Here is a 43584-nt window from a genome sequence, read left to right as displayed (position 1 = left end):
CCCGATCGGCGGCCCCTCGGGGCTTGCCCGTATCGTAGGCAATGCGCCGAATGCTCGCCATCGAAATTTATCGGTGGCCCACTTCAGACTGTAATGGGGAGCTCCCCGTTTTGGTGCGCTAGGCAGCCCGATACACCAACCCATACTGCCCGCCTTTTCGGTTTGCATAATTCCCGGTACAGATTGCATATATTTACTGGATACCGCCGCGTTCTCCTGAGGTACCCCATCCTGGCCCGTGCAAAAAACGGAGTATTCTGCAACGTGACCGCGCCAGCACCGCCGCGGGTGGGCAAAACTGTAGGGCGCCGTATCATTCTAAGTCCCGACATGGCGAGAATGACGCGCCCCTGCTCCGGAAAACGGCGAAATCTGACTCGGAACGCTCGCTAGGGATATCCGAAGGCCACCGTTGGCGACGTCGAATCATATGCAGACAACTCGAACTGCAGAATACTCCAAAAAATGCACGGCGCACCCCATAGGACCCATTGCTGCATGGCGGAAAATAGGTCCTCAGCATCCCCCAGATGCATTCCCGAGAACATCACGTTTGAATTAGCGATGGACACGGCAAACAAAAGGGCCCGAGCGTTATTTGCTCGGGCCCTTAGCTTGTCTCACGCTAGCGCGCGATGCGCATCTTACTTGCGCTTGCCGCCGCCGTCGCCGGGGCGACGGGAGCTGCCACCGCGCTTGCCGCCACGGCTGTTGCCGTAGCTGCCACGGTTATCGCGACCGCCGGCACGGCCGCCACGGGAGCCGGCCTGGTTGCCGCCACGACCACCACGATAGCCGCCGCGACGCTCTTCGCGGGTATCGTCGTAGTTGCGCCAGTCATCGCGACGATCACGGCTGGCACGCGGGTCACGACGATCGCGCGACTCGTTAGAACGACCAGCGCCGCCGCGGCCGCCATTGCCGCGAGCACCCTCGCGACGCTCGCCGCCGCGGCTACCGCGCTCTTCAAAGCGCTTGCCGCCACGGGACTCACCGCCACGGGCACCTCGCTCACCGCGACCCTCGCCGCCGCGACGCTCATCACGGCCACCGCGCTCGTCATCACGACCGGAACGACGGCGGTCGCCCGCACCGCGCTTGCCACCGCGCGAACCGCGGCCCTCGTCCTCGCGCTCGACACGACGACGGCCGCCACGGTCCTCGTCCTCACGACGACGGCGGTGTGCCTCGCCCTGGAACTGCTTGGCACGACGCTCGGCACGGTTGCCGCGCGCAGGCTGCTCAGCGGCACCAGCACCGCCGCGCTCCTCGGCAGCTACCTCGCGAGCCACGCTCTCAACAGCCTCGTCCACGCGAGCCTGAACGCCCTCGCGCACGCGGGTCTTGCCGCCGCGCTTGGGACGGCTCGGACGCTCGCCGTCGCCGCGGCGCTCGTCGCGACCGCGGTTGGAACGACCGGCAACATCGCCGTAATCGTCGCCGTTGCGCTTGCCGTCGCGACGCGCCTGCTCAAGCTTCTTCTTGCTCTTGGACTTGCCGCGCTTGGTCTTCTTCTTCACCTTAAAGGCCGCAGGGTCGCGCTCGGGATCAACCGCGGGCGGGTTGGGACCCACGTGCAGGTCGCCGGCCTCGTAGATGTCGGCGGTCTTGTCCATGAGCTTCTCGATCTCGTAGAACTCGTCGACGTCCTGCTCGGTCACAAACGTAATGGCCCAGCCCAGCTCGCCGGCACGGCCCGTACGGCCAATACGGTGGATGTAGTCGGTCGGCTCGGCCGGCACGTCAAAGTTCACGACGTAGCGCACGTCGCTAATGTCGATGCCGCGGGCGAGAACATCGGTTGCCACCAGCACGTCGACGGTGCCGTCGCGGAAGGCAGAAAGCGCGCGCTCGCGCTGGGCCTGGCTGCGGTTGCCGTGAATCGCGGCGGCCTTGATGCCCTTACGCTCCAGACGACGGCAGCAGCTGTCGGCGCGATGCTTGGTGCGCATAAAGACAATGGTGCGCTCCGGGCCCTCCTTCTTGAGAAACTCGGGCAACAGGTTATTCTTGGCCTCGATGGACACCGGGAACACAAACTGGTCGACGGTGTCGGCGGTCGACGTGGCGGGTGCGATCTCCACGCGGGCCGGGTCGCTCACAAGGTCGGTGATCTCGCCCACGGCCTCCTCGTCGAGCGTCGCCGAGAACAGCAGCGTCTGGCGCTCGGCCGGCGTCTCGCGCACAATACGGCGGACGGCGGGCAAAAAGCCCATGTCGAGCATGCGATCGGCCTCGTCGAGCACCAGCACCTTGACCTCGTTCAGGTGGCAGGCGCCCTGCTCGATCAGGTCGACCAGACGGCCCGGCGTGGCGACCAGGATATCGCAGCCGTACTTGAGTGCCGCGGTCTGCGGCTTGTAGCTCACGCCACCCACGACGGTCACGGCGACATGGCCGGTGACGTCGGCGATCTTGCTCGCGACCTCGTCGATCTGCTGGGCGAGCTCGCGCGTGGGGGTGATGACGAGCATCACGGGGCCACGGCCGTTGCCCTCGGGCTTCTTGGCGCCGCGACGACGGTTGCGGCCGCCGCGCTCACGCACGGGCTTGGGCGGAGCGATGTGCTCCAGATTGTTCATGGTCGGCAGCAAAAAGGCGGCCGTCTTGCCGGTGCCGGTCTGGGCGGCGGCAAGCAGGTCGCGGCCCTCGAGCACCACGGGGATCGAGCCGGCCTGCACGGGCGTCGGCGCCGTGTAGCCCAGGCTCTCGATAGCACGAAGCATCTCGTCGGAAAGCCCCAGCTCGTCAAAGGCGGGCAGGCTCTCGGTAGCGGACTCGACGGCCTGGGCAGCATTTGCCTCGTCGGCGGCATCGAAGGCAGCCTGGGTCATGGCCTCGCGGGTCTCGTCCAGAATCTCGGCGTCGGTGACGTCGGATACAGAATTACGCATATGTTGTTGTTCCTTATCTGCACGCGCTATGGGCACGGCATGCGGCCGCGCTGGCGTGCTTGGTAGTGCGCTAATACATACAAAAACGGGTGCGCACAGAGAGGACGTTGCTCAGCACGCTGGCGATCGCTTTGGCAGCCCTATCACGCGCCGTCCAGACGCAGCAGCTCTAAGCGATGGAGCAGATTCGCCGCCGGTTAGTATACCCGCACTCCGTATGCCCCCACGTAAACCACAGATGACGAGGCGGACGAGGTGGGCCCGGCCGATTATCTCAATCTGTAACAGATGCAGGGCAAAATCGGGTCCAAATGTTACAGATCAAGACAGAGGGGGATTTCCGTCCAGTCCAAACCAAATCCCTCAGTCTTCCTGCAATTTCGAACATGTGGCCTATAATGTTGCTTTGGTTACGCTATATATTGCGCAGCCATTTAATACGTCGCCCACCGGGGCCATTAATTCCTATCGCCATATTGGCTAGGAAGCAATCAAAGGAGGTATCCGTGGCAGCAGAGACGCCTTGCTCGGTCCTCTATAACGATATTCGCTCGTTCGGCGGTCTTAAACATCTCGAGATCGCCCGAATGCTCATCAATGGAAACTCTTATCTCGGCAGCACCCTGCTCGAGAAATGCTCTTCCAACCGCTCGTATCTCACCCGTTACATCGTCCATCGCAAGCCTGACCAGTGCGCGCCCGCCATCTACAGCGACTTTACCGTCACCACGCTCAACCTTTCCGCGGCAATCTGCAGCAAGCTCGGCGGCGGCGAGTCCGCCTATCGGGCAATCGCCGAGCACTATCGCGGTCCGGCCGCCGACGAAATGATGTCGGCTCTCGCCAGCTACAAGCTGGACAGCCGCCTATATGCAAATGCCCTCAATCGCATCGACAACTTTGACGGCAATGCCGTGCGCGAAAAAAGCACGCTCTTCTTGATGCTCTTTGTGGCAACGGGGGCGCTCGCCGATCCCGTTCAGGGCGTGGCCACCGTCGAGCGCTTTTGCGACAGCAAGACGGGCGGGCACTTTGGCACCACCGAAACTACCGTCGGACGTGGCTTTATGAGCAGCCTGGAGCAGCCGCACGCCGTCGCTCCCAACCTCGGTCTGCTCAGAACCCATGCCGATAACTGCGCCGACATGCAAATCCATCCCCTCACACGCGATCCGCGCGGCACCGTGATTGGTTCTTTGCCCAAAACCTCGCCCAGCATCACCGATGTAGGCGCCGACGCCTCGCGCGAGCATCTTCGCATTTGGCTCGAGGGTGAGCACTGGTACGCCCAGGGCCTTGGATCGACCAACGGCACAGTGCTCGAATCGGGCGCGGGCGACGGCGATATTGTGATTGAGCCGCCGCGCGACCAACGCGAGCCCGGCAAAGTCTATCCCCCCGTGGAAATCGCCAACAGCGACAGGCTCCATCTGGGTCTCTACACGACATTCCTTGTCATTGTGGACTAGCACGGACAGCGATCGGAAGACGGTCGCCGTCCGTCTTGCGTCTTCTGCCTTCTGCGTCGTAAACGACAATGCTCAGCGGTATACGTGGGCAGTGCGACTATCATGGTACTTTACCGATATCCGCACTGCTCGCGTATACGTGCGGCAACCCATGCCAGACAAAGGAACGCCATGGATACTACCGATAGCGCCTATGGCGACAAACTCGTCCGTCTCGATACGTTCGATACCGCCGTGGCGGTCGACCCCAGCGCCGAGGACGACGTCAAACGCCGGTTTATGACACTTATTCTCCAGACGGCCCACCGCAACAACGGCAACATCGGGCACGTGCTGCGCGCGACCAACACGAGCGGCGAGGTCTTTGCCGTCAAGCTGCTCAAGGACAACGTCATTCTCTCTGGCCAAGCCCCCGACCGCTCCGCCGAGCAATCGGCCGCGCACCTGGCCAACACCGCTGCGCTGTTTGAGGAGTACCGTCATCTGTGTACCGTCTCGCACCTGCGCGGATTTCCGCGCGTCTATGGCTACGGATCGTGCGAGGATGACCCGCTCATCCTCATGGAGTGGGTCGAGGGCACCTCACTCAAGCAGGCGCTGCCCCTGCTTCCGCACGACGCCTCGGGCGGGCTGACCACCCAGATGGTCGCCGCCGTCGGAAACGCCGTGCTTCGTGCGCTCTTGATGACCCAAGGCCTCGTGAATCCGGTCGTCCATCGCGACCTTTCGCCTGCCAATATCATGTTCCGCACCACCAGCCGAACGCTCGAGCAGCAGATTGCCGATTGCTCCTTTGACCCCTGCCTCATCGACATGGGCTCCGCGACCATGGCTCTCGGCGACGACACGATCACCCGGCGCGCCGACATCTGGCGCTTTGCCACGCCCGCATACGCCGCGCCCGAGATGCTCACGCAGGATATCGAAGGCATCGCGGCCCTTCGCCGTTCGCCGGCAATCGACGTCTATGCGCTTTCGAGCATTCTGTACCAGCTCTACAGCGGTCGCAAACCGTTTGACTTTGAGTCGACGGACGCCGCTGCAACCGGCTCGTTCTATCTCGTAAAGACCAAGACCAAGCCGGCACCGCTCGAGCCGCGCTGCGAGGGCGATGAAGCGCTCGTCCAAATCATCATGAAGGGTCTCTCAGTCGAGCAGTGCGATCGTCCCACCGAGCAGCAGATGCTCGAGGTGCTCTCGGCATACCTCACCGATGCCGAATCCGAGGGCCGCGAAGGCACAGGAGACGAGGCCGCGATTGATATCGATTCTGGCACGCACCTTAAGGTCGACGTCGCCGGCGAGCGCGCACGAGAGATCCTGAATCAGGCCCGTCACGATGCCATGACCCGCCGCCGCTTTATTATCGGCGGCGCTATCGCAGCCGTTGCGGGGCTCAGCGTTATCGGGGCGGCAACCCATGGCTTTGGCATCCCCGACTACCTTGACGGCATCCGCGGTTCACTTGACGACTACACCTGGGATCAGCTGCAGGAGATTTCGCTCAAGATTAAGGCCGCCGAGGCCCGTAGCGAGGCACGCGAGATTGCCAAGCGCTATCATCTGCTCGATGCCGATGGGCATATCCCCTATCCGTGTACCAAGCGTGTCACGCTCACCAACGGGCTGCAGGTTGGCGCGCAGCTTGTGGGCATCCGCCACGATGAGCTTCTGGACGGGACGGGCAAGGCCGGACTAACGTTTATGTTCGATGCGGGTATTGCCGAGCGCAACGCTGCGGCTGAACCGCCGAGCGCCGGCTGGGCAGATTGCGAGCTGCGGGAATGGCTCAACGGCGACGGCCTTAAGCTGCTGCCCAACGAGTTGCGCGCACTCATTAAAGGGGTCAAGAAGGTCTCGAACAATGTGGGCACCGCCAACAGCGCATCGTGCCTGAGCGAGTTGCCCGCAACCCTTTGGCTGCCCGCCATGGTCGAGCTGTGCGGTACGCAACCGCCCGATTCGTTTACCGAGGACTATCACTACCTGGCAGACATCTACAACGGCGAGGGCAAGGAGTATCAGCTCTTCCGCGAGCTCAAGGTAAGCCCGTATTCCACGAACGAGACGATGGTCCGCCAGTGGAAGGGCAAGGACACCTGTTGGTGGGAGCGCACGGTAAGCCCCGACACATCGGAGAGCGAAGGCACGCTCTATATGAACCGCGTGGGGCACGACGGCGACGTCTTTACGTACGCAACGCCTGCGGACAGCCCCAAGAAGCGGACTTGCGTGATCCCCGGATTCTGCATCTAGGGAGCGGGCGTCTTGCCGTGACGGGACCCCTCCCCGGCAATTGTCTCGATCTGTAACAGTTAGAGGTCATTTTCCCTGCTAGATGTTACAGATTGAGATGATTGGTTGGGACGGTCCATCGGCCAACCAATCATCTCAATCTGTAACGAAATCTCATATATTATTTCTGTACTGGACACCCCCAGGGGGTATGGGTGTATAGTATCGGATGGTTAACATTTCCGACACTACGTCACAGAAAGGAGAAGCCATGGCTCAAGATAAGTTCGACGTGGGTGGCATGACGTGCGCCGCCTGCCAGGCGCACGTGGACCGCGCCGTGAGCAAGCTCGACGGCGTCCAAAGCGTCGCGGTCAATCTGCTCGCCGGCTCTATGCTGGTGGACTACGACCCCGCGCAGGTCTCCCCCGACGATATCTGCACCGCCGTCGACCGCGCGGGCTACTCGGCCTCGCCCGTCGATGTAGGCACCGGCGCCGCTGGCTCAAACGGCGGCGCGCAAGCCAGGTCTGGCGCCGCCCATATGGAGTCGCCCACCAAAAAGTTGGAGGCCGCCGCCTCTGCTATGCGCACCCGCCTCATCGTCTCGATCGTATTCCTCATCCCACTGTTCTACATAGGCATGGGGCACATGCTCGGTTGGCCGCTACCCGGCGTCTTCACCGACCACGCCCACAGCATGACGCTCGCGCTCACCGAGCTCGTCCTGCTCATCCCCATCGTCTACGTCAACGACGCATACTTTATCAACGGGTTTAAATCGCTCGCGCACGGCGCGCCCACCATGGACGCCCTTATTGCCGTGGGCGCCACCACTTCCGTCGCCTGGTCGCTCTACGCCATGTTTATCATGGCCGACCAGCTGGCCGCCGGGCAAATCCACGAGGCCATGATGACGGGCATGGACAACCTGTATTTTGAGAGTGCGGGCACGATCCTGTCGCTCGTCACCGTGGGCAAATACCTCGAGACGCGCAGCAAGTCCAAAACCGGCGGCGCTATCGAGGCGCTCATCGACTTGGCACCCAAGACTGCGACCGTCGTTGCCGACGACGGCACCGAAACCACCGTCGACGTCGACAGTATCCTTCCCGGCCAGGTCCTGCGCGTACGCCCCGGAGAGTCCATCCCCGTCGATGGCGTGGTGCTCGAAGGCAGCTCGGCCGTGGACGAAAGTGCGCTGACCGGCGAGTCCATCCCCGTGGAGAAGACCGTCGACGACACTGTAAACGCGGCCACGGTCAACCGCACGGGCTCGTTTACCTTCCGCGCCACGCGTGTGGGCGCCGACACGTCGCTCGCCAAGATTATCCAGCTCGTCGAGGACGCCAACGCCACCAAGGCGCCCATCGCCCGCATGGCCGACAAGGTCGCCGGCGTGTTCGTGCCCGTGGTGTTTGCAATCTCTGCCGTAACTTTTGTGGCGTGGATGGTACTGACCGGAAGCATCAACGAAGCGCTTACCTCCGCCGTCGCCGTGCTGGTGATCAGCTGCCCGTGCGCGCTGGGCCTGGCCACACCCGTCGCCATTATGGTCGGCACCGGCAAGGGCGCCGAGATGGGCATTCTGTTCAAGAGCGCCGAGGCGCTGGAGACTCTGCGCAACGTGGGCACCGTGGTGCTCGATAAGACGGGCACGGTCACCCGCGGCAAGCCTGCCGTGACCGATATCGTGGTAGCCACGCGCGCTGACGGCTCGCCCGCCATGAGCGAAAAGGCGCTGCTCAAGCTGGCCGCCGCGCTGGAGCGCTCGAGCGAGCACCCGCTGGCCGAGGCGATTATGGCCGAGTGCGAAGCGCGCGGAATTGTCGCGCGCATGGTCGAGGACTTTGCCGCCGTGCCCGGACGAGGCGTTACGGCACGCGAGGGGCAGAATGTCATCGCAGCCGGCAACGTGCGCCTGATGGACGAGTTGGGCGTTACCGTGCCCGCGGGTCTTGCCGAGCAATATGCCGCCGAAGGCAAGACGCCGCTGTTCTTTGCCAAGAACGGCGAGCTTGTCGGCACCATCGCCGTGGCTGACGAGGTCAAAGAAACGAGTGCCGAGGCCATCGCCGCGCTCCGCAAGCTCGGCGTCGACGTGCGCATGCTCACCGGCGACAACCGCGTGACGGCCGAGGCCATCGCCCGCCGCGTGGGGCTGAGCAGCGAACAGGTCATCGCCGACGTCCTCCCCGCCGACAAGGAGCGCCACGTGCGCGAACTGCAGGATGCGGGCAGCAAGGTCGCCATGGTGGGCGACGGCATCAACGACTCCCCCGCCCTGGCGCGCGCCGACGTGGGCCTTGCTATCGGCACCGGCGCCGACATCGCCAAGGAGGGCGCCGACGTGGTACTCATGCGCAGCGATCTCATGGACATCGCCCGTGCCATCGAGCTGTCACGTGCCACAATCCGCAACATCAAGCAGGACCTGTTCTGGGCGCTGTTCTACAACGGCATCGGCATTCCGCTGGCGGCGGGCGTGTTCTTCCCCCTCACCGGTTGGCAGCTCTCGCCGATGTTCGGCGCCGCGGCCATGAGCCTGTCGAGCGTGTGCGTCGTAAGCAATGCGCTGCGCCTGCGAACTTTTAGATCCAAAGTGGCAAAATAGGCTCACCATTAAGTCCATTTAGAACGGGTTTTCCAGGTGCCCGAGATTGACCTGAAAGAGGAGCGACGCGTACTTTGGTACGCGAGCGACGGTTTGAAGGTCAAGGTCGGGTGCCTGGGAAAGCCGACACAACAGAGAGGAATATCCATGCGTTTCACAATTAAGACTTCCGGCCTTATGTGCGGCCACTGCGACGCCACTGTCGAGACGGCGTTGCTCAACGTGGCCGGCGTGACCGACGCCGACGCCGATCACGAGACCCAGACCGTCCAGGTGGAGTGCGCCGACACCGTGACCGCTGAGCAGCTCGCTGCCGCCGTCGAGGGCGCCGGCGAGAAGTTCCACGCCCTGTCCGTGACCGCCGCGTAGCAGCTACCAGAAGCATTCGACCCCATCGACCAGAAACGAGGACCCGCCATGATGGCAGACCACAAATCGGTGACCCGCATGCTCAAGACGGCACGCGGCCAGATCGACGGCATCTTGCGGATGGTCGATGAGGACCGCTATTGCGTCGATATTTCCACACAGCTCATGGCTACACAGGCGCTCCTCGCGCGCATTAACGCCGACGTGCTCAAGGCGCATATCGAGGGCTGCGTGACTTCGGCAATCGAATCGGGCGACGAAGACCTCAAAGCCGCCAAGCTCGCCGAGATCGAACGCGTCGTCGACAAGCTCTCCAAGTAATTGGGGCATTGGGGACAGGTACGTTTGCACCACATTGGTGCAGATTAACCTGTCCCCTTGCTCTAAATCGGGTATAAAGGCGTGCGGCATATCGAATGAAAGGCAATTTGCATGAATGACTTTATGAAGGGCCGCAATGGCGCTGACGAACTCACCATCGTGATGGGCTTCGCAGGCATTATCATCGCCATGATCGGTTCGATGGCTCGTATCCAGTGGCTCAGCTGGATCGCCATCGCCGTAATCGTGATTGGCGTGCTGCGCGGCCTGTCCAAAAATATCGATGCACGTCGCAAGGAGAATGAGGCCTTTGTCGCCACGACCGCCAATGTTCCCGGCTTGGGCAAGTTCGTCGCCAGCTTGGGCGGCGGCGCTGCAGCGGCTAGCACCTCACGCGCAGCCGGCACCAGTAAGGAAGACTTTGAGCGTGCCAAGCGCACGGCCAAGAAGATGTGGAAGGGTCGCAAGACTACGGCATACCTCAAGTGCCCCAACTGCGGCCAGATGCTCTCCGTCCCCAAGGGCAAGGGCAAGATCCGCGTCACCTGCACCAAGTGCCACGCCAAGATGGAGACGCGCTCCTAGCGCCCGCACGCGGGACAAATTAATCAGGTTTGTTTGTCCCAAATCTTAAATATTTGTTCGATAAAAAAGCCGAGGCCTCGTGTTGAGACCTCGGCTTTTTGTATGCGGCAACGGAGCTGTCCCTTTGTCTCATCTACGCCACACCGTCGCGGGCCAGCTCCTCGACAAGCGCTTCGGCTGGCATGGCCATAATCGCGTCGAGCTCGGCATCCACCTCGAGGATGCGCTTCACCTTGAGCTTGCGCACCAGATCGCCGCGACACATCACGTGCGTCGGCTCACGCAGTGCGCACAGGTCATCGAGCGGGTTCTTGCGCGTCACCAGGATATCGGCGGCTTTGCCGCACTCGATTGTGCCGGTCTCGCCGCCCAGCCCCAACAGCTCGGCGTTGACTTGCGTAGCCGTATGCAGCGCGAAGGCGTTGCTCACGCCGACATACTTGGCAAAATAGGCCACCTCACGCCACATGTCGTACTGCGTCACGAACGGGCAGCTCGAGTCCGTGCCAAGGCCCACCTTAACGCCAGCTTCCAGTGCGGCACGGGCGCTCTCGATGATGCCCGAGCACACGATGTCGCCGTTCTTCTTTTGCGTATCGGTCGAATGGGTCTTTTCCGGGTCGAGCAATACAAACGGCAGCGCCGGGCTGATAGTGCAGGTCACACTCGGCGCACGCCCCTCGAGCTGTGTGCCCGCGGCGCCGCGGTACAGTTCCAGGATCTCGGGCGTCAGCGGAGCGCCGTGCTCGATCGTATCGACGCCGGCCTCAAGAGCGGCCTTTACGCCCTCGGTGCTCTCGACATGGGCCATAACCGGCAGCCCCGTGTCGTGGGCAGCCTTGCACGCCGCCGCGGCAACCTCGACTGGCATGCGCAGCACGCCCGGCTCGCCCACCTCGGTCGCATCGAACACGCCGCCCGTCACGAACAGCTTGATGACGTCGGCACCGCGCGCATACAGGTCGCACACCTGCTCGGCTGCCTCGACGGGGCTGTTTGCCACCTGGGCGAACAATCCCGCGCCATGGCCGCCCGGCACCGTGACGCCCGTTCCCGGCGCTACCAGGCGCGGCCCCTGATACTTGCCGGCGTCGATAGCGTCGCGCACGGCAATGTCGGCAAACAACGGGTCACCCGCGCCGCGCACCGTGGTCACGCCGCTTGCCAGCTGCTGCTGGGCACTGCCCTTGAGGATGCGGCGGACGATGGCGCGCCCCACGGGATTATCGAGCTTCTTCATCAGCGCGCCCGCATCGCCCGCCGAAACCGGCTTGCCCGAACCGCACAGATGCACATGCATATTGATGAGACCGGGCATGAGATACGCACCACCCAGGTCGATAACCTTGGCACCCGCGGGCGCCTGCGCCACAGCACTCGGCCCCATCCAGGTGATGACGCCGCGCTCAACAGTCACGGCCATGTCGGGCTGCGGCTCCATATGTTCCGAACCATCCAAGACGGTCGCATTGATAAACAACGTGGGACGATCGGCAGACGCCATATCGAGCTCCTCCCTCACGATTAACATGAACATTTGTCCATTATCACCTAGTCCCGCTGGATTACTGCAGACGCATCGGTTAACGGAGGGAAGAGGAGATGTGGGGGACGGAATACGTTGAGCCCCACCCCGGCAACATCAGGGAAATGTCTCGATCTGTAACAGTTACGGGCCCAAACAGCCGCCAAACGTTACAGATTGAGACAAAGTCAGGGCAGTAAGGCGACACCAGTCACACCCCCTACTCCCACTCCTGCTCGTAGATATTGAGCGACTTTACGTACCGCCCCTGGGCGCCCATGATGTCGCGGACCAGGCGCAAAAAGAAGCTGATGCACGAGGTGCCGAAGCCGTTCTGCAGATCCTCGGGATGCACCGCGCCCAGTCCATCGACCGCCGTGTCACTCAGGCGCGCGATGTCATACAGATAGAGCTGTCCCGCCGCCAGCCAGACATCGTCGACGCAGGCGAGGCGCACCGCAATCGCGCCGTCGCTCCAATGCTCCTTTTGCACGATATGCGGGTCGTAGACATCAAAGCGACGGTCGGTGCGCGTATCCTTCAGCGCAACCATGCCGTTCGCAGGATCCTTGTCCAAAATGCCAAAGCGCGAGAAATACTGCGTGTCGCGTACCTGCTCGAGCCGCTTGAGCGAGGCAGGCGAAAGCGATGCCGGCGGCTCGTCAACATACAGCTCGAGCAGCGTCTTGCCATGGCGATAGGGGCGCTCGAAGAGCAGCCAATCGGTAAATGCCATGTTGTAGGCCATGATTTCGTTTTGCGAAGGCTCGGTGCAATAGCTGAGCCACGGGTCAACAATGATCTCGAACTGTTCGCGCGCCGGCTCCAAAAACTGAAACTTCCGCAGCATCCAAAAATGGGCCATGTCGGCAATATCGTTGCCGACGGCTTCAGCCAGCTCTGCTCGGTCAAAAGCGTGGTCAATCATGGCATCCTCCTCAAACTGATGGACCTCAATTTGAGCTTACGAGGAGGATGGGCAGCCACGACCAGCACGGGCAAAATAGGCCTCCGGCTGCAAACAAGATGCTGACCAAACACTTGACGAAAAGCTTGACCGAAAATGCGCACCGCAACAAAATCGCAGGTAGACATAGACAGCCAACCAACCCTTTTGAGCCAGATGCCCGCAACCACCACAGAAACAACAGGTGACCACAGCCCAAGAAATCGACAAATGAACATCCGTACGTCGACAAACGAGCAAACTGCTCGCAAATCCGCAAGGAGTGTCCCCGAATGCCGACAGAAAAGGAACGTCCCTAACTGCCGGCACTTGGGGACGTTCCTTTTGTGCCGGCAGTTAGGGACAGCCCTTGCCGATTCGATTGTTGAATAACTCCGTGATTACCTTACAGCGCCAACGCGTCGGCGACTTCGGCAGCGCAGGCCAGGGCATCGGCCATGGCGCTCACCACGAGCGAGCTGCCGTTGCGGGCATCACCCGCCACATACACCGGCGCGGCATCCGCGGCGACACCCTCCGTGCGAGCCGCGAGATGCGAGCCCTCAGCAGCCATCACCGGCAGCGGACGACCAGCGGTGGCAACAGGCACGCTCACCGCATCGAACACGCCGTGCTCCGGACCCGTAAAGCCGCAGGCGATGAGCACCAGCTGCGCCGGCACCTCGTGCTCGGAGCCCGCGATGCGCTCGGGCTTTCCCGCCGACCAGTCCAGATCGACCACGCGCAGGCCCGCGGCCGCGCCCTTCTTGTCCAGCAGCACCTCGAGTGTATCCACGGCCCAGGCACGCATCTCGCCGCCCATCGCAGCGATAGCCTCCTGCTGGCCGTAATCGGTCTTCTTAACGTTGGGCCACTGCGGCCAGGGGTTGCCTGCCGCGCGCTTATCGGGCGCAGCCGGCAAGAACTCAAACTGGCGCACGCTGCGCGCGCCCTGACGCACCGCGGTACCCACGCAGTCGTTGCCGGTATCGCCACCGCCAATGACCACGACGTCCAGGCCGCGTGCGTCGATGGCGGGCTCGCCGCTATCGAGCACCGAGACGGTCGAAGCCGTCAGATAGTCCACGGCATACACCACGCCCGGGGCATCAATGTTCGCAGCCGAAAGCCCACGCGGAGCACGGGCGCCGGCAGCCACCACGACGGCGTCAAAGTCGTCGAGCCTGGCGGTAACCTTGGGATCGCTCACGTCGGCGCCCAGCTCGAACACAATACCCAGCTCGCGCATGAGCGCCACGCGACGCTCGACCACAGACTTCTCGAGCTTCATGTTGGGAATGCCGTACATGAGCAGACCGCCCGGGCGGTCGTCGCGCTCAAACACCGTCACGCGGGCGCCGCGACGCGCAAGCTCCCATGCAGCCACCAGACCAGCGGGACCGGAGCCCACCACGGCAACCGTGGGTGCACCCTCCCCTACCGGCTCAAAGCGGTGCGGACCGCCGTTGGCCCACTCATGGTCGCTAATCGCGCGCTCGTTGTCATGGATCGTCGTGGGCTGGCCATCGACCGAGCCCAGGTTGCACGCGGCCTCGCACAGCGCCGGGCACACGCGACTCGTGAACTCGGGCATGGGCGAGGTGAGCGACAGACGCTCGGCAGCCTCGTCCCAACGGCCGCGGTACACCAGCTCGTTCCACTCGGGAATCAGGTTGTGCAGCGGACAGCCGCTCGGACGTGCCTTGCCAAAGCTCGCGCCCATCTGGCAAAACGCCACACCGCACATCATGCAGCGGCTCGCCTGGGCACGGCGCGCGTCGTCGTCGAGCTCCACGTACAGCGGATCGAAATCGCGGCTGCGCTCCTCCACGGGGCGCAGCTCATGGGTCACGCGATCGATATCAAGAAAAGCACCGGGCTTACCCATGGCACTTACGCCTCCTTCTTGGTCGAAGCAACAGAGCTGGAGGCGGTGGGCGCAGCACCCGCAGCACCACCCGCCACATCGAAGCGAGCGACATCCGCGGCACTCGCACGACCGGTCACAATGTCAAACGCCAGCTCCTCTGCCTGCGCATGTGTCTTGCCCACGGCCTCGGCCCCAGCGACAATCGCCAGCACGCGCTCGTACTCGGTCGGAATGACCTTCACAAAGTGCTTGCTCATCGTCTCAAAGCTGTAGAGCAGCTTGATGCCGCGTGGGCTCTGCGTTGCGTCCACGTGCTCCTGGATGAGCGCGCGAATCTGTGCCAGCTCGTCGGCCGTCGGGGCCTTGAGCTCAACGCTCTCGCGGTTCACGCGGGCATCGAGCGTGCCGTACTGGTCATAAACATAGGCCACGCCGCCCGTCATGCCGGCGGCGAAGTTCTGACCGACTTCGCCCAAGATAAGCGCCAGGCCACCCGTCATGTACTCGCAGCCGTGGTTGCCGCAGCCCTCGACCACCACGGTGGCGCCGGAGTTGCGCACGCCAAAGCGCTGACCAGCCAGGCCGTTAATGAAGCCGCGGCCGCTCGTGGCGCCAAAGAACGCAACGTTGCCCACGATGATGTTCTCGTCGAACTTGTAGGTTGCACGCGGGTTGGGGCGCACGGAGACCTCGCCGCCCGAAAGGCCCTTACCAAAGTAGTCGTTGGCGTCGCCGCACACGTTGAGCGTCACGCCGCGCGGCAGGAAGGCGCCAAAGCTCTGACCGGCCGAGCCATCGCAATCGATGGTGATGGAGCCGGCGGGCAGGCCCTCGGGATGTGCCTTGGTCACCGCATTGCCCAAGATGGTGCCAACGCAACGGTTGACGTTGGCGATGTCGGCATGGAAACGAATCGGACGCAGGTGCGCACGGGCATCGGCCGTATAGGGGACAAACAGCGTAGAGTCGAGCGTCTTGCCGAGCTCGCTGTCCGCAGCCATCTGGGGCAGGAAGTGACGGCCGTCGGCACCCGGGATGTGGGCACCAAACTCACAGGTCGCGCTCGCCAGCACGGGCGACAGATCGAGCAGGTTGGCCTTGCGGTTGCCCGGCACCTCAATCTGGCGCAGGCACTCGGGATGGCCGACCATCTCGTCGATGGTGCGGAAGCCCAGGCGTGCCATGACCTCGCGCAGCTGCTCGGCAACAAAGAGCATAAAGTGCTCGACATGCTCGGGCTTGCCGCGGAAGCCGCGACGCAGGCGACAGTTTTGCGTCGCGATGCCGGCGGGGCAGGTATCCTGCTGGCAGTCGCGCTGCATAAGGCAGCCCATCGAGATGAGCGGCATGGTCGCAAAGCCAAACTCCTCGGCGCCCAGCAAGCAGGCGACGGCAACGTCGGTGCCGTCCATGAGCTTGCCGTCGGCCTCGAGCACCACGCGCGAGCGCAGGCCGTTTTGCAGCAGCGTCTGCTGGGCCTCGGCAAGGCCAAGCTCCAGCGGCAGACCCGCATGCCAGATAGAGTCGCGCGCAGCGGCACCCGAGCCGCCATTGTGACCGCTGATCAAGATCTTGTCGGCAGCACCCTTGGCCACACCGGTGGCGATGGTGCCGACGCCCGCCTCACTGACCAGCTTGACCGACACGCGCGCGCCGGGGTTGGCGTTCTTAAGGTCAAAGATCAGCTCTGCCAGGTCCTCGATGGAGTAGATGTCGTGGTGCGGCGGAGGCGAGATCAGGCCGATGCCGGGAGTGGACTGACGGACCTCGGCAATCCAAGGGTAGACCTTCTTGCCGGGCAGGTGGCCGCCCTCGCCGGGCTTGGCGCCCTGGGCCATCTTAATCTGAATCTCAAAGGCGCTGCACAGATAGCGGCTCGTCACGCCAAAGCGCGCACTTGCCACCTGCTTGATCGCGGAGTTCTTGGAGTCGCCGTTGGCCAGCGGGGTCTCGCGACGCGGGTCCTCGCCGCCCTCGCCTGAGTTGGAACGGCCATGCAGACGGTTCATAGCGATAGCCATGCACTCGTGCGCCTCTTTGCTGATGGAGCCGTACGACATGGCGCCGGTGTTAAAGCGGCGGACGATGTTGAGCGCGGGCTCGACCTCGTCGAGTGCCACCGGGGTGCGGCCGCTGGCATCAAAGTCGAGCAAGTCGCGCAGGCGCACGGCACGGCCGGTACGGTGCAGACGGGCGCTGTACTCCTTAAAGGTGTCGTAGCTGTCCTCACGGCAGGCGGTCTGCAGCAGGTAGACGGTCTGGGGGTCGATGAGGTGTTCCTCGCCGCCGAGCGGGCGCCACTTGGTCAGACCCAGCGTAGGCAGCTGATCGGGAGCCGGGCTCTTAAGGATGGCGAGCGCGGCGTCGTAGCGCTCGTTTTGCTCGCGCTCAACGTCCTCGACACCCATACCACCCACACGGCTCACCGTGCCGGCGAAGTACGCGTTGACGAACTCCGGCGTAAAGCCCACGGCCTCGAAGATCTGCGCCGAATGGTAGCTCTGCACTGTGGAGATGCCCATCTTGGACATGATGGAGACGATGCCGGCGGTCGCAGCCTTGTTGTAGTTGGCGATGCCCTGCTCGGCCGTCACGTCCAGGTCGCCGCGTGCCGCCAGATCGCGGATGCACGCATGTGCGTTGTACGGATAGATGCCGCTCGCGGAGTAGCCCACCAGCGCCGCAAAGTCGTGCGGGGACACGGCGTCGCCACACTCCACCACGATGTCGGCAAAGGTACGCACGCCGGCGCGGATCAGGTGGTTGTGCACGCATCCCACGGCGAGCAGTGACGGCACAGGGACCTCGCCCGCCGCAGCACGGTCGCTCAGCACCACGATGTTCACGCCATCGCGGACCGCAGCCTCGACGTCCTCGGCAAGCTGCTTGAGCCCAGCCTGCAGCGCGCCCTCGCCGGCATCGCGGCGGTAGACGGCACGGAAGCGGCGGGTCTTAAAGCCCACGCGGTCGATGGCGCAGATGCGGTCGAACTCCTCCTCGTTGAGCAGCGGGCGCTCCAGGCGCACCAGCTGGCAGGCCGTACGGGAGTCCTCGAGCAAGTTGCCGTGGTTGCCCAGGTAGAGCGTGGTCGAGGTGACCATATGCTCGCGCAGGGCGTCGATGGGTGGGTTCGTGACCTGAGCGAACAGCTGATAGAAGTAGTCGAAGAACGAGCGCGTCTTTTTGGACAGGCAGGCCAGCGGCGCGTCGATACCCATCGAGGCAAGCGGGGCCTTGCCCTGCTGGGCCATGGGACGCACGACCTCGTCGACGTCATCCCAGTGGTAGCCGAGCTTGGCCATGCGCACGGCGGCGGGCACCTCGGCGTCCTCGGCGGGCGCGGGCGCGGCGGGCTCATCGAGCGCGTCGACGGCCAGCGTCTCCTCGGCAATCCAATCACGGTAGGGCTTTTCCTTGGCGTAACGGGCGCGCAGCTCGTCGTTGTAGATGACGCGGCCGCGGGCAAAATCGACCTCGAGCATCTGGCCCGGCCCCAGACAGCCGCTCGTCAGGATGTTCTCGGGGCTCACCTCGATGGTGCCCACCTCGCTTGCCAGCATAAAACGACCGTCGCGCGTCACATAATAGCGGGCGGGACGCAGGCCGTTACGGTCGAGGGCGGCGCCCAGGGTACGGCCATCGGTAAAGGCGATAGCGGCAGGACCGTCCCACGGCTCCATGAGCATGGACTGGTAAGCGTCGTAGGCGCGGCGCTCCTCACTCAGGTTGTCGTTGTGGTCCCACGGCTCGGGCAGCAACATGGACGCGGCACGCGTGAGCGGACGGCCGTTCATGACCAAAAACTCAAGCACATTGTCCAGAATCGCGGAATCGGAGCCCTCGCGGTTGATGATGGGCATCACGCGCTCAAGATCGTGCTGCAGCACGGGGCTGTACAGGTTGGGCTCGCGGGCGCGAATCCAGTTGACGTTGCCCTTAAGGGTATTGATCTCGCCGTTGTGGATGATAAAGCGGTTGGGGTGCGCACGCTCCCAGCTGGGCGTGGTGTTGGTGGAGTAGCGCGAGTGGACGAGCGCCACGGCCGTCTTGACGGCGGCGTCGTTGAGATCGATAAAGAAGCGGCGCATCTGCGTGGCGACCAGCATGCCCTTGTACACGATGGTACGCGAGCTCATGGAGCACACGTAGAAGATCTTGTCGCGCAGGGCGAACTCGGCGTCGGCCTTCTTCTCGATGGTGCGGCGGCACACGTACAGGCGGCGCTCAAAGGCGTCACCCGCCGGTGTATCGTCGGGACGGCCCAGGAAGGCCTGCAGGATAGTAGGCATGCAGGCGCGGGCCGTCTCGCCCAGGTCGTGCGGGTCGACGGGCACCTCACGCCAAAAGAGCAGCGGCACGCCGGCCTCGGCGCAACCCTCCTCAAACACGCGGCGGCCATCCTCTACGCCCTTGTCATCCTGCGGAAAGAACAGCATGGCCACGCCATAGTCGCCCTCTGCCGGCAGAATCTGGCCGCACTTTTGGGCCTCTTTACGAAAAAAGTGATGCGGAACCTGGAACAGGATGCCAGCGCCATCGCCGGTGTTCTTCTCGAGACCCGTGCCGCCGCGGTGCTCCAAGTTGACCAGAATGGACAGCGCGTCGTCCAGAATCTGGTGATGGCGCTCACCGTTGATATCGGCAAGCGCGCCGATGCCGCATGCATCGTGATCGAATTCGGGGCGATAAAGGCCCTGCTGCTGAGCGGAATCTGCCTGCATCGCGATCCTCCCCTAGATATAAGACAGTCAGTTGAATAGGCATACTAGGAGCATCGCCGCCCCGCTGTGTTTCCCGCCCGTTTCGAAACAATCGCGTAACGCACACCTTACGAGTGGGCACCGCCGACCTCAAGGGCGACAACATAGGCCCCAAGTTCGGCCTGCAAACTCACCTCTTCAAACATCTCAATCTGTAACACGAAGGGCCGGTTTTGGCGGCAAACTGTTACAGATCGAGACATTCCATAGGACCATTTCTTCCTGTCTCGATCTGTAACACCTAGGCCCAATTTCCATCCCTAGTTGTTACAGATCGAGACATTTCGGCAGCCCCCTTTCACCATCCCATTCAAATACAACAATTTTGTTAGTCTTGGTTAACTTTTAAGCTTAAAACGGGTATCCTTTGCGGCGTCAAGCAAACGGCACGCACACCGCGCCAGATCAAGGAGGCCCCTATGGCGCACCAAGCAGACCAGCAGACGATGCAACTCGTCCTTATCCGTCACGGAGAGTCCGAGTGGAACAAGCTCAACCTGTTCACCGGCTGGACCGATGTCGAGCTCACTGACACGGGCCGCGAAGAGGCGGCGGCAGGCGGCCGCGCCCTCAAAGAAGCCGGTTTCGACTTTGACGTCTGCTACACTTCGCGTCTCAAGCGCGCGATCCACACCCTCAACATCGTGCTCGGCCAAATGGATCGCGAGTGGTTGCCCGTCATCAAATCCTGGAAGCTCAACGAGCGCCACTACGGAGCGTTGCAGGGTCTCAACAAGGCCGATGCCGCAGCGGAGCACGGCGACGAGCAGGTGCTCATCTGGCGCCGCTCCTTCGATGTCTGCCCGCCGGCACTCGAGCCGGACGACGCGCGCGATCCCCACACCCAGGAGCAATACCGTGATGTCGCGCCCGATCAGCTGCCCTATACCGAGTGCCTCAAGGACACGATAGCCCGCGTCTGGCCTTATTTTGAGGATGAGATTCGCCCCCAGATGCTCGCCGGCAAGCGCGTACTCATCGCCGCACACGGCAACTCCCTGCGCTCACTCGTCATGAAGCTCGAGCACCTCACGCCCGAGGAGATCCTCAAGGTCAACATCCCCACCGGCGTGCCGCTCGTCTACACCTTCGATACCGATTTCAATGTCCTCGACAAGCGCTACATCGGCGACCCGGCGACCATCGCCGCCAAGATCGACGCCGTGGCCAATCAGGGCAAAGCGCACAAGTAGCCCCAACCCAAATCCGACGCGTGGCGCCGCACGACCCAGATGCGACGTCACGCCGCCCATACGCAGGAGCGCACCATGCTCAACCATCTCAAACAACACTTTGGCTCCCGGCGCACCGGTGGTCACGGAGGCCTAGACATTGCGCGGCATATCGGCCCCGGGCTGCTCGTGACCGTCGGCTTTATCGACCCGGGCAACTGGGCCTCCAATATGGCCGCGGGCTCGCAGTTTGGCTACGCGCTGCTGTGGATCGTCACGCTGTCCACGATTATGCTCATTGTGCTGCAGCACAACGCGGCGCACCTGGGTATCGCCACGGGCGCCTGCCTTGCCGAGGCCACGACACGTTACCTCCCCCGCTTCGTTGGACGCACGGTGCTCGCCAGCGCCTATCTCGCGACCATCGCCACCGCCATGGCCGAGGTCCTGGGCGGCGCGATTGCCCTTCAAATGCTCTTTGGGCTGCCCGTGCGCGCGGGCTGCGTCATCGTGGCGACAGTATCGATGGCGATGCTCATGACGAACTCCTACAAGCATGCCGAACGCTGGATCATCGCCTTCGTAGGCGTGGTAGGACTCTCGTTTTTGGCCGAGCTTGCACTAGTCAAGGTCGACTGGCCGCAAGCCGCCGCAAGCTGGATCACGCCCAGTATGCCCACTGGCTCTGCCGCGATTATCGTGAGTGTCCTGGGTGCGGTCGTTATGCCACACAACCTTTTTCTGCACTCCGAGGTCATCCAATCCATGCACTTCGAAGGCCAAGGCGAGCAGGTTATCGAAGAACGTCTGCGCTACGAGCTCTTCGACACGCTCTTTTCGATGGGCGTGGGCTGGGCAATCAACTCGGCCATGGTCATCCTGGCCGCAACGACCTTCTTTGCGCACGGCATGGTCGTAGACGACCTCGCCGTCGCAGCGGCCACGCTCTCCCCCATTCTGGGCCCGGCAAGCTCGACCATCTTTGCCGTGGCGCTGCTGTTTGCGGGCCTCTCGAGTAGCGTGACGGCGGGCATGGCGGCGGGCACCATCACCGCGGGCATGTTCGACGAGGAATACGACATCCACGACCGGCATTCCTCGATCGGGGTGGCGGCCTGTTTCGTCGGCGCAGTGACGGCATGCCTGGTCGTCCCAAATCCTTTTGAAGGTCTCATCTGGAGTCAGGCACTGCTGTCGCTTCAGCTACCGATTACGGTCTTTGTGCTCATACGGCTCACCAGTTCACCCCGCGTTATGGGCAAATACGCCAATTCGCGCCCGCTCAACGCGCTGCTCGTAGGGATTGGTGCCATCGTGACGATTCTCGATGTCGTGTTGTTGACAGGGATGTAATGGGACGGGGCACCTACCCAGGCAAACGTCTCGATCTGTAACATCTAGACCCGCTTTTGATGTCTAGATGTTACAGATCGAGATCATTCCGAGGGACAGCTCCGTTTGTCTCAATCTGTAACAAGTGGACCCAATTTCCACCGTTAGATGTTACAGATTGAGATCTTCTTCCGGACGGTTTTGGTTTGTCTCGATCTGTAACAGGAAGACCCGTTTTGAGCCGTTAGACGTTACAGATTAAGACAAAAGGTCGGCCGGACTCACAACAGACAGGATCGGCCAACAGCAACCGTGATCCCTTGGGGACGGAGGAAAAGGGCCCCGGCCGAGAATTCGACCGAGGCCCTTGGACAGAGCTATGCGTTGATACGAGCCGTGTGTCTGCGAGCTACTCCTCGACGAGCTCAAACTGATCGGGACCGACGCCACACACCGGGCACACATAATCCTCGGGCAGCTCGGGCGTATCGACCTCAACCTCGTAACCGCAAACGACGCACACGAACTTATACGTCTTCTTCTCCTCAGCCATGATGTTCTCCTCTCAAACGCGACTGGTGATGTACTTCATTTATCAGTATAGATTCTCAATAATATAATGCAAGTATTTTTAAAACATTTCTAACCTTGATACGAGGACGCCTTCGGAGGCGTCTTGCCCTTCAGGACCTTATGGTAGTAATCGTAGGTGAGCGGCGTCTCGTCACTCAAGCGCTCGGCATCCTCGACCTCGCCGATAAACAGTAGATGCGTGCCAACATCCACAGTGTCGATCAAATGGCAGCTAAACAGGGCCGCCGCGTGCTCGGGCACATAGGGCATGCCCAGAGCCGTCTCGCGGGTCTCGTATTTGGCAAACTTGTCATAATCGCTGCTGGTGCGGAACCCAAAGTTACCGATGTAGAGCATATCGGCGGTCTGATCGATCACGGTCAGCGCGAACGCTTTGGCCGAAGCGATGACGCCCGAGGTGACGTTGTCCTTGTTCACGGCAACCGAAATGCGCGGCGGCATGGACGTCACCTGCACCGCAGTGTTGATGACGCAGCCGGCGCGCAGCCCGTCTGCCGCGGCGCTCACCACGTACAGACCGCTCGGCATGGTAAAGAACGCAGTTTTGTCCATAACAATCACTCCCCTAACGCGGGTTGGAACCTCATGGATGTATGTACCCACAAAAAAGGCGGCGCCCACAACGGACACCACCTTTGAGACATATGTGTCAAAACAGTATAAGCAAGATGAGACGCCCGCAGTTGCGGTGAAATAAGGACTGAATAGCCCCTCAAACAGGCAAAACAGTCCGTATTCCACCGCAACTTATACAGAACGCCTAGCGATTGCGTTCCTTGAGGGCGCGGTCGATCTCGCGCTGAACGTCGCGCTTGGCCATGTCTTCGCGCTTGTCGTAGAGCTTCTTACCACGGCCTAGACCCAGCAGCAGCTTTACGCGGCCGTCGGTATTAAAGTAGAGCTCCAACGGCACCAACGCATAGCCGCGGTTGCGCAGCTTGCCGTCGAGAAAATCAATCTCCTTGCGATGCAGCAGCAGACGGCGCCGGCGATCGGGATCACGATTCCACACACCGCCGTGACTGTAAGGGTGAATATGCAGGCCCACCAGCCAGCACTCGCCGCCACGAATCAGCGCAAAGGTGTCAGTGATCTGGCAGGCGCGCTCGCGAATCGACTTGACCTCGGTGCCGCTCAGTTCAATACCGCATTCGAACGTCTCGTCGATAAAATACTCGTGATGTGCCGAGCGATTCTTGGAGATAAGCTTGCGCTCGCGCTTACTGGGCATCGCCGGCCTCCTTGGCGCCATCGGAACCCTTGCCCGCAGCGTCGCGCTTTGCCTTGCGCTCAGCATTGAGCTCGGCGTCGCTCTCGCGCACCAGTTTGATAATCGCTGCGCAGGCCTCCTCGCCCACCAGGTCGCGAGCACGCACCGTCAGGCGCGTCGCCTCCTGCTTGTCGCCGTCGCTCGCAGCATCGGTCGCACACATGATCAGGCAAATGGCAATCTCGGCCGAAGGCGAGGTCGGCACGCCCTGCAGGGCGAGCTCACCCATCACGTGCTCGTCGCTCTCCTCGGCGGCATCGGGATAGGCAGTATGAATCTTGTTGAGCAGGCGCGTCGTATGCGCATCGCCAGGCGCTAAGCGTAGTGCCAAACGCGCACAACCCACGGCGGCCGAGACATTCTCGGTCTCGGGCTCCAAGAAGTACTGCCCCAGGTTGGCATAAGCACGGGCGGCACACTTACCGTCGCTCGCACGCTCCAGCACCGAAAACGAAAGCGAAGCCCACTCCTGCTTGTCCTCGAGCGCGCGGAACAGCTCGGCCAGATCCAGGCGATAGTTGCAGTTCATGGGGTCCCAACGCACAGCCTGCATCAGGGCATTACGAGCACTCACATAATCCTGCTGGCGAATGTAGGCAAACGCCATGTCGGAATACAGGCGATCAAAGGGCACCTCGACCTGCACGAGCTCGCGCGGATCCTTTTCCACGCGGCGGTAGGCCAGACGCTCAAACTTGCTATCGAAGCTAAAGTACTGACGGTTCTCCTCCGTCTTGCACTCGGCGTCGATATACTCCTCGGCGAGCTCAACCAGACGCTCCAGCAGCGGCGTCGCCGTGGTCAGGTCGCCCTGCGCCAGATAGTTCTCGGCATACGTGATGTCTTGCAAGCTGATGGGCAGATCCATGACTACTCCTCGATCTGGGCGAAACACGGCAGGCGCCGTATAAACGGTCGATACACAAAACCCGGGTCTCTTGCGAGGCCCGGGCGTTCATTTTGTGGTAGCCCGTACCAGATTCGAACTGGTGATCTCCGCCTTGAGAGGGCGGCGTCCTAAACCGCTAGACGAACGGGCCATATGTAGCAAATGCAATGGCTGGGATGGAGGGAGTCGAACCCCCATTGACGGAACCAGAATCCGCTGTCCTGCCATTAGACGACATCCCAATGACTGCATCGCTGCGCTCGGCTGTGCCTTTGCGCAAGAAAGAAATATACGGGAAGATCCGTCGTGACGCAAGCCCCAATTTTGACTTTTTTGAAATTCAGCCAAATTGGCCCGATTTAGTCCGACCCGTGAAGGACCTGTGGAGCTAGCCGCCGCACACGAAGGGCAGAACGCCGCGAACGGTAGCCGTCGACCGTTGGCAGATTCTATCGCGAAAACGATAGCACCAGGTAACACAATCGAAGTGACAATAATCGCGTAGACATCGAGGCACTATGGACGAAGAGCTGGATTACCTATGGGAGACCTTGGGGCTCGAGATATCCGCCGGACCTTGGCCCGACCGAGACAAAATCCATCCCACGCTGCGTCCCGCCATCACGGTGATGCAAGCGGAATACCGTCGCGCCTCGTTTTTAATTATGCGGACGTCATGGCACGCGGCGCTCCCCGACCTCAAGCGCATCCAGGCAAGCCTCGTCGAGCTGTCCGGTATGCCGACCGTCATATCCGAGGCGCACCTGGAGCAGCGCCAGCGCGAGCGACTGCAACAGCAGCGGATTCCCTTTATCTGTCCCGGCGTTCAGGCATATCTGCCCTTTATGGACGAGGAGTACTGGAGCGGCAAGCCCAACAAGCACGTAAAGGTCTACGATCCGCACGAATGGGCACAGCTCGAGGATTGAGCCGAGCGAGCCCGCCGATGGAAAACACATCCCACCCCGATCACTCAAAACGGGTCGCATTTTCCGGAGCCGCTACAGCAACGCCTCGGCCCAAGCCGCTTCCCTAAAGCCAGGAATCGCAAAGTCGTCGCCCACCAGCAGCGGACGCTTGACCAGCATGCCGTCGGTCGCCAGCAGCTCATAGCATTCCCGATCCGTCATGCCCGCATCCAGACGCGCCTTCAGGCCCAGCTCTCGATATTTCATGCCCGACGAATTAAAGAAGCGCCGCACCGGCAGCCCCGAACGAGCAATCCAGGTCGCAAGCTCATCAGCCGTGGGATTGTCCAAAACGATATCGCGGTCGATATACTCTACCCCATGTTCGTCCAGCCATGCCTTGGCCTTCTTACAGGTCGAGCACTTGGGATATTCAACAAACAATACCGCCATGGGATTTCCTTTCTTAGAGAAAACAGGTGTATGGAAAACTGCACATCGACGACCGCTCGCGATTGCAGCCGTTATTGTAGTCAATGTCGAAGCATAGGCAGTCGCGATGTCTCGTCTTAAGGCTAGCGCCTCGCATGGGCGCCGATCGGCCGAGTCGCATGGCGCACCAACGCCGCTGCCAGCAATACCAACAGCATGGCGGTGATATAGCCCGCAGCATCGAATCCTAAATCGATAACGTCGAAATGCCTGCCGGGAACAAAGATCTTATGTACCTGATCGCCAACGGAGCAGGCGGCGCAAAAGAGCAATACGGGCACGCAACGGGAGCACACGCTCCACGGACGCCTGGAAAAGCAAGCCACGATCACCGAGGCGAACAATCCGACGAAGAAAAACTCTACGGTATGGGCAACGCGACGGACGTTTGCGCCCACCCACATGCGAATGGAAGCAAGTCGGCCAGACCGGACATTCGAGGCAGCCGAATCGGTGCCCCCGGTCATTCCGTTCTCCGTCTGGGCTTCACCCGTGGCATCGGCGGCCTGAACGCCCGTAGCCTGACCCTCCACCACACGCGCGGTGGACTCGCTCAGCAGCGACGTCTCCACCGCATTTTGCTCCGTCAGCACCCAGATGCCCGCCAGCGTTGCAGCGAACAGAACGATCGCGGTCCATCCGATTATTTGTTTTACGCGCGCCAAGGGCCAACCTCCTTTTTTTGAATATCAGCGAGTGTAGCCCCAAATGACATCGTCACCGTATCAAAATTTGAATCGCAACAGGAAGCGACAAGGCGACGCAAACCCCTACCCCGCCTCGCGCATCCAGCGATCAAACGTCCCCACGCACACGCCCAGGCACTTTGCTGCCTGGCTGCGGGTAATATCGCCTGCCTCATAGCTATCGCGCACTAGCTCAAACTGAGGAGGGCACGGCTTGCGAGGTCGACCGAAACGGACCCCTCGCGCCCGCGCCGCTGCAATTCCCTCCGCCTGGCGCCGATGGATATTCTCGCGTTCCACCTGCGCCACGTAGCTCAGCAGTTGCAGCACAATATCGACAATCAGGGTGTTGGTCACATCCGGCGCGCCGCTGGCCCTGACACGCGTGTCAAGCAATGGCATGTCCAACACCACAATGGCAACCCCGAGCTCCTTGGTAATGCGCCGCCATTCCTCAAGAATCTCGGAGTAATTACGACCAAGTCGGTCGATAGAAAGCACCACCAGCACGTCCCCGTCTCCCAGAACGTGCAGCAGCTCGCGATAACGCGGTCGATCGAAGTCCTTGCCGCTCGCATGGTCGGCATAAATATTCGCTGAGCCCACGCCATAGGCGCCCAGCGCATCCAGCTGCCGATTAAGATTCTGATCGCGCGAACTCACCCGCGCATAACCGTACACCGTCGCCATCTCATCCCCGCTTTCTTGTAAACCTGCCAAAAAGGGACAGGTTTATTTTGGTAGGTTCTACCTCTCAAATAGCAGGTAAGCGGGCGGCCGAGCAGACGGCAAGGTAGCCACGATTCAAATGCAAAGGGCGGTCCCGAAAGGCCGCCCTCCGCTCCCCCACCATGAGTCGGGATTTGGCTAATGGATAAGCTTAAAGTCCAAGTGCCCACGCGTGGTATTGACGCGCGAGACCTCGACAATCACGCGCTGCCCCAGCTCGTAACGAGTCCCCGTGTCGGCGCCCGTCAGCGTAAGCGCGTCCTCGTCGAACTCGAACCACTCGTTGCCCAGGCTCTTGATCGAAATCAAGCCTTCGACCTGCGTTAGATCCAAGCGCACAAAGAGGCCCATGCTGCTAACCCACGAGACGGTTCCGGCATAGCGCTCGCCCAGACGGTCCTCATAGTACTGGGCAATCTTGATCTTTTGTGTCGCATGGCTGGCGGCATCTGCCGCGCGCTCGGCATCGCTGCATGCGCGGCAGATCTGCGGCAGAATGCGCGGCAGCGACTCGCGCCCCTTGCCGATCAGCCGCGGCGTACGGACCAAGGCGTCCTTGCCGCCGAGCTGCTCGTAGGCCAACTGCAGTTTGAGCACGCGGTGCACCACCAGATCGGGGTAGCGACGGATGGGACTCGTAAAGTGACAGTAGCACGGCGCGGCGAGCGCAAAGTGGCCCTCGTTGCGCGGCTTGTACAGCGCGCGCTGCATGCTGCGCAGAAGCAGCATGTTGACGAGCGGTGCGTTGGCCGTACCGGCGGCAGCATCGACTGCGGCCTGCAGCTCATCGGGACTCCCCAGGGCAATACCGGCAGCACGGCGATCGTCGATGATGCCTAGCTGCGCCAGCGCAACGGCGGCACCGTGCAGGCTATCGGGGCTCGGATCCTCATGCACGCGATAGCAGGCCTCGATATCACGGTCCGCCAGCCACTCTGCAACGCACTCGTTGGCGAGCAGCATGGCTTCCTCGATAAGCGACGTGGCACACGAACGCTCACGCGCCACAATCTGCACGGGCACTCCGTCCTCATCCAATAGAGCGCGAATCTCGGCCGTGTCAAAATCGACTGAGCCGCGGGCGCGACGAATACGACGGCGAAGCTCGGCGAGTTCGTTGGCGGCGACAAGGAAATCGCCGAGGTCGATGTTGTAGCCGCGGGCGGTCTCCTCGCACGCAAGACCGCGCTCAAGCGCTTCCTCGCGCGAGGTCTCGGCAGCCGCAACATCCTCGGCTGCACCCTCCAGCACCGAATACTCAACCGCGCCGGCACGCACCAGCAGCGCCTCGGCGCCGTCATAGTCCATACGCACACGCGAGCGAATCACGCTGGGGTACGGATCGTAATGCCGCACGCGACCCTGCTCATCGAGCTCGATATCGACGGTAAACGCAAGACGGTCCTCGTCAGGGCGAAGCGAGCACAGGTCACAGGACAGGCGTTCGGGCAGCATGGGAAGCACGCGATCGGCCAGATACACCGATGTCGTACGATGGCGAGCCTCAAGATCGATATGCCCGTCCCAAGCCACATAGTGTGAAACGTCGGCGATATGCACACCCAGCTTGTAGCCACCCTCGGGCGTGCGCTCCAGCGAAATGGCATCGTCAAAGTCGCGCGCGTCGACCGGGTCGATCGTGATGACAAAGCGGTCGCGCAGATCGCGGCGGAGCGGGTCCTTAAGCGCCGCGGACACATCGAGCGAAAGCCCCTCGGCCTCGTCTAGCGCGGCCTCGGGATAGCTATCGGTATAGCCGTAACGCGCCATCACATATTGAACGCCCAAATCGGGCGCGTCATCTCCGCCAATGCGGCGTTCGATCGTCACGGTGCCCGATTCCAGGCGCGTCGGGTAGGTCAAAATGCGCGCGACAACAGCATCACCCGGGTGGACACCCAGACGATCCGCCGAGGTATCCTCGGGCAAAATGAAGAAGTCGGCCTTCAGGCGCGAATCGAGCGGCTCAATCACACCGAGCGGACCGGCGGTCTGGTACGTGCCCACCACGCTTATAGCTGCACGCTCAACCACGCTTTCGATCACGGCGCGCCGCTCACCGTGCGGGCTGTTCTTAATGCTCACGGCAACGGTATCGCCATCCATGATCTCGCGCTTACCGCGGCCCATGACCTTGTAGTCGCCATTCTCGGTTATGACATAGGCACTGTGCTCATGGAGCTGCACGCGCCCGGTCAGGCTCGGACGGCGTTCGCTGCGCACCGGCCCGCGCTTATTGCGAGCTCCACGCTTATGCTTGTTATTGCGCCCCATGGCGCCTCCTAACTATCGATTGCCGTTTACATCCCAAGAGTCTACCCAAATGATCCCTAGGGGACGGCAGGATTGCGAATCATATAGATAGACCAGCGTCACGATGATCCGTTTCCTTCGTCCCCTAGGGATCAAAAAACGGGCCGCCCCATAAGAGACGACCCGTTGGAAGGGATGAATTCCAGGCATGCCTACACGCGCAGGTAGCGGCGCATGGCGATGGCAGAACCAAAGAGACCGATAATCACGCCGACCAGAATCAGCGCAGCATAGGTCACCAGGTAGTACTGCATCGGCAGGGCAAACGACATCCAGCCGATGCTCTCCTGCAGACGCGGAATCATCAGATTGCGCAGCAGCTCCAGAACGCCGATGGAAAGCAGCGAGCCCAAAATGGCCTGCAGTACGCCCTCGGTGATAAACGGGCCACGAATGAAGCCGTTGCTGGCGCCGACTAGACGCATAATCGCAATCTCACGACGACGCGCCGTGATGGACAGGCGAATCGTGTTGTTGATGAAGATGAATGCGATAAAGGTCAGAAGGCCAACGAGCACCACGGCGGCGATGCGGATGTAGTTGGTCACCTGGAACAGGCGGCTAACTTCCTCCTGGCCGTACAGCACGCTCGCGTTGACGTCGCCGTCATCCGCGATCTTCTGGAAATCGGCATCCTTCTTGAGCTTCTCTGCCGTGCTTTCGACCTTGGACGGATCGTCCATCTCAATTGCAAACGAAGCCGGCAGTGGGTTCTGGCCATCGAGCGCGCTCATGGTGGCGTCGGCGTTGCCCGACATCTTGCTCGTATACTCGGCCAGCGCGTCGTCCTTGTCCTTATAGGTCACGGACTTGACGTTATTCCACGTCTTAAGTTCGGCCTCAAAAGCCTGAACATCGGCCAGATCAGCGTCATCACTAATGAACGCGTTGATGACAACCTGATCCTCGACGGTGCCGATCACGGAGTTCAGCATCGCGGAGCCCATGATGAACAGGCCGATGATAAACAGCGAAAGGAAGATCGTGATGACGGCGCCGAGCGAGGTAGTCCAGTTACGGAAGAAGTGGCTGATTGCCTCTTTGAAGGAGTAGCCCACGTTAGTTGGTGCCATAGTTGCCGTAACCTCCCCTCTCCTGGTCGCGGATAACGTGGCCGCCCTCAAGGGCGATCACGCGACGGTGCATGCTATCGACCATCTCGCGGTCGTGCGTGGCGACGATCACGGTGGTGCCGGTGCGGTTAATACGCTCGAGCAGCTTCATGATGCCCAGCGAGATCGCCGGGTCGAGGTTACCCGTGGGCTCGTCGCAAATCAGCAGCGGCGGACGGTTGACCATAGCGCGGGCGACGGCAACGCGCTGCTGCTCGCCACCGGAAAGCTGGTCGGGCAGCGAGTCCATCTGATCGGCCAGACCGACCAGACGCAGCACCTCGGGCACCTGGCTGCGAATGACGCCCTTGGGCTTGCCGATGCACTGCAGGGCAAACGCCACGTTTTCGTAGGCGGTCTTTTGCGGCAGAAGCTTAAAGTCCTGGAACACGGCGCCAATCTGGCGGCGCAGGAACGGAACCTTGCGGTTCTTGATCTTCATGAGGTCCTGACCGGCAACCAGGATGCGGCCGCTCGTCGGCTTGACGTCGCGGTTGAGCGTCGACAGCAGCGTGGTCTTACCCGAGCCGGAGTGACCGACCAGGAAGACGAACTCGCCCGGATAGATCTCGATGTTAATGTCGTCGAGTGCAGGCTTGTTGGGCTGTGCCGGATAGATCTTGGTGACATGCTCCATAAGGATGACGGGCTCGACACCGGCCTGCTTGGCCATCTTCTTGCGGCTGGCCTGCGGATCGATGGGCGCAAACACCGACGTAAAATCGGGGTTGTTGAGCGCGTTATCGAGGCTTGCGACCTCGGCGGCCTGATCGCTCTCGACCACCGGGGCAGCAGGCTGCGTGGGATCGGGAATAGCGGCAAAGAGACCGGACTGCGCAGGCTGAGGAGCCGGCGTCGCAGGGGCCATGGGGTCGGGAATGCCGGCCATGGTAGGCTGCGGCGTGGCGGCGCCAGCCTGAGGCTGCTCCACGCGAGCGGTCACGGCCTGAACGGGCTCAAAACCCGCCGCGCCGGAAAGCGCGACATCGCTGGTTGGATTGTAGGCAAAGGGATCGGATGCCGGCTGTGCCTGATCTGCCGGCTGAACGGGGGCCTGAGCAACAGGCTGGCCCTCTGAATCCGGAGTGGCGAAACGACTGCCCTGGACGCCTGCCTGCGTCTTGGGGGCATCATCGCCCGCACCGGAGGTACGGAAGTGGTTACCCACTGGTGCTCCTTATCGTCGTGCGTTTAAACTACATGAGCGCTTAATATTTTAGCAGCATTAGCTTTGCTGCACATAAGAAGCATGGCCGTGTTTGGGTCCCTCCGGCCGGACACGGGGTTACTTTCCAAATCGTCCTCGGACATGTCGGAGCCTCCGCTGCGCACTACGTGCGGCGGGGGCTCCTCCGTCCTGCGGAAAGATTTGGAAAGTAACCCCGTGTCCGGCCTGCGATAACTAAGGGGTCGCTGCGTTTTACTTGGGGGCTGAATTGCACTTTGCTGATCTGGGCCCATTCCCCGGAGAAAGCCTTTACTTGGTGCGGGCCTAATTTGTTTGTTGCCGACAAAAACCAGGGGCGTCCTCTTTGAGGACGCCCCTGTTATGGATTGCATACGGTTGCTGAAGCGATACTTTGCCTCGTCTTGCCTTATGCCAAGAACTCCTTGGTGGTCGCCACGATGTTGGCGGCGTCCAGACCGTACTTGTGCAGAAGCTCGGCACCCGGGCCGGACTCGCCGAAGGTGTCGTTGACGCCAATCTTCTTGAGCGGCGTCGGGCACTGCTCGCACAGGACGTCGGCAACGGCGCTGCCCAGGCCACCGATCACGGAGTGCTCCTCGACGGTCACGACGTGGCCGGTCTTGGTGGCGCTCTTGACGATCAGGTCGGCATCGATGGGCTTGATGGTGTGCATGTTGATGACCTCGGCGTCGATGCCCTCGGCAGCGAGCTGCTCGGCGGCCTCGAGAGCCTCACCGACCATCAGGCCGCAGGCAATGATGGTCACATCGGCGCCCTCGCGCATGACAATGCCCTTGCCCAACTCGAACTTGTAGGTCTCGGGGTCGTTGATGACCGGCGAGGCCAGACGGGCGAAGCGCATGTACACGGGGCCGTCGCACTCGTAGGCGGCGCGCGTCACGGCTCGGGCCTCCACGTCGTCGGCCGGGACGATAACGGTCATGCCGGGGATGACGCGCATAAGGGCGATGTCCTCGCAGCACTGGTGCGTGGCGCCGTCCTCGCCCACCGAGATGCCGGCGTGCGTGGCGCCAATCTTGACGTTGAGGTGCGGGTAGCCGATGGAGTTGCGGACCTGCTCGAAGGCACGGCCGGCGGCAAACATGGCAAAGCTGCTCGCGAAGGCGACGCGGCCGGTGGTCGCGATACCGGCGGCAACACCCATCAGGTTGCTCTCGGCGATGCCCACATCGAAGAAGCGGTCGGGGCAAGCGGCCTTAAACTTACCGGTCTGCGTGGCGGCGGCCAGGTCGGCGTCGAGGACCACAAAGTCATCGTGCTCGTTGGCGAGCTCGACGAGGGCCTCGCCGTAGCTTACACGCGTGGCGATTTTCTTGACGTCTGCCATCCTAGAGCTCCTCTCCGGCGGCCGTGAGCTCTGCCATGGCCTGCTCAAACTGTTCATCGTTGGGGGCCTTACCGTGCCAACCCACCTGGTTCTCCATAAAGGAGACGCCCTTGCCCTTCGTGGTCTCGGCGATAATGGCGGTCGGCTGACCCTTGGTGGCGCGGGCCTCGGCAAAGGCGGCGCGGATCTGGTCGAAGTCGTTGCCGTCGGCGAGCTCCACCACATGGAACTTGAAGGCGCGGAACTTGTCGGCGAGCGGCATGGGGTCGTTGACCTCCTCGACGGGGCCGTCGATCTGCAGGCCGTTATGGTCGACGATCACGCAGAGGTTGTCGAGCTGCTGGTTGCCGGCAAACATGGCGGCCTCCCAGACCTGGCCCTCCTCGCTCTCGCCGTCGCCCAGCAGGGCGTAGGTGCGATAGTCGTCGCCCCACTGCTTGGCGGCAACGGCCATGCCCACGGCGGCGGAGATGCCCTGGCCAAGCGAGCCGGTGGACATGTCGACGCCCGGGGTGTCATTCATGTTGGGATGGCCCTGCAGGTGGCTGCCGATGTGGCGCAGCGTCTCGAGATCCTCCTTGGGGAAGAATCCGCGCTCGGCGAGCACGGCGTACAGACCAGGCGCGCAGTGACCCTTGGAAAGCACGAAGCGGTCGCGGTCGGCCTTGCGGGGGTCGGCCGGGTCGACGTTCATTTCCTCAAAGTACAGATAGGTCATGATGTCGGCAGCGCCGAGCGAACCGCCCGGATGGCCGGACTTGGCAGCGTGCACGCCGGTGACGATGCCCTTCCTTACCTCGTTGGCAACCTTTTTGAGCTCTTCGTCGCTCATTGTGCCTTCCTTTCATCCTCATTAGACAAAATGCGCACGGCACCGAAGGTAATCCCAACACAGCCGCAATGCACGTACGTCATTCATTATGCTGGAAACTGATGGCTTTACCAGAGTTTTTATCATTATTTGAACAATTTAGCAGGCAGAACCGCTGATGAAACGGTTTATCAATGTGAACGTCTTTTGGATGGAACGCGATCGACCCTACGCGCTAATGTCCTTGAATCCCTCGCCGAAGGCTTCCGTAACGTCAGCGACCGTCACAATGGCGCGAGGATCGCGCTCGCGCACAATCGTCTTGAGGGTATTGAGCTCTCGACGGCTCACGATGACCATAATCACCGGCTTCTCGGCACCCGAATACATGCCAGTCGCCTTAAACTTGGTACAACCACGACCCAGGCCATACATGATATCGGCAGCGATATCAGGGAACTTGTCCGAGATGATGAGTACCATACGGCGTTTGTTGCCACCATCGACCACGGCATCGATCACGTAGCCGCTAATGACCATCGAAAGGCCTGCATATAGTGCGTTTTCGATTGAAAAGACCGGAGCCGACAGCGCACACACGGCAACGTCGATTGCCATGACGGTCGAGCCCACCGGCAGCGAGGTATTACGCGAGATGATTTGGCCAATCGTGTCCGAGCCGCCGGTGTTGGCGCCGGCGCGCAACACCATGCCGTAACCGATGCCCGTAATAATGCCGCCCCACATGGCGGGAAGCATCAGGTCCGCATCCGCCAGAGGTGCTACAAACGGGGCGAACAGATCGGTAAAGAAGCCCAGCAGCACAAAGCCCGTCGCGGTCTGCACCACGTAGAACATGCCACCTTCGCGCATAACGACCAGCAACAGCAAGGCGTTCATCACGATCGTCTGAATACCAACGGGAAGCGATAGGCTGCGCGATGCACCGACCGCCTGGATAATGGTGGCAAGGCCCGTAACGCCACCGGCGGCAAGGCCGTTGGGAATCAAAAACAGGTCGGTCGCAATAGCGGCCAGAGCGCACCCCAACATAATCTGGGGCAGGTCGTGAAAGAAGTTCATCGAAAGAATGCGCTTGATGTCCAGACGGTATGCCATGCTGCCTCCCTCAAAAAAGCGCACCCCATCGGATGCGCTTTGAACTTCTTCTTGTATTCGATTCTACCGATTCGCCGGACAAAAACCACCCCTGCGCAGGGTTTGCTCTGGATACAAAACCACACTGCTCGGAGGGTTTTATCCATTTCCACATAAACCCGGGCGGCTTAAGCAGACGGGGTCTCCGCGTCAGCGTTGCCGGTGGCCCAGCGATGGTAGCCAATAACAAACGGGTCCAGGTCGCCATCGTCAAGAACGGCCTCGACATTGCTGGTCTCCACGCCCGAGCGCAGATCCTTGACCATCTGATACGGGTAGAGCACGTAGCTGCGGATCTGGTTGCCAAAACCAATCGTGGTCTTGGGTCCGCGAATCTCATCGAGCGCCTCGGCACGCTTCTCGAGCTCAATCTCGTACAGGCGAGCCTTGAGGATCTGCATGCACGCGGCCTTGTTCTGGATCTGGCTGCGCTCGTTTTGGCAGGTAACCACAATGCCGCTGGGGAAATGCGTCACGCGCACGGCGGAGTCGGTGGTGTTGACGCCCTGACCGCCCGGGCCGCTCGCGTGGTACACGTCCACGCGGATGTCATCGGGACTGATCTCGATGTCGATATCATCGGGTAGCACGGGGATGACCTCGACGCCGGCAAACGTGGTCTGGCGGCGCTTCTTGTCGTCGGTGGGGCTAATGCGAACCAAGCGGTGGACGCCGGCCTCGGCGCGCAGCATGCCAAATGCGTCCTTGCCCTCGACAGTAAAGGTCGCGCGGTCGATGCCGATGACCTCGGCTGCGGGACAGTCGTTGATAGTGACCTTCCAGCCGCGACGCTGGCAGTACTTCATGTACATCTTAAAGAGCATGAAGGTCCAGTCCTGGGCCTCCAGACCACCCTGTCCGGGCTTGATGGTCACAATGGCATCGCCGTGATCGAACTCACCGGTAAACCAGCTCGAAAGCTCAAGCTCATCGATGGCACGGGCCAGGCGCTCAGCCGTGGCTGTAGCCTCCTCGCGAAGGGCGACGGCGTCGGGGTCATCCCCCATCTCCTCGGCAAGCTCCAGCGCGGCGCGGGCATCGGAAAGCTCGCCGCGCGCGGTGTCCACGGCAGCGATATCTTCCTTGGTACGCGCGATCTCCTCCATGGTGGCACGGGCGGCGTCGGCGTCATCCCAAAAGCCAGGGGCAACACTTTTGGCCTCGAGCTCGGTCACGCGCGTGCGCTTTTCGTCCAAATGGAGATACGACTCGACCTCGCCGAGCCGGTCCGCAAACGCGTCCAGCTCGGCGGGCGTTACCTCTAAAGCCTCAGCCATTAACGATTCCTGCCGTGGCAGTACTTAAACTTCTTGCCGCTACCGCAGGGGCACGGGTCGTTGCGGCCCACGTTGACGTACGGATCGTCGCTCTCGGACTTGCGATAGGTGGTCACCTTGCCACCGTTGTTGACGGCAGCCGGACCACCCTGGACAGCCGTGCGGGCCTGCACCTGCGCCTGCTTGCGCAGCACCGAGTCGCCGTTGTCACCATCGACCTCGGCAGGACCGGAGAAGCGCGCACCCTCGAGCGCGGGATCCTCCTTGTGCTCCACGGCACGCGGGGCAGCCTTAATCTCGATGCGCAGAACCGTGCGCAGGTAATCCTCGTACATGGTGTCGACGAGCATTTGGAACGCGCCGTAGGCCTCGGTCTTGTACTCGACCAGCGGGTCGCGCTGGCCAAAGCCGCGCAGGCCGATGCCGGTCTTGAGGTAGTCCATCTCCTGCAGGTAGTTCATCCAGCGGGTATCGATGACACGCAGCATGACCTGGGTGTTGAGCTCGCGCATCAGGTCCTCGCCCAAGCGCTCGGCCTTCATGTTGTAGCACTTCTCTACGTAAGCCAGGACATCGGCAGCCAGGGCCTCATAATCCTCGTCGGGGAACTTCGGCGTATCGATGTGGCCGGTGAGCTCCACAACCCACTTGCGCAGGCCCTCCAGGTCGCGCTCACCATCGTGACTGTCCTTGGTGCAGAACTCCTGCACGCAGCGGTACACGGTGTCGTGCATGACCTCGGTGATGTGGTCGGTCAGGTCCTTGCCGTCCAGAATCTTATTGCGCTCGGCGTAGATGACCTGGCGCTGCTTGTTCATGACGTCGTCGTACTCAAGGACGCTCTTACGCATGGAGAAGTTGATGCTCTCGACCTTGTGCTGGGCGCTCTCGACGGCCTTGGAGATGATCTTGTGCTGGATGGGCATGTCGTCGCCCATGTCGGCCGTGACCATCATCTTGGAGACGCGGTCCATCTTGTCGCCGCCGAACAGGCGCATGAGGTCGTCCTCGAGCGACAGGTAGAACTGGGTCTCGCCCGGATCGCCCTGACGGCCGGAGCGGCCACGCAGCTGGTTGTCGATACGGCGGGACTCGTGGCGCTCGGTGCCGATAACGGTCAGGCCACCGGCGGCAAGCACGCGCTCGCGCTCGGCTTTGCAGGTCTCCTTGGCCTCGGCGTTGAATTGCTCGAGCTGCTCGGGCGTCACGTCCTCCATGGTCAGGCCCTCGTACTCCAGGCGCTCGCGCACCAGCTCGTCGGGGTTGCCGCCCAGCAGGATGTCGGTACCACGACCGGCCATGTTGGTGGCGATGGTCACGGCGCCGTAGCGTCCGGCCTGGGCCACGATGTGGGCCTCGCGTTCATGGTGCTTGGCGTTGAGGACCTCGTGTGCGATGCCGCGCTTGGTAAGGGCGACGGACAGCTTCTCGGAGCTCTCGATGGAGACGGTGCCCACCAGGACCGGCTGGCCCTTGGCGTGACGACGCTCCACATCATCGGCGACGGCGTTGTACTTGGCCTGAATGGTGCGGTACACCAGGTCCTCGTGGTCCACGCGCTGCACGGGCTTGTTGGAGGGGATGACCTCGACGGGCAGCTTGTAGATCTCGCGGAACTCGGCATCCTCGGTAAGTGCCGTGCCGGTCATGCCGGAAAGCTTGTCATACAGACGGAAGTAGTTCTGCAGGGTGATGGTGGCCAGGGTCTGGTTCTCCTCGCGTACGAGCACGCCCTCTTTGGCCTCGATGGCCTGGTGCAGGCCCTCAGAATAGCGGCGGCCTTCCATAATGCGGCCTGTGAACTCGTCGACGATCTTGACCTCGCCGTTGGTGACCACATACTGCTTGTCGCGGTGGAACATGTACTGGGCCTTCAGCGCCTGTTGCAGGTGGTTGACCAGCTGACCCGAAAGGTCGGCGTAGATGTCATCGATACCCAGGCGGCGCTCGATCTTCTTAAGACCGCGCTCTGTGGCGGCAATGGTGTGCTTGGCCTCGTCCATGACGAAGTCGCCCGTGGGCTCCACGTCCTCGGTGGCGGTGAGCATGTCGTGCGACACGTCCTCGCCGCGCTCAAGGCCACGCACGGCACGCGCGAAGTCCTTGTAGGTACTGGCGGACTTGGTGCCAGCGCCCGAGATGATCAGCGGGGTGCGGGCCTCATCGATCAGGATGGAGTCAACCTCGTCGACAATGGCGTAGTTGTGACCGCGCTGCACGCGCTGCTCGGGGCGGGTGACCATGTTATCGCGCAGGTAATCGAAACCGAACTCGGAGTTGGTGCCGTACGTGACGTCGGCCTGGTAGGCCGGGCGCTTGAGTTCGAGCGGCATGTTGTTCTGCAGCAGACCGACGGTCATGCCCAGGTACTTGTAGATGCGGCCCATCCACTCGGAGTCGCGCTTGGCCAGGTAGTCGTTGACGGTGACGACGTGCACGCCCTTACCGGCGATAGCGTTGAGATAGCCGGCCAGCGTGGAGACGAGGGTCTTGCCTTCGCCGGTCTTCATCTCGGCGATATGGCCCTCGTGCAGCGCCATGGCGCCGATGAGCTGCACGTCAAAGTGGCGCATACCCATGGTGCGCTTGGAAGCCTCACGCACGGTGGCAAAGGCCTCGGGGAGCATGTCGTCGAGCGACTCGCCGTTGGCGTAACGCTCGCGGAACTTATCGGTCTGGCCGCGGAGTTCCTCCTCGGTCATCTTCTCAAACTGGGGCTCAAGACCGTTGATCTGGTCGACGATCTTGTAGTAGCGCTTAAGGTCCTTATCGGATCCAAAGGACAGCAGCTTTGACATGAATCCCATGTGGTTTTCCTTTTTGGCCATCGCCCACGCCGTGCAGCTGCGGGCGAGTTAAACACAGATAATTGTACTTTAGCCAAACAAGGCGCGCCCCATACGGTCGACCTCAACCGCCACGTAATAACTACGACCAACCTGCCAAAAAGGGACAGGTTTATTTTGGCAGGTTTTATCTGGGCAAACGCCGCCTCTCTGTCATTTGGTGCAAACCAACCTGTCCCCTTCGCACCAATCTGGTGCAATGGGGACAGGTTGGTTTGCACCAATAAAAAGAAAAGGGCCGCGCACCCAAACGGATGCACGGCCCTTTTGCCATGAATGCGAGCGATTCCTCGGCGAGCTATTTACTCAGCAGCCTCGGTGGTCTCGGCCTCGGCAGCGGCCTCCTCGACGGGAGCCTCTGCGGGAGCCTCGGCGGCCTGCTTGGCAGCCTCCTCGGCAAACTTAGCAGCACGCTTGGCCTTCTCGGCAGCCTTAGCCTCAGCGGCGGCCTTGCGAGCGGCCTCGGCCTCAGCAGCCTTGGCAGCCTTGGCAGCCTTGGCCTCCTCGGCCTTCTTGAGCTGGGCGGCAGCGGCGCCACCGAACTTGTCGGCGAAGCGCTGGACGCGTCCACCGGTGTCGACGAACTTCTGCTGGCCGGTGTAGAACGGGTGGCACTCGTTGCAAAGCTCAACCTTCATCTCGGACACGGTAGCGTGCGTCTTGAAGGTGTTGCCGCAGGAGCACGTCACCGTGCACTCGACATACTGGGGATGGATACCCTGCTTCATGGTAGGACTCCTTATTGGTCAGGCGCTGGTTACCGATCAGCGCATAAGGCGTCTTGGTTTCCGACCAAGACAACAAACTCGGCTATGGTACCACGGCGCCGCGTGTCCCACAAAAGGTTCACGGTCTTTGTGCAACGCGGCGTGACCAACCGCAGCGGACACGCACCCTGTTGCCCCTTCTCCCATGTTGCAGACGTGTAACGCCGCAGTAAGCACACCCCTTTTGGCGCCAGACAGGTACAATGATGAACACTGTACCGTAGCGGAGCGCCCCGCGCGCGCCGCAACCACGCGAAAGGGTTTCCCATGGCCGAGATCTCGTCCTCCCGCATCGTCATCACCGTCCTTGGCAAGAACCGCCCCGGCATCGTCGCCGGCGTCACCCGCGTTTTGGGCGAGGCCAACGTCGACATCCGCGACATCACGCAGTCCATTATCGAGGACATCTTCACCATGACCATGCTGGCCGACACCGCCGAGTCCAAGCTCGACTTCGCCGAGCTGCAGAAGGCGCTGGCCGAGGCCGGCGAGCTTTCGGGCGTCAACGTGTCCATCCAGCGCGAGGACGTCTTTAACTTTATGTACCGCCTGTAGCGAACAAGCCGCTCGGGGCAGCTTGACGTCATATCGTCCAAGCGCGCGGCCCCAAAGCGGACCGGAGAGGAGCGCGCATGGCCTACGACGCCAAGAAAATCTACTACCGCTTCGACGATCACCTGAGCCGCCTGGTTCTGGATTACGAGGCGAGCCGTCAGATTTCGCCCGAAAGCGAAAACCTCTACCACGGCTTGCCGACCGCCCCGTACGACGAGGACCTGTTCGTAGAGCACAACGTCAAGCGCGGCCTGCGCAATGCCGACGGCTCGGGCGTGGTCGCGGGCCTTACCCGCATCTCGGACGTGCACGGCTACAACAAGGTCGACGGCAAAGTCGTGCCCGATCAGGGCAAGCTCACGCTTCGTGGCTACAGCATCGAGGATCTGGTCAACAACGCCCAGGCCGAGAACCGCTACGGCTACGAGGAAGTCGCCTATCTGCTTATCACGAGTTCGCTGCCCAACAAGGAAGAGCTCGACGGCTTTTGCGAGCGCTTGGGTGCTTTTAGGCACCTGAGCGACGAATACGTCCGTGAGTTCCCCATGACCACGGTGTCGTCGAGCATCATGAATGTGCTTCAGCGCGCCGTGCTGCTGCTCTACGCCTTCGACGCCGAGCCCGACGCCATTACACCCGAACACGAAATCGACGTCGCCATCTCCATGCTCGCCCGTCTCCCCCGCATCGCCGCCTTCGCGCATATGGCCTCGGTCGCCAAGCGCCGCGGCTCCGAGGTTCATGTGCCGCACCCCACACCCGGCCTCTCCACCGCCGAGACCATCCTGCAGGTCCTACGCGGCGGCATGGCATTCACCCGCGACGAAGCCATGCTGCTCGACGTGATGCTTATGCTGCATGCCGAGCACGGCGGCGGCAACAACTCCACGTTTGCCTGCCGTGTGCTGTCCTCATCGGCCACCGACCCGTATTCCGCCTACGCCGCGGCTATCGGCTCGCTCAAGGGCCCGCGCCACGGCGGTGCCAATGCCAAGGTCGTGTCTATGCACGAGGACATCCGCGCGCATGTCTCCAACTGGGAGAACGAGGACGAGGTCGCGGCCTACCTGGGCAAGATCCTCGACAAGCAGGCTTTCGACGGCACGGGTCTCATCTACGGTATGGGCCACGCCGTCTACACGCTGAGCGACCCGCGCGCCGAGGTGTGCCGCCGTTACGCGCGCACGCTTGCCGCCAAGAAGGACCTGGGCGAGGAGTTCGCGCTCATCGAGCGCATCGAGCGCCTGGCCCCGCAGGTGATGCGCGACCACGGCATGACCAAGCCCATCTGCGCCAACATCGACCTGTACACGGGCTTTATCTACAAGATGCTCGGCGTGCCCGAGACGCTCTTTACGCCGCTGTTCGCCGTCGCCCGCATGGCCGGCTGGTCGGCGCACCGCATGGAAGAGCTCTTCTGCGCGCACCGCATCATCCGTCCCGCGTATCGCCCGGTTATCGAGCCGCTGGAGTACAAGCCGCTCGCCGATCGCTAGGACGCGGACTGTTATAGAACCCGAGCGTGGCCAGGGCATCACCGCCCTCGGCCACGCTTTTTATGCCAGTAGAAAGGGCTGCATCGAATGATTGTGTTTTCCGATATGGATGGAACGCTGCTGACGAGTGATAAGCAGATGAGCGACGCCACCTGGGCGATGCTCGACGAGCTCGCACGCCGCGGTATTGAGTTTGTGCCCTGCACGGGGCGCCCGCTGTCAGGCATCTTTGAGCCCATCCTCGCCCATCCTGCCGTGCACTACGCGGTCTGCGCCAATGGCGCCAGCGTCTGGCAGCTCGACGACGGTACGCCCACCGATGCCTCACGTGCTACGCGCATTTTGAGCCGTCCACTCGATCGCGGCATTGCCCATCGCGTCCATCGCATCGCCGCCGGCCACGATGTGACCTTCGATATCTTCGCGGATGGGCAGTGCTTCCTCCCCCGCTCGCTCTACACGCGCCTGGACGAATTCTGCGGCGGCGACCCCCACATCGCGGCTTCGCTCAAGCGCACACGAACGCCGATCGACATGGATATCGACAGCAAAATCGACGAGGTCGAGACGCTCGAACGCATCGCTATGTACTGGCACGACCCCGCCGATCGCGACGCCATCGCGGCGGCGCTCGACACGCTCGGAGGAATTGAGGTCACGCGTTCTTACGCCATGAATATCGAGGTCATGGGTGAGGGCGCCACCAAGGGGACGGCCCTCACGTGGCTATGCGAGCACCTGGGCGAGCGTCTCGCCGACGCCTGGGCGTTCGGCGACAACATCAACGACATCCCCATGCTGCAGGCAGCGGGCCACGGCATGGCCATGATCAACGCCGAGCCCGAAGACCGCGAGGCCGCCGACGCCGTCACCGAATACGACAACGACCACGACGGCGTCGCCCGCACCATCATGGCCGCCCTCGCCTAGTCGTTGGGTGTTCCTATAGTTTTGTCAACCGTCGGGGCTACTCCCGGTAGGGCACCCGGTCGCGCATCACGGCGTATATCGCCCTGAGCCGCTTCCTCGCGACGGCCTTGAGCGCCCGCCCG

At 61.9% G+C, this 43584-nt stretch carries 33 protein-coding genes and 2 tRNA genes; 12 read left to right on the top strand and 23 right to left on the bottom strand.

The genetic code is table 11. From position 1 onward, the window contains the following. Positions 1–644: 644 nt before the first annotated feature. Positions 645–2894: a DEAD/DEAH box helicase gene (locus tag AQ996_RS10195; protein WP_055251900.1), complete on the bottom strand. Its 2250-nt coding sequence runs from the start codon at positions 2892–2894 to the stop codon at positions 645–647. 506 nt (positions 2895–3400) lie between these two features. On the opposite strand from AQ996_RS10195, the gene AQ996_RS05965 reads away from it, so the two are divergent. The 6 genes from AQ996_RS05965 to AQ996_RS05940 all read left to right on the top strand — a co-directional run bounded on the left by AQ996_RS05965 (position 3401) and on the right by AQ996_RS05940 (position 10487). Continuing rightward, on the top strand, positions 3401–4363 hold the full coding sequence (locus tag AQ996_RS05965; protein ID WP_055251898.1) for an FHA domain-containing protein: 963 nt from the start codon (positions 3401–3403) through the stop codon (positions 4361–4363). Between the two features lie 171 nt (positions 4364–4534). After that, positions 4535–6619, top strand: a complete 2085-nt coding sequence (locus AQ996_RS05960) for a protein kinase domain-containing protein (RefSeq protein ID WP_055251896.1) — start codon at positions 4535–4537, stop codon at positions 6617–6619. Positions 6620–6869: 250 nt separating this feature from the next. After that, positions 6870–9212 carry a heavy metal translocating P-type ATPase gene (locus AQ996_RS05955; protein WP_055251895.1) on the top strand — a complete coding sequence of 781 codons (2343 nt, stop codon included), beginning with the start codon at positions 6870–6872 and terminating at the stop codon, positions 9210–9212. Between the two features lie 147 nt (positions 9213–9359). After that, a complete protein-coding gene (locus AQ996_RS05950) occupies positions 9360–9581 on the top strand; it encodes a heavy-metal-associated domain-containing protein (RefSeq protein WP_055251893.1) in 222 nt (73 codons plus the stop codon). A gap of 51 nt (positions 9582–9632) precedes the next feature. Beyond that, a complete protein-coding gene (locus AQ996_RS05945) occupies positions 9633–9902 on the top strand; it encodes a metal-sensing transcriptional repressor (protein WP_229066831.1) in 270 nt (89 codons plus the stop codon). Positions 9903–10013: 111 nt separating this feature from the next. Continuing rightward, positions 10014–10487, top strand: coding sequence for a hypothetical protein (locus AQ996_RS05940; RefSeq protein ID WP_055251891.1), 474 nt, complete (start codon positions 10014–10016; stop codon positions 10485–10487). 133 nt (positions 10488–10620) lie between these two features. Here the strand turns inward: AQ996_RS05940 and AQ996_RS05935 are convergent, their stop codons facing one another. The 4 genes from AQ996_RS05935 to gltB all read right to left on the bottom strand — a co-directional run bounded on the left by AQ996_RS05935 (position 10621) and on the right by gltB (position 19549). Then, a complete protein-coding gene (locus AQ996_RS05935) occupies positions 10621–11991 on the bottom strand; it encodes an amidohydrolase family protein (RefSeq protein WP_055251889.1) in 1371 nt (456 codons plus the stop codon). A 241-nt stretch (positions 11992–12232) separates the two neighbouring features. Further along, positions 12233–12940 (bottom strand): hypothetical protein, encoded by a 708-nt coding sequence (locus AQ996_RS05930; RefSeq protein ID WP_055251887.1) that lies wholly within the window; start codon positions 12938–12940, stop codon positions 12233–12235. Positions 12941–13364: 424 nt separating this feature from the next. Next, on the bottom strand, positions 13365–14846 hold the full coding sequence (locus tag AQ996_RS05925; RefSeq protein WP_055251885.1) for a glutamate synthase subunit beta: 1482 nt from the start codon (positions 14844–14846) through the stop codon (positions 13365–13367). Between the two features lie 5 nt (positions 14847–14851). After that, positions 14852–19549: a glutamate synthase large subunit gene (gltB, locus tag AQ996_RS05920; RefSeq protein ID WP_055251883.1), complete on the bottom strand. Its 4698-nt coding sequence runs from the start codon at positions 19547–19549 to the stop codon at positions 14852–14854. 458 nt (positions 19550–20007) lie between these two features. Between gltB and gpmA the strand changes: the two genes are divergently transcribed. Further along, complete coding sequence (gene gpmA, locus AQ996_RS05915) at positions 20008–20781, top strand: 2,3-diphosphoglycerate-dependent phosphoglycerate mutase (RefSeq protein WP_055251882.1); 774 nt, start codon at positions 20008–20010, stop codon at positions 20779–20781. Positions 20782–20856: 75 nt separating this feature from the next. Then, positions 20857–22113 (top strand): Nramp family divalent metal transporter, encoded by a 1257-nt coding sequence (locus AQ996_RS05910; protein WP_055251880.1) that lies wholly within the window; start codon positions 20857–20859, stop codon positions 22111–22113. A gap of 388 nt (positions 22114–22501) precedes the next feature. Here AQ996_RS05910 and AQ996_RS05905 read toward each other — a convergent pair whose 3' ends face one another. The 6 genes from AQ996_RS05905 to AQ996_RS05880 all read right to left on the bottom strand — a co-directional run bounded on the left by AQ996_RS05905 (position 22502) and on the right by AQ996_RS05880 (position 25087). Next, positions 22502–22645 carry a rubredoxin-like domain-containing protein gene (locus tag AQ996_RS05905; protein ID WP_055251878.1) on the bottom strand — a complete coding sequence of 48 codons (144 nt, stop codon included), beginning with the start codon at positions 22643–22645 and terminating at the stop codon, positions 22502–22504. 89 nt (positions 22646–22734) lie between these two features. Continuing rightward, a complete protein-coding gene (locus AQ996_RS05900) occupies positions 22735–23238 on the bottom strand; it encodes a flavin reductase family protein (RefSeq protein WP_055251877.1) in 504 nt (167 codons plus the stop codon). 208 nt (positions 23239–23446) lie between these two features. After that, the gene (smpB, locus tag AQ996_RS05895; RefSeq protein WP_006235325.1) at positions 23447–23917 is read right to left on the bottom strand and encodes an SsrA-binding protein SmpB; all 471 of its coding nucleotides are present in this window, start codon (positions 23915–23917) and stop codon (positions 23447–23449) included. Further along, on the bottom strand, positions 23907–24824 hold the full coding sequence (locus AQ996_RS05890; protein ID WP_055251875.1) for a tetratricopeptide repeat protein: 918 nt from the start codon (positions 24822–24824) through the stop codon (positions 23907–23909). Before AQ996_RS05890 ends, smpB begins: the two co-directional genes overlap by 11 nt. Before the next feature lie 95 nt (positions 24825–24919). Then, positions 24920–24996 (bottom strand) — tRNA-Glu (locus AQ996_RS05885). Positions 24997–25013: 17 nt separating this feature from the next. Next, positions 25014–25087, bottom strand: a tRNA-Gln gene (locus AQ996_RS05880). Positions 25088–25363: 276 nt separating this feature from the next. Here AQ996_RS05880 and AQ996_RS05875 point away from each other — a divergent pair. Continuing rightward, positions 25364–25774, top strand: coding sequence for a hypothetical protein (locus AQ996_RS05875; RefSeq protein WP_055251873.1), 411 nt, complete (start codon positions 25364–25366; stop codon positions 25772–25774). 72 nt (positions 25775–25846) lie between these two features. Here AQ996_RS05875 and AQ996_RS05870 read toward each other — a convergent pair whose 3' ends face one another. From AQ996_RS05870 to rpmE, 12 genes are all read right to left on the bottom strand, one after another. Next, positions 25847–26206: an arsenate reductase family protein gene (locus AQ996_RS05870; protein WP_055251871.1), complete on the bottom strand. Its 360-nt coding sequence runs from the start codon at positions 26204–26206 to the stop codon at positions 25847–25849. A 122-nt stretch (positions 26207–26328) separates the two neighbouring features. Then, positions 26329–26910 (bottom strand): VanZ family protein, encoded by a 582-nt coding sequence (locus AQ996_RS05865; protein WP_055251869.1) that lies wholly within the window; start codon positions 26908–26910, stop codon positions 26329–26331. Positions 26911–27015: 105 nt separating this feature from the next. Beyond that, positions 27016–27621: a recombinase family protein gene (locus AQ996_RS05860; protein ID WP_055251867.1), complete on the bottom strand. Its 606-nt coding sequence runs from the start codon at positions 27619–27621 to the stop codon at positions 27016–27018. A 177-nt stretch (positions 27622–27798) separates the two neighbouring features. Further along, positions 27799–29934 carry a ribonuclease R family protein gene (locus tag AQ996_RS05855; RefSeq protein ID WP_055251864.1) on the bottom strand — a complete coding sequence of 712 codons (2136 nt, stop codon included), beginning with the start codon at positions 29932–29934 and terminating at the stop codon, positions 27799–27801. Positions 29935–30125: 191 nt separating this feature from the next. After that, the gene (gene ftsX, locus AQ996_RS05850; protein ID WP_055251861.1) at positions 30126–31046 is read right to left on the bottom strand and encodes a permease-like cell division protein FtsX; all 921 of its coding nucleotides are present in this window, start codon (positions 31044–31046) and stop codon (positions 30126–30128) included. Continuing rightward, complete coding sequence (gene ftsE / locus AQ996_RS05845) at positions 31033–32253, bottom strand: cell division ATP-binding protein FtsE (protein ID WP_055251859.1); 1221 nt, start codon at positions 32251–32253, stop codon at positions 31033–31035. Before ftsE ends, ftsX begins: the two co-directional genes overlap by 14 nt. Positions 32254–32680: 427 nt before the next feature. Next, positions 32681–33622 (bottom strand): transketolase family protein, encoded by a 942-nt coding sequence (locus AQ996_RS05840; RefSeq protein ID WP_055251857.1) that lies wholly within the window; start codon positions 33620–33622, stop codon positions 32681–32683. A 1-nt stretch (position 33623) separates the two neighbouring features. Beyond that, on the bottom strand, positions 33624–34454 hold the full coding sequence (locus AQ996_RS05835; protein ID WP_055251853.1) for a transketolase: 831 nt from the start codon (positions 34452–34454) through the stop codon (positions 33624–33626). A gap of 207 nt (positions 34455–34661) precedes the next feature. After that, positions 34662–35552, bottom strand: a complete 891-nt coding sequence (locus AQ996_RS05830; RefSeq protein WP_055251850.1) for a YitT family protein — start codon at positions 35550–35552, stop codon at positions 34662–34664. Between the two features lie 167 nt (positions 35553–35719). Next, on the bottom strand, positions 35720–36868 hold the full coding sequence (gene prfB / locus AQ996_RS05825) for a peptide chain release factor 2 (RefSeq protein ID WP_055251848.1): 1149 nt from the start codon (positions 36866–36868) through the stop codon (positions 35720–35722). Continuing rightward, entirely contained in the window at positions 36868–39675 is a 2808-nt protein-coding gene (gene secA, locus AQ996_RS05820; RefSeq protein WP_055251846.1) for a preprotein translocase subunit SecA, read from the bottom strand. The genes prfB and secA overlap by 1 nt, the downstream gene beginning before the upstream one ends. A 341-nt stretch (positions 39676–40016) precedes the next feature. After that, positions 40017–40442 (bottom strand): 50S ribosomal protein L31, encoded by a 426-nt coding sequence (rpmE, locus tag AQ996_RS05815; RefSeq protein WP_006235303.1) that lies wholly within the window; start codon positions 40440–40442, stop codon positions 40017–40019. A gap of 306 nt (positions 40443–40748) precedes the next feature. Here rpmE and AQ996_RS05810 point away from each other — a divergent pair, with 306 nt between their 5' ends. From AQ996_RS05810 to AQ996_RS05800, 3 genes are all read left to right on the top strand, one after another. Beyond that, entirely contained in the window at positions 40749–41036 is a 288-nt protein-coding gene (locus AQ996_RS05810; RefSeq protein ID WP_006235289.1) for an ACT domain-containing protein, read from the top strand. A 77-nt stretch (positions 41037–41113) separates the two neighbouring features. Then, positions 41114–42532 carry a citrate synthase gene (locus AQ996_RS05805; RefSeq protein ID WP_055251844.1) on the top strand — a complete coding sequence of 473 codons (1419 nt, stop codon included), beginning with the start codon at positions 41114–41116 and terminating at the stop codon, positions 42530–42532. A gap of 87 nt (positions 42533–42619) precedes the next feature. After that, on the top strand, positions 42620–43462 hold the full coding sequence (locus AQ996_RS05800) for a Cof-type HAD-IIB family hydrolase (protein WP_055251843.1): 843 nt from the start codon (positions 42620–42622) through the stop codon (positions 43460–43462). The last annotated feature ends 122 nt before the right edge of the window (positions 43463–43584 follow it).

Origin of the sequence: Collinsella aerofaciens, from assembly GCF_001404695.1 — a bacterium.
GTDB lineage: Bacteria > Actinomycetota > Coriobacteriia > Coriobacteriales > Coriobacteriaceae > Collinsella > Collinsella aerofaciens_E.
The sequence above is the reverse complement of the archived record's forward strand: the minus strand, read 5'-3'. Positions and strand labels throughout refer to the sequence as shown.

Bases quoted from the DNA above. Each gene is read 5' to 3' on its own strand.
- AQ996_RS10195 (WP_055251900.1), bottom strand. From the start codon at position 2,894: ATGCGTAATTCTGTATCCGACGTCACCGACGCCGAGATTCTGGACGAG.
- AQ996_RS05960 (WP_055251896.1), top strand. From the start codon at position 4,535: ATGGATACTACCGATAGCGCCTATGGCGACAAACTCGTCCGTCTCGAT.
- AQ996_RS05955 (WP_055251895.1), top strand. From the start codon at position 6,870: ATGGCTCAAGATAAGTTCGACGTGGGTGGCATGACGTGCGCCGCCTGC.
- AQ996_RS05950 (WP_055251893.1), top strand. From the start codon at position 9,360: ATGCGTTTCACAATTAAGACTTCCGGCCTTATGTGCGGCCACTGCGAC.
- AQ996_RS05945 (WP_229066831.1), top strand. From the start codon at position 9,633: ATGGCAGACCACAAATCGGTGACCCGCATGCTCAAGACGGCACGCGGC.
- AQ996_RS05940 (WP_055251891.1), top strand. From the start codon at position 10,014: ATGAATGACTTTATGAAGGGCCGCAATGGCGCTGACGAACTCACCATC.
- AQ996_RS05935 (WP_055251889.1), bottom strand. From the start codon at position 11,991: ATGGCGTCTGCCGATCGTCCCACGTTGTTTATCAATGCGACCGTCTTG.
- AQ996_RS05930 (WP_055251887.1), bottom strand. From the start codon at position 12,940: ATGATTGACCACGCTTTTGACCGAGCAGAGCTGGCTGAAGCCGTCGGC.
- AQ996_RS05925 (WP_055251885.1), bottom strand. From the start codon at position 14,846: ATGGGTAAGCCCGGTGCTTTTCTTGATATCGATCGCGTGACCCATGAG.
- gltB (WP_055251883.1), bottom strand. From the start codon at position 19,549: ATGCAGGCAGATTCCGCTCAGCAGCAGGGCCTTTATCGCCCCGAATTC.
- gpmA (WP_055251882.1), top strand. From the start codon at position 20,008: ATGGCGCACCAAGCAGACCAGCAGACGATGCAACTCGTCCTTATCCGT.
- AQ996_RS05910 (WP_055251880.1), top strand. From the start codon at position 20,857: ATGCTCAACCATCTCAAACAACACTTTGGCTCCCGGCGCACCGGTGGT.
- AQ996_RS05905 (WP_055251878.1), bottom strand. From the start codon at position 22,645: ATGGCTGAGGAGAAGAAGACGTATAAGTTCGTGTGCGTCGTTTGCGGT.
- AQ996_RS05900 (WP_055251877.1), bottom strand. From the start codon at position 23,238: ATGGACAAAACTGCGTTCTTTACCATGCCGAGCGGTCTGTACGTGGTG.
- smpB (WP_006235325.1), bottom strand. From the start codon at position 23,917: ATGCCCAGTAAGCGCGAGCGCAAGCTTATCTCCAAGAATCGCTCGGCA.
- AQ996_RS05890 (WP_055251875.1), bottom strand. From the start codon at position 24,824: ATGGATCTGCCCATCAGCTTGCAAGACATCACGTATGCCGAGAACTAT.
- AQ996_RS05875 (WP_055251873.1), top strand. From the start codon at position 25,364: ATGGACGAAGAGCTGGATTACCTATGGGAGACCTTGGGGCTCGAGATA.
- AQ996_RS05870 (WP_055251871.1), bottom strand. From the start codon at position 26,206: ATGGCGGTATTGTTTGTTGAATATCCCAAGTGCTCGACCTGTAAGAAG.
- AQ996_RS05860 (WP_055251867.1), bottom strand. From the start codon at position 27,621: ATGGCGACGGTGTACGGTTATGCGCGGGTGAGTTCGCGCGATCAGAAT.
- AQ996_RS05855 (WP_055251864.1), bottom strand. From the start codon at position 29,934: ATGGGGCGCAATAACAAGCATAAGCGTGGAGCTCGCAATAAGCGCGGG.
- ftsX (WP_055251861.1), bottom strand. From the start codon at position 31,046: ATGGCACCAACTAACGTGGGCTACTCCTTCAAAGAGGCAATCAGCCAC.
- AQ996_RS05840 (WP_055251857.1), bottom strand. From the start codon at position 33,622: ATGGCAGACGTCAAGAAAATCGCCACGCGTGTAAGCTACGGCGAGGCC.
- AQ996_RS05835 (WP_055251853.1), bottom strand. From the start codon at position 34,454: ATGAGCGACGAAGAGCTCAAAAAGGTTGCCAACGAGGTAAGGAAGGGC.
- AQ996_RS05830 (WP_055251850.1), bottom strand. From the start codon at position 35,552: ATGGCATACCGTCTGGACATCAAGCGCATTCTTTCGATGAACTTCTTT.
- prfB (WP_055251848.1), bottom strand. From the start codon at position 36,868: ATGGCTGAGGCTTTAGAGGTAACGCCCGCCGAGCTGGACGCGTTTGCG.
- secA (WP_055251846.1), bottom strand. From the start codon at position 39,675: ATGGGATTCATGTCAAAGCTGCTGTCCTTTGGATCCGATAAGGACCTT.
- rpmE (WP_006235303.1), bottom strand. From the start codon at position 40,442: ATGAAGCAGGGTATCCATCCCCAGTATGTCGAGTGCACGGTGACGTGC.
- AQ996_RS05810 (WP_006235289.1), top strand. From the start codon at position 40,749: ATGGCCGAGATCTCGTCCTCCCGCATCGTCATCACCGTCCTTGGCAAG.
- AQ996_RS05805 (WP_055251844.1), top strand. From the start codon at position 41,114: ATGGCCTACGACGCCAAGAAAATCTACTACCGCTTCGACGATCACCTG.
- AQ996_RS05800 (WP_055251843.1), top strand. From the start codon at position 42,620: ATGATTGTGTTTTCCGATATGGATGGAACGCTGCTGACGAGTGATAAG.